Origin of the sequence: Microbacterium suaedae (assembly GCF_003254645.1) — a bacterium.
Lineage (GTDB): Bacteria > Actinomycetota > Actinomycetes > Actinomycetales > Microbacteriaceae > Microbacterium > Microbacterium suaedae.
The window spans coordinates 169,681-226,560 of the sequence record NZ_PNFD01000002.1; the positions used below are offsets into that span (position 1 = coordinate 169,681).

The following is a 56,880-nucleotide window of genomic DNA, read 5'->3' on the forward strand; positions in this document are numbered from 1 at the left end:
CTCGGCGCCGCCGAGGGGATCGGGCTGCGCCTCGTGCAGGCCGGCCGTGAGGAGACGTTCCGGTCCCTCCGGCACGCGCGCGTCGACGTCGTCCGCTGGCAGGGCAACGGCGCACAGGATGTCGAACTGATCGCGAGGAGGCCCGCATGAGCGCCGCGCACCGCCTCCGCACCCCGCCGTGGCTCCCCGGCATCGCGCCGCGTGTCGGGCTTGCGCTCGCCGCATCCGCGGGAGGCCTGCTCAATGACGTGGCGCTCTGGCAGGTCACCTCTGTGCTCTGCGGCCTGCTCGCCGCGGTCGTCCCATCCGCGCGCACCGGGTATCTCGTGATCGGACTCGTCGTGATGGGTCTCCTTCAGCAGGATCCGTCCGTCGGGCGGACGTGTGCGGCCGTCCTCGTCGTGCATATGATCCACGTGCTCACCTCGGTGAGCCTCGTGGTGCCTTTCCGCGCTCGGATCACGCTGCGCGCGGCCAGGCCCGGGGCGATCCGCTTCCTGGGGGTGCAGCTGATCGCGCAGGCGGCTGCGATTCTCGCTGTCGCGATTCCCACGGGACCAGGTCTCGCATGGTTCGCACCCGTCGGGGCGGTGGCGCTCGGTGTCGTCGCTGTGGTCTTCCTCTCTCGGCTGCGCGAGGGGGCTGGCTGAGGGTTCTTCGAGTTCTCTGTGCGAATCTCTCGAACAAATGTCCAGTTGTCGGTGATCCGCCCTAGACTTGTCGCGTGCCGATCATCCCCGTGAAAACCGACCAGAAGATCACCGTGCGTGGAGCGCGCGTGCACAACCTCAAGAACGTCGATCTCGAGGTCCCGCGCGACTCGATGATCGTGTTCACGGGTCTCAGCGGATCGGGCAAGTCGAGCCTCGCCTTCGACACGATCTTCGCCGAGGGGCAGCGTCGCTACGTCGAGTCGCTCAGCGCCTACGCCCGCCAGTTCCTCGGGCAGGTCGACCGCCCCGATGTCGACGCCATCGAGGGGCTCAGCCCGGCTGTGTCGATCGACCAGAAGTCGACCAACCGCAACCCGCGCTCGACGGTCGGGACGATCACCGAGATCTACGACTACATGCGCCTCCTCTGGGCGCGCATCGGCATCGCCCACTGCCCGAGCTGCGGGGAGCGCATCGAGCGGCAGACCGTGCAGCAGATCGCCGATCAGCTCGTCGAGCTGCCCGAGGGTACGCGTTTCCAGATCGTCGCGCCTGTCGTCAGCCAGAAGAAGGGTGAGTTCGTCGACCTCTTCCAGGAGCTCGGTTCGAAGGGCTTCTCGCGCGCAATCGTCGATGGTGAGCTCATCCAGTTGTCTGAGCCGCCGAAGCTCAAGAAGTCGTACAAGCACGACATCTCCGTCGTCGTCGACCGCCTCGTCGCGCGCGGCGAGGGCATCGTCGACCGCATCACCGACTCGGTCGAGACGGCGCGCGACCTCGCGGGCGGTGTCATCCAGGTCAACCTCGTGGACGAAGAAGGCGACGACGCCTGGCAGTCGTTCAGCGAGAACCTCGCCTGCCCGAACGGGCATGCGCTGCAGCTGACCGAGATCGAGCCGCGCACGTTCTCCTTCAATGCTCCGTTCGGCGCGTGCCCCGCCTGCTCGGGCCTCGGCACGAAGATGTCTGTCGATACCGACCTCATGCTCGCCGACGACGAGCTCTCGATCGCCGAGGGCGTGATCATCCCGTGGACGACGCAGGGCAAGGGGCTGTTCCAGTACTACGAGCGGCTGCTCGAGGGCCTCGCCGCCGACCTCAGCTTCTCGTTGCACACGCCGTGGGCCGCGTTGCCTGAGGTCGTGCGCGAGGCGGTTCTCTACGGCCAGGACTACAAGGTGAATGTCCGCTACAAGAACCGCTGGGGTCGCGAGGTCCGGTACGCGAGCGGATTCGAGGGTGTCGTTCCCTACATCGAGCGCCAGTATGCGCAGGCCGAGTCCGACACCCAGCGCGCCCGCTGGGCCGACTATCTGCGTGAGATCCCCTGTTCTGTCTGCAACGGGGCCCGGCTCAAGCCCGAGGTTCTCGCTGTCACGGTTGCAGGTCGGTCGATCGCCGAGGCCGCCGACCTGAGCCTCGACGAGTCGATGGAGCTCGTGAACTCGATCGAGCTCACCGACCGTGAGGCGATGATCGCCGCTCAGGTGCTGCGCGAGATCCGGGTGCGGCTCGAGTTCCTGCTGCGCGTCGGGCTCGACTATCTGACTCTCAGTCGGTCCGCCGGGTCGCTCTCGGGTGGCGAGGCGCAGCGTATCCGCCTTGCGACGCAGATCGGAACTGGCCTGACGGGCGTGCTCTATGTGCTCGATGAGCCCTCGATCGGCTTGCATCAGCGGGACAATCGCCGCCTCATCGAGACGCTCGAGGCGCTGCGCGACCTCGGCAACACTCTCGTCGTCGTCGAGCACGACGAAGAGACGATCGAGTCGAGCGACTGGGTCGTCGATATCGGTCCACGCGCAGGTGAGGGCGGGGGAGAGGTCATCCACTCCGGCCCATACGCCGAGCTGGCGAACGAGGAGCGCTCGATCACGGGCGACTACCTGTCGGGCCGACGGGAGATCCCCACGCCCGCGAAGCGTCGCAAGATCGATCGGAAGCGCATGCTGCGCGTGGTCGGCGCGCGCGAGAACAACCTCCGCGAGGTCGACGCCGACATCCCGCTCGGCGTCTTCACGGCCGTCACGGGGGTGAGCGGATCCGGCAAGTCGACGCTCATCAACGACATCCTGTTCGAGGTGCTCGCGCAGAAGCTCAACGGCGCGCGCACCGTCCCGGGCAAGCACAAGCGCGTGACGGGCCTCGAGCATCTCGACAAGGTCGTCCACGTCGACCAGGCGCCCATCGGCCGCACGCCGCGCTCGAACCCGGCGACGTACACGGGCGTGTTTGACCGAATCCGCACGCTGTTCGCCGAGACCCCCGAGGCGAAGGTCCGCGGCTATCAAGCCGGTCGGTTCAGCTTCAACGTCAAGGGCGGGCGCTGCGAGGCCTGCTCGGGCGACGGCACCCTGAAGATCGAGATGAACTTCCTGCCGGATGTGTACGTCGACTGCGAGGTCTGCGAGGGCAAGCGCTACAACCGCGACACATTGCAGGTTCACTACAAGGGCAAGAACATCGCCGAGGTGCTCGAGATGTCGATCGCCGAGGCGGCCGAGTTCTTCGAACCGATCCAGGCGATCCACCGCTACATGAAGACGCTGGTCGACGTTGGTCTCGGATACGTGCGGCTTGGGCAGGCTGCGACCACGCTGTCGGGCGGTGAGGCTCAGCGCGTCAAGCTCGCCACCGAACTGCAGAAGCGCAGCAAGGGGCGCAGCGTCTACGTGCTCGACGAGCCGACGACGGGTCTGCACTTCGAAGACGTGCGCAAGCTGCTGGAGGTGCTGAACGGACTCGTCGAGAAGGGCAACACGGTCGTGGTGATCGAGCACAACCTCGACGTCATCAAGTCGGCCGACTGGATCATCGATCTCGGCCCCGAGGGCGGATCCGGTGGCGGCATGATCGTCGCGACGGGAACGCCTGAGCAGGTCGCGAAGCACGAGACCAGTCACACGGGCGCCTTCCTCGCGGAGACGCTCGGATACGTCGACCGGCGTCGCGCCGGGGCGTCGGCGACGGGCGACCGGGCGGCCGCGGCACGGGCGAGGTAGTCGGTGGCCGAGCACCTTCCGTACAAGCCGAAGCCGGGGGAGATCCCGACGAACCCCGGCGTCTACCGCTTCCTCGACGCCGACGGGCGCGTGCTCTACGTCGGCAAGGCGAAGAATCTGCGTCAGCGGCTGTCGAACTACTTCGCGCCGCTGCGAACTCTGCATGAGCGCACGCGACGCATGGTCACGACCGCCGTGAAGGTCGAGTGGACGGTCGTCCCGACCGACGTCGATTCCCTGCAGCTCGAGTATCAGTGGATCAAGGAGTTCGACCCACCGTTCAACGTCAAGTACCGCGACGACAAGTCGTATCCGTTTCTCGCCGTCACGCTCGCCGACGAGGCGCCGCGCGTCATGGTCACGCGCAATCGGCGGATCCGCGGGGCGAAGTACTTCGGGCCCTATCCGAAGGTGTGGGCCGTGCGCGACACGATCGACCTCATGCTCAAGGTGTTCCCGATCCGCACCTGCAGCGATTCGTCGTACAAGCGCGCCATGCAGACGGGCAAGCCGTGTTTCCCCGGGCAGATCGGCAAGTGCGGCGGGCCATGCTCGCAGAGAGTGACGATCGACGAGCATCGGGCGATCGTCGACGACTTCGTGGCCTTCATGCAGGGCGGCGACGAACGCTTCACCCGTGAGCTCACGGCGCAGATGAAAGAGGCCGCGGCCGCCCTCGATTTCGAGCTCGCCGCGCGATATCGCGACCAGCTCGAGTCGATCGATGCCGTGCTCACGAAGAGCGCGCTCGTGCTGCCCGAGAAGGCCGATGCGGATCTCTTCGGCATCGCCGAAGACGAGCTCGACGCCGCCGTGCACGTGTTCATCGTGCGCGGTGGCCGGGTGCGCGGCGTCTCGTCACACACGATCGACAAGGAACTCGACATCTCGGGCGGCGAACTCGTCGACCAGGTGCTGCAGCGCGCCTACGGCGAGGCCTCCGGTGCCGATGTGCCGCGGCACGTGATCGTGCCGACTCTGCCGCCGGCGCACGACGAACTCGAGCAGTTCCTCCGTGAGCGGCGCGGGGCGAAGGTCGAGATCCAGGTCGCGCAGCGTGGGCAACGCGCCGAGCTTATGCGCAGCGCGAGCCTCAACGCACAGCAGGCTCTCGTGCGCCACAAGTCGAAGCGCACGAGCGACTTCGCGACCAGGTCGCAGGCTCTCGCCGATCTCCAGGACGCCCTGGGAATGAACGAGGCGCCCCTGCGTATCGAGTGCTACGACATCTCCCATCTGCAGGGCACGAACGTCGTCGGTTCCATGGTCGTCTTCGAAGACGGTCTGCCGCGCAAGGACCAGTACCGGTCGTTCTCGATCGCTTCGACGACCGACGACACCGACAGCATCCGTCAGGTGCTCACGCGCCGCCTCGCTCATCTCGACGAGCCGGAGGAGCCGACCGTCGACGCGGTGGAGCTCGCGACGCGCGACGAGGACGGCGTCGTCACCGAGACGAACACACGGCGCCGATTCTCGTATCCGCCGCAGCTACTGCTCGTGGATGGCGGCCAGCCACAGGTGAACGCGGCGGCCCGGGCGCTCCGCGAATCGGGGCGCTCCGACATCGCGCTCGCCGGCATCGCGAAGCGTCTGGAAGAGCTCTGGCTGCCCGACGACGATTTCCCCGTGATCCTGCCGCGCTCCTCTGAGGCCCTCTATCTCGTGCAGCGACTGCGCGACGAGGCGCACCGTTTCGCGATCCGCCACCAGCGATCGCGAAGAAAACGCGACATCCGCAGCGTGCTCGGCGACGTGCCTGGTCTCGGTGACGCCCGCATCAAGGCGCTTCTGCGGCACTTCGGATCCGTTGCGGCGCTGCGGCAGGCGACTGTTCCGCAGCTTCAGGAGCTGCCGGGCATCGGCCCGAGGCTTGCCGAGACGATCCACCAGACGCTGGCCCGTGGGTGAATCGGGCCACGTGCACCCGATAGTGTGGCGAATGTGACCGACGAAAGCGATACCAGGGGAGAGATCCTGATCGTGACCGGCATGTCCGGCGCAGGGAGATCCACGGTCGCGAACGCGCTCGAGGATCACGGGTGGTATGTCGTCGACAACCTCCCGCCGCAGATGCTGCAGCCCCTGTTCGAGCTCGCTGGACGCGTCGGAGAGCAGATGCCGCGCGTCGCGGCCGTCGTCGACGTTCGTGGCGGCGGAATGTTCGCCGAGCTTCCGGCGGCCGCGCAGCAGCTGCGCGACGCGAACAATCTGCGCATCGTCTTCCTCGACGCAAGCGACGAGGTGCTCGTCCGCCGGTTCGAGCAGGTTCGACGCCCGCACCCTCTGCAGGCAGACGGCACTCTTCTGGACGGGATCCGGGAGGAGCGCCGTCAGCTGCAGGCCGTGCGCGAGCGCAGCGACGTGACGATCGATACGTCGAATCTCAACGTCCACCAGCTTGCGCGCCGCACGGCCGACCTCTTCGAGGACGACGATGCCCCCCGCCATCGGGCGACGATCCTCAGCTTCGGGTTCAAATACGGACTCCCCGCCGACGCCGACCTTGTGGCCGATATGCGGTTCTTGCCGAACCCGTTCTGGGACGACGAACTGCGTCACCTGACGGGCGAAGACGAGAAGGTGCGAGACTTCGTGCTCGCGCAGCCGGGGGCTTCGGAGTTCCTTGAGGCGTATGCCGAGGCGATCAAGCCGGTGCTCGAGGGATACCAGCGCGAGAACAAGAATCACTCGACGATCGCGATCGGCTGCACGGGCGGCAAGCATCGTTCCGTCGCCATGTCGCTCGCCCTCGGCTCGCTTCTGGGTGGTCTGCCCGGGGTCCAGGTGCGCGTACGACATCGCGACCTCGGCCGCGAGTGACGCCGGGCCTGCACCTCTTTCATAACCCGATCCGCTGGGAGTTCGGCCACGGCTCGGCAGAGGGCGGCCGGTAGGCTGGGACACCCGCTCTGAGCCAGAGCGTGACGCCTTTTCGAGTGAGGAGATCCGTGGCACTGACCGCCGAAGTGAAGGCCGAGCTCATCGCCGTGCGCGACCCGCGCCCGAGCGTGAGAGTCGCCGAGACGACCGCGCTTCTGCGCTTCGCCGGAGGCCTGCACTCCATCGCGGGACGCGTCGCCGTCGAGGCCGAGGTCGATGATCGGCGCCTCGCGCTGCGGACGGCACGCGACATCGCCGAGATCTACGGCGTGCGCCCCGAGCTCGCGCACATCCAGGCTTCCGGTGCGCGCGAGGGCGAGCGATTCGCCGTGCGCATCGTCAAGGGCGGCGAGACGCTCGCCCGGCAGACCGGCCTGCTCGACATGCGCCGCCGCCCCGTGCGCGGCCTGCCGAACAAACTCACCACCGGCAATCAGGAAGATCTCGCCGCCGTCTGGCGCGGAGCCTTCCTTGCCTCGGGATCCGTCTCTGAACCGGGTCGCTCGGCTTCTCTCGAGGTCTCCTGCCCCTCCGGTGAGGCCGGCATGGCGCTCGTCGGTGCAGCCCACCGGATCGGGATCGCCGCCAAGCAGCGCGAGGTGCGAGGCGTTCCGCGCGTGGTCATTCGCGACGCAGAGGCGATTCGCGGCATGCTTCTCGCGATGGGCGCGTCCTCCGCAGCCGAGAGCTGGGATGAGATGCGTCAGCGCCGCGAGGTGCGCGCGGGCGTGAACCGTCTGGTGAACTTCGACGACGCGAATCTGCGTCGGTCCGCGCAGGCTGCTGTCGCGGCGTGCGCACGCGTCGAGCGCGCCCTCGAGATCCTCGGTGAGGACGTCCCCGACCATCTCAAGCAGGCCGGCGAGCTGCGCCTTGCGCACCGCGACGCGAGCCTCGACGAACTCGGCCACCACGCGGATCCTCCGCTCACGAAGGACGCCGTCGCCGGTCGGATCCGTCGCCTTCTCGCGATGGCCGACAAGCGCGCGACCGCCGAGAAGATCCCGGGAACGGAGTCGGCCGTTCCGCCGCAGGCTGAGGGCGCCTGAGCCACCTCGGACGGGCCTTCGCGGTCACGAGTTGTCACGCGCGTGTGCCCTCCGCCGCTCGCGTCACTAGGATGAGATCGTCCGCTCGGATCGCGGCATGCGATACCGAGGATCCGGCACGAAAGAGAAGGCGACTGATGGCCAAGTACACTCTTCCCGAACTCACCTACGACTACGGCGCTCTCGAGCCGCACATCAGCGGCCGCATCATGGAGCTGCACCACTCGAAGCACCACGCCACGTATGTCGGGGGCGCCAACACGGCTCTCGAGCAGATGGCCGAGGCTCGCGAGACGGGCAACTTCGGCGCCATCAACAAGCTCGAGAAGGACCTTGCGTTCAACCTCGGCGGACACACGAACCACTCGATCTTCTGGACGAACCTCACGCCGGAGGGGCAGGAGCGTCCCGAGGGTGAGATCGCCGCGGCGATCGATGAGCACTTCGGATCGTTCGAGGGCTTCCAGGGTCAGTTCACCGCCGCCGCGCTCGGGATCCAGGGCTCCGGCTGGGCCGGCGTCTTCTGGGACTCGATTGGTCAGAACCTCATCATCCAGCAGTTCTTCGACCAGCAGTCGCAGTTCGCTGCCGGCACGGTTCCGGTCCTGCTGCTCGACATGTGGGAGCACGCCTTCTACCTCGACTACCAGAACGTCAAGGCCGACTACGTCAAGGCGTTCTGGAACATCGTCAACTGGGACAACGTGACCGAGCGCTTCAACACGGCTCGCGAGAAGACCTCGGGCCTTCTGGTCGCGAACTGACGCATGGGCCGGGTCGTCGGAGTGCGGATCCGATGGCCCGGCTCGTCCCACTTTCACCCAGCACCACCCATCAATCGCCTCGGCACGAGGCAGACACAATAGGAGACTTCAGTGTCCGCACGGATCGGTATTAACGGCTTCGGCCGCATCGGACGCAACTTCATTCGCGCTGCGATCGCGCAGAACGCCGACTTCGAGGTCGTCGCAGTGAACGACCTCACCGATAACAAGACGCTCGCGCACCTCCTCAAGTACGACTCGATCCTGGGTCGTCTCGACAAGGAGGTCTCGTACGACGACGAGGCCATCTACATCGACGGCAAGAAGATCATCGCGCTCGAGGAGCGCGACCCGGCGCAGCTGCCCTGGGGTGAGCTCGGCGTCGACATCGTCATCGAGTCGACGGGGCGCTTCACGCACTCGGACAAGGCGCAGGGCCACATTGACGCCGGCGCGAAGAAGGTCATCATCTCGGCGCCCGCCAAGGGCGACGTCGCGACGTACGCGATCGGCATCAACGCCGACCAGTACGACCCGGCCACGGAGCACATCCTCTCGAACGCCTCGTGCACGACGAACTGCCTCGCACCGCTCGCGAAGGTCTTCAACGACGAGTTCGGTATCGAGCGCGGCCTCATGACGACGGTCCACGCGTACACGGCCGACCAGAACCTGCAGGACGGCCCCCACGGCGACCTCCGCCGTGCCCGCGGTGCCGCCCAGTCGATCATCCCGACGTCCACGGGCGCGGCCGCTGCGATCGGCCTCGTGCTGCCGGAGCTGAAGGGCAAGCTCGACGGCTTCGCGCTGCGCGTTCCGGTTCCCACCGGTTCGATCACGGACCTCACCCTCGAGTCGTCGTCCGACGTGACGGTCGACGAGATCAAGGCCGCCTACAAGAAGGCCGCCGAGGGTGACCTCAAGGGCGTTCTGAAGTACACCGAGGACGAGATCGTCTCGGCTGACATCGTGACCGACCCGCACTCGTCGATCTTCGACGCGGGCCTCATCCGCGTGATCGGCCGCACGGTCAAGATCTCGTCGTGGTACGACAACGAGTGGGGCTACTCGAACCGCCTCGTCGACCTCACGGCGCTCGTCGGCTCGAAGCTCTGATCCGGCTCCGCGAGCCGCATCACCACATCCGATGATCGAACGCCCGTCCGCACCGCGATCCGCTTCGCGGGCGGGCGGGCGTTCGCTGCAGATTGGCGAGAAATGACTCTCCGAACACTCGATTCCCTGGGCGACCTCGCGGGCACGCGCGTCTTCGTCCGCTGCGACTTCAACGTGCCGCTGGACGGCGACACGATCACGGACGACGGCCGGATCCGCGCGGCCCTCCCGACGCTGCGTGCGCTCCTCGACGCGGGCGCGAAGGTCGTCGCCTCGTCCCACCTCGGCCGCCCGAAGGGCGCGCCGGACCCCCAGTACTCGCTTGCGCCGGTCGCCGAGCGCCTCGGCGAGCTGCTCGAGGCGCCCGTCGCCTTCGCGACCGACACGGTGGGCGACTCGGCCGCGCAGACGGTCGCGGGCCTCGAGAACGGCCAGATCGCCGTGCTCGAGAACCTCCGCTTCAACGCGGGCGAGACGAGCAAGGACGACTCCGAGCGCCGCGCCTTCGCGGAGCAGATCGCGGCGTTCGCCGACGTGATGGTGTCCGACGGCTTCGGCGTCGTGCACCGGAAGCAGGCGAGCGTCTACGACCTCGCGCAGATCCTGCCGAGCGCCGCGGGCACGCTCGTCGCGCACGAGGTGCGCGTTCTCGACCGCCTCCTCGAGGCGCCCGAGCGGCCCTACACGGTCGTCCTCGGAGGGTCCAAGGTGAGCGACAAGCTCGGTGTCATCGACAGCCTCCTGCCGCGCGTCGAGAAGCTGCTCATCGGCGGCGGGATGGCGTACACCTTCCTCGCCGCGCAGGGCCACGCGATCGGCAAGAGCCTCGTCGAGACCGACCAGATCGAGACCGCGAAGGGTTACATGCGCGCCGCCGAGGAGCAGGGCGTCGAGCTTCTGCTGCCCGTCGACAGCCTCATGGCGTCCGGATTCGCGGCCGATGCCGCGTACGAGAACGCGCCCAGCGATGCCCTCGAGAGCACCTCGATCGGCGCCGACGCGCTCGGCCTCGACATCGGGCCCGAGACGGCCGCGCAGTTCGCCGCGGCGATCTCCTCGTCGAAGACGGTGTTCTGGAACGGCCCCATGGGCGTGTTCGAGTTCGACGCATTCGCGAGCGGCACGAAGGCCGTCGCGGAGGCGCTCACCCAGACCGATGGCCTCACGGTCGTCGGAGGCGGAGACTCCGCCGCTGCCGCGCGCAAGCTCGGTTTCGCCGACGACCAGTTCGGCCACGTGTCGACGGGCGGCGGCGCCAGCCTCGAGTTCCTCGAGGGCAAGAAGCTCCCCGGACTGGAGGTCCTCGGATGGGCATGACCCGTACCCCGCTGATCGCGGGCAATTGGAAGATGAACCTCGACCACCTGCAGGCGGTCGCCCTCGTGCAGAAGCTCCACTGGAGCCTCAAGGACGCATCGCACGATTTCGACGACGTCGACGTGACGCTGTTCCCGCCGTTCACCGATCTGCGCAGCGTGCAGACGCTGCTCGACGCCGACAAGATCCCGTTCGGCCTCGGCGCACAGGACCTGTCGACGCAGGACTCGGGCGCCTACACGGGTGAGGTCTCGGGCGCGTTCCTCGCCAAGCTGAACTGTGGATCCGTCATCATCGGCCACTCGGAGCGCCGCGAGCACCACGCCGAGACCGACGAGGTCGTGAACGCGAAGGTCACGGCCGCCCTCCGGCACGGTCTCGTGCCCGTGATCTGCATCGGCGAGACGAGCGAGGATCTCGAGAAGCACGGCGCGAGCGCCGTCCCGGTGGCGCAGCTCGAGAAGGCGCTCGACGGCGTCGCGAGCGACGCCGAGATCGTCGTCGCGTACGAGCCGGTCTGGGCGATCGGGTCGGGACAGGCGGCGACGCCCGAGCAGGCTCAGGAGGTCTGCCAGAAGCTGCGCGAGGTCATCCGCGCGAAGCTGGGCGATGCCGCGGCCGACGCGACCCGCGTGCTGTACGGCGGATCCGTCAAGTCGAACAACATCGCCTCTTTCATGCGCGAGCCCGACATCGACGGCGCGCTTGTCGGCGGCGGAAGCCTCAAGGTCGACGAGTTCAGCTCGATCATCCGCTTCCAGAAGCACGTCGGCGTGTGAATCGACGGGCGGATCCGGCTTCGCCGTCCGCCTGATCGAGCCGTCTTTTCCCTCGTGTGCCGTCGCAAGTTTTCCTGCGGCGGCACACGGCACGTATACTGAGGGTTTGTGCGGCCGCCCAAGCGGCGCACGACGGAAAGGCCACACCGCGTGCAGATTCTCGAGTTCATCCTGCAGGTCCTGCTCGGCATCACGAGCCTCCTGCTCACGCTGTTCATCCTCATGCACAAGGGTCGCGGCGGCGGCCTGTCCGATATGTTCGGTGGCGGGATGTCGCAGGCCGTGAGCTCATCGGGCTCGGCCGAGCGTATGCTCAACTACCTCACGATCATCCTCGCGCTCGTGTGGTTCCTGTCGATCGTCGGCCTCGGCCTCATCACGAAGTTCCAGGTGCTCTGATGGCAGGCGGCGCGAGCGCGATCCGCGGGACGCGGGTCGGATCCGGCCCCATGGGCGAGCAGGACCACGGTCACCAGGCCGACCGTACTGCTGTGTCTTACTGGGACGCCGAGGGCAATGAGGTCGTCAAGTACTACGCGGCCGACATCTCCGAGGACGAGATCCCCGAAGTCGTCGATCACCCGAAGTCGGGTCTCCCGGCCGGGCGCGACAAGAACGACCCGCCGGCGCCCGAGAAGTTGCAGGCGTACAAGTCGCATCTCGAGTACGTCAAGGAGCGTCGTTCGGACGATGAAGCCGACGAGCTTCTCGAAGATGCGCTGAAGAAGGTCCGCGAGAAGCGCGGAGAGTGATCCTCTCGTGACGAAGTGCCCCGCCGTTCGGCGGGGCACTTCGTCGTTTCGTGGGCCAGTCTCACAATCATTACTCTTGACTTATATAAGCATTGAGTGAAGGATATGAGGCATGCACGCGTTCGATGTACTCGGCGACCCGATCCGGCGACGCATTCTTGAGATCGTCGCCGAGGGCGAGGTTCCCGCGGGAGAGGTCGCACGTGTGGTCCGTGAGGAGTTCGGAATCAGCCAACCGGCCGTGTCACAGCACCTGCGGGTGCTGCGTGAGAACGGATTCGCGTCGGCCCGTGCCGAAGGCGCGCGGCGACTGTACTCGGTAGACGCACGAGGCGTGCGTGACGCGTACGAATGGCTCTCAGGATTCGAACGATTCTGGATTCCCCGCATGGCAGCGCTCGACACCGAGCTCGCTCGCGGACTTCGGGGGCGTCGGCACGTGATGCACGAGGCAGGATCCGGTGAGGACAGCCGTCCTCTCGGCAGCGAGGCGGCCGCGGCCGTCGATACAGAAGGTGAGACAGATGGTTGACGTTGACGCACAGATCGCCGCCGTATCACGCGCGTATCGCACCGAGTCGGACGACGGCGAGGAGATGCACGTGCAGTCGGTCGCGCAGGAATACGCGAGCGGCATCGACGACGTGTGGGACGCTGTCACGTCGTCGGAACGGATTCCGCGCTGGTTCCTGCCCATCACCGGCCAGCTTCGGGTCGGCGGCCGCTATCAACTCGAAGGCAACGCCGGCGGTGAGGTGCTCGAGTGCGATCCGCCCGTCGATGGACGTGGGCGGTACCGGGCTACGTGGGAGTACGGCGGTGGCGTGTCGTGGATCGTCGTCGAGCTCGAGGACATCGGCGAAGGAGCCACCCGCGTCGAGTTGACGCACTTCGCCCGCACCGCAGACATCCCCGACACGATGTGGGACCAGTTCGGGCCGGGGGCAACAGGTGTCGGCTGGGACGGAGGACTGCTCGGACTCGCTGTGCACCTGCGCGGCGACGGCACCTTGTCTCCCGTGAACGTCAAGGACTGGGCCGCCACAGATGACGGCAAGCGCTTCTACCGCGGCGCCGCTGACGGCTGGGCTCAGGCGCACGCGGCGTCGGGCGTCGAGCACGGGAAAGCACGCCGCGCCGCCGATGCGACGTATGCGTTCTATACGGGAGCGGATGCTGCCAGCTGACGGTCGAGACACGAAGATCCCCTCTCCATCAGGAGAGGGGATCTTCGCGGGCGAAGTCAGCCCGCCGCGGTTTCGTCGGCGAAGACGATCGTCTCGAGCAGTCCGTGCGCCGTCGACGCGGGCGCCGTGTCGGGATCCGGACCGCGGCGGATCTTCTCGACAGCCTCGGCCTTGTCGGAGCCGGCGACGACGAGCCACACTCGTGCCGATGCGTTGATGACCGGCAGCGTGAATGTCACGCGCTCGGGCGGCGGCTTCGGCGAGTTCCGCACGGGCAGCACGACGGCGTCTGTGGCATGGATCTCGTCGCGGCCGGGGAAGAGCGATGCGATGTGCGCGTCGGGGCCGACGCCGAGAAGGCACACATCGAACGCGGGGAAGGCCCCGCGTTCGTCTCCGAACGCGGCGAGTTCGTCCGCGTACGCGCGCGCTGCGTCGTCGAGGGATCCGTCCTCTGACGCCCACGGCTCGTGCACATTCACATCGGGGATGTCGAGCGCGTCGAGGAGCGCTTCCCGCGCCTGACGCGAATTCCGTTCGCCATCGGCGCGGGGCACGAAGCGCTCGTCGCTCCACCAGAAGTGCACGCGCGTCCACGCGACCTCGTCGCGCGCGTCATGCTCCGCCACGGCGGCGAGCGTCGCGATGCCCATCGAGCCGCCCGTGAGCGACACGTGCGCCTCACCGCCCTCGGTGGTCAGCGGCTCGAGCTCACGGATCAGGCGATCCGCGACGTGCGCAGCGAGGTCCGCTTTGTCCGGGCGGACGACGAACTGCGGCGCCGTCATGCCTGCTCCTCGGTGGTGGTGGGGTCCTCATCCGCCGCGGCCGCGGCGCCCGGCTCGACGGGCCGCGACAGGGCCGTCCAGCCGTCGGTAATGACCCGCCCGTAGAGGCGATCCGGGTCGAGTCGCCGCAGTTCCTCCGCGAGGCACTCGCGCAGCGAGCGACGGGGGAGAAGCAGATCATGGTCGGGCTGGCCGGGCTGCGTGAGCACGGCGTGCGTCGACGACCGACGCTCGAGGACGATGTCGCCCGAGGCGCGCTCGAGGCGCACTGAGCGGATCCCGTGATCCCAGTCGCTCGGGCGTTCGTACTGCCACTCGACCGGGACGTCGAGCGCGAGACCGAGCCAGGCCGCGAGCAGGGCGGTCGACGGCGACGAGCTCGCGCCGCAGACGCGCACGGCCGTGACTGGCTCGTACGGCGGCTGGTCGAGCACGGCCGCGAGATGCTCCCGCCAACGGGTGAGGCGCGTCCACGCGAGATCGGTGTCGCCGGGGCGATACGTCTCGTCGAGCCGCTGCAGCCGCTCGGCGGCCTGCGTTGACGTCGACGAGTCGGTGATGCGTCGCTGAGCGATGCGGCCGAGCGGGTCGAGCCCGGGCGCCTCGGGTGCCGTCTCGGGCCACCAGACGACGACGGGAGCGTCGGGGAGCAGCAGACCCGTGACGAGCGACTCGGCGTTGTTCGCCGCCTCGCCATGGGCACGGAGAATGACGACCTCGCTCGCGCCGGCGTCTCCGCCCACCCGGATCTGCGCGTCGAGACGCGAGGCGTCGTCGGGATGTGTCACGAGCACGATGACGCGCATCGGATGCTCGCGCGAGGCGTCGTTCGCAGCCTCGATCGCCTCCTCGACGGGGCGGTGGTCGCTCTTGATGATGAGCGTCAGCACACGCCCGAGGGCGACGGCGCCGCCCTCCTCGCGCACGGAGACAAGTCGCTTCGCGACCGTGCTGACGGTGGTCTCGTTCAGGTCGATGATCACGGGCGCCTCCAGACGCGTCCATCCTCGGCGAGCAGCGCGTCGGCAGACGGCGGGCCCCACGAACCGGGATCGTATTGCTCGAGCGGCTCGTCGAGAGACGCCCAGTATTTCTCGATCGGGTCGAGGATGCGCCAGGACAGCTCGACCTCCTCGTGTCGGGGGAAGAGGGGCGGATCCCCGAGCAGGACGTCGAGAATCAGTCGCTCGTAGGCCTCGGGGCTCGCTTCGGTGAAGGCGTGACCGTATCCGAAGTCCATCGTCACGTCGCGCACGTGCGTGCCGTTGCCGGGCACCTTTGAGCCGAACCGCAGGGTCACGCCCTCGTCGGGCTGTACGCGGATGACGAGGGCGTTCTGTCCGAGCTCGGACGACTGTCCGCGCGAGAACAGGTGCTCGGGCGCCTTCTTGAACACGACCGCGATCTCCGTCACGCGGCGGCCGAGGCGCTTGCCCGTGCGCACGTAGAACGGCACGCCTGCCCAGCGGCGCGTGTCGATCCCGAGCTTGATAGCCGCGTACGTCTCGGTCGCGGACTGCGGGTTCATGCCCTCCTCGTCGAGGAAGCCCGTCACCTCCTCGCCGCCCTGCCAGCCGCCCGCGTACTGTCCTCGCGCGGTGGCCTTCGAGAGGTCATCGGGCAGCCGAACGGCGGCCAGGACCTTCTCCTTCTCGGCGCGCAGGTGCTCGGCCGAGAGGCTGATGGGCTCCTCCATCGCCGTGAGGGCCAACAGCTGCAGCAGGTGGTTCTGGATGACATCGCGGGCCGCGCCCACGCCGTCGTAGTATCCGGCGCGGCCGCCGACACCGATGTCCTCGGCCATCGTGATCTGCACGTGGTCGATGTGATTGCGGTTCCAGATCGGCTCGTACAGCTCGTTCGCGAAGCGCATCGCGAGGATGTTCTGCACGGTCTCCTTGCCGAGGTAGTGGTCGATCCGGAAGATCGCGTCGCTCGGGAAGGCCGCCTCGAGAGAGTCGTTGAGCTCGCGCGCCGACTCGAGATCGTGGCCGAACGGCTTCTCGATCACGACGCGTCGCCACGCGTCGCCGTCGGCGTTCTCATCGACCAGGCCCGAGCTGAGCAGCTGCTGCGCGACGACATCGAACGCCTTGGGCGGGATCGAGAGGTAGAACGCGTGGTTGCCCATCGTGCCGCGGTCGCGGTCGAGGTCGTCGACGGTCTGCCGCAGGCGGGCGAAGGCCTCGGGGTCGTCGAACGCGCCCTGGACGAAGCGGATGCCCTGGGCGAGCTGCTGCCACGTCTCCTCGCGGAACTCAGTGCGCGCGTGCTTCTTGACGGCGTCATGGACGACCTGGGCGAAGTCCTGGTCCTCCCAGTCGCGGCGGGCGAAGCCGACGAGCGCGAATCCGGGCGGGAGAAGACCGCGATTGGCGAGGTCATAGACGGCCGGCATGAGCTTCTTACGGGAGAGGTCTCCCGTCACGCCGAAGATGACGAGCGCGCTCGGCCCGGCGATGCGGTTGAGACGGCGGTCGTCGCTGTCGCGCAGCGGATTGACGCCGCGCTGGATGGAAGCAGGCATATTTCCCTAGGGTCGCGGAATGGCGATGCAGACTCGTGAGAGAGGATCGGCGGCGCGTGGGCGGTCGCCGGACGGCACCGGGCCTTCCGCAGCTTTCGCGGAAGGCCCGGCTGAGGGGATCAGCGCGCCGACTCGAGCGCGTCGGCGACCGTCTTCTGGAGGTCGTGCCACGAGGCGACGAACTTCTCGACGCCCTCGTCCTCGAGCACCTGTGTGACGTCGGCGAAGTCGACGCCCACAGCGGCGAGCTTCTCGAACACGCCGTGCGCGTCGGCGTAGTTCGGCGTCACGGCGTCGCCGGCGATCTCGGCGTGGTCGTGCGTGGCCTCGAGCGTCTTCTCGGGCATCGTGTTGACGGTGCCCTTCGCGACGAGCTCGGTCACGTACAGCGTGTCGGGGAGCGACGGATCCTTCACACCCGTCGACGCCCACAGCGGACGCTGCACGTTCGCGCCGGCGGCGACGAGGTCGGCGGCACGCTGCTCGGCGAACTTCTTCTCGAACAGTTCGTACGCGAGGCGGGCGTTCGCGACGCCGGCCTTCGACTTCAGCGACAGAGCCTCGTCGGATCCGATCGCGGAGAGGCGCTTGTCGACCTCCGTGTCGACGCGCGACACGAAGAACGAAGCGACGGAGTGGAGCGTCGACAGATCGAGTCCCGCCTCCCGAGCCTTCTCCAGTCCCGCGAGGTAGGCGTCGATGACCTCGGCGTAGCGCTCGAGGCTGAAGATCAGCGTCACGTTGACGCTGATGCCCGCGCCGATCACCTCGGTGATCGCGGGCAGGCCCGCCTTGGTCGCCGGGATCTTGATGAGGGCGTTCTCGCGGTCGACGCGGGCCCACAGATCCTTGGCCTGCGCGACCGTGCCGACGGTGTCGTGTGCGAGATCAGGGGAGACCTCGATCGACACGCGGCCGTCGAGCGTCCCGGTCGAGTCGTACACGGGGCGGAAGATGTCGCACGCGTCGCGCACATCGTCCGTCGTGATGGCGAAGATCGCGTCGTCGGTCGTCGCGTTCTCGTTCGCGAGGGCCGACACGGCGTCGGCGTACGACGCGCCGTTCGACAGCGCGCCCGCGAAGATCGTCGGATTGGTCGTCACACCCGTCACGCTGCGCGAGGTGATGAGCTCCGACAGATTGCCGGACGTGATGCGGTCACGCGAGAGGTCGTCGAGCCAGATGCTGACGCCTTCGGCGGCGAGCTGTGCGGTGGGGGAGGTCATGCGTTCTCCTTCAGGGTCTCGCGTGCGGCCTGGGCGACCGCGTCGGACGTGATACCGAACTTCTCGAACAGGGTCTTGTAGTCGGCGGAGGCGCCGAAGTGCTCGATCGACACCGAGCGGCCGCGGTCGCCCACGATGCCGCGCCACGGGGAAGCGATGCCGGCCTCGACCGACACGCGTGCCGTCACCGACGAGGGCAGGACGCTCTCGCGGTACTCGGCGCTCTGCTCGGCGAACCACTCGAGCGACGGTGCCGACACGACGCGGGCGTTCACGCCTTCGGACTTCAGCTGCTCGCGCGCCTCAACGGCGAGCTGCACCTCGGATCCCGTGCCGATGAGGATGACGTCGGGCGTGCCGCCCGGCGCTTCCTGCAGCACGTAGGCACCCTTGGCGGCGAGAGACGCGGAGGCGAACTCGTCGCCCGATGCCTCGCCCGCAGAGCGCGCGACCGTCGGCACACCCTGGCGGGTGAGCGCGAGGCCCGCGGGGCCGCCGCGGCGCTTCAGCAGCTCGAGCCACACGACACCGGTCTCGTTCGCATCGGCGGGGCGCACGACGGCGAGGTTCGGGATCGCGCGGAGCGCCGCAAGGTGCTCGATCGGCTGATGAGTCGGGCCATCCTCGCCGAGCGCGACAGAGTCGTGCGTCCACACGAAGATGCTCGGGATGTTCATGAGCGCTGCGAGGCGGACGGAGGGACGCATGTAGTCGGCGAACTGCAGGAACGTGCCGCCGTACGGGCGGGTGCGACCGTGCAGCACGATGCCGTTGAGGATCGCCGCCATCGCGTGCTCGCGGATGCCGAAGTGCAGCACACGGCCGTAGGGGTTCCCGGAGAACTTCGCCGTGGAGTGCTCGGCGGGGATGAAGGACGCCGCGCCCTCGATGGTCGTGTTGTTGCTGCCCGCAAGGTCGGCGGAGCCGCCCCACAGCTCGGGGAGCTCGGGGGCGAGTGCGTTGAGGACCTTGCCCGACGCCGCGCGCGTTGCGAGCGCCTTGCCTGCCTCGAACTCGGGGAGGGCCGCGTCGATGTTCTCGGGCAGCTCGCCCGACTCGAGGCGGTCGAAAAGCGCCTTGCGCTCGGGGTTCGCTGCGGCCCACGCGTCGAACTTCTTCTGCCACTCGGCGTGGACTGCCGCGCCGCGCTCGCGGAGGGAACGCGTGTGGGAGATGACGTCTTCCGCGACATCGAAGCTCGCCTCGGGGTCGAAGCCGAGCACCTTTTTGGTGGCGGCGAGCTCGTCGCCACCGAGCGCGGATCCGTGGATCCCGCCGGTGTTCTGCTTGCCCGGCGCCGGCCAGCCGATGATCGTCTTGAGGACGATGAGCGACGGCTTGTCGGAGGTGGCCTTGGCCTGCTCGATCGCCGAGAAGAGCTCGGCGGCGTCCTCGACGTAGTCGCCGGTCTTCTTCCAGTCGACCTCGAGAACCTGCCACCCGTAGGCCTCGTACCGCTTCGCCACGTCCTCAGTGAACGCGACGTCGGTGTCGTCCTCGATCGAGATCTGGTTCGCGTCGTAGAGGACGACCAGATTTCCGAGCTGCTGGTGGCCGGCGAGCGAGCTCGCCTCGCTGGTGACGCCCTCCTGCAGGTCGCCATCGCTGGCGATGACGTACACGAAGTGGTCGAAGGGGCTCTCACCAGCCGGCGCCTCGGGATCGAACAGGCCGCGCTCGTAGCGAGCCGCGTACGCGAAGCCGACGGACGATGCGAGGCCCTGGCCGAGCGGTCCTGTCGTGATCTCGACGCCGTCGGTCTCGCCGAACTCGGGGTGCCCCGGGGTCTTCGAACCCCACGTGCGCAGAGCCTTCAGGTCGTCGAGCTCGAGCCCGAAGCCGCCGAGGTAGAGCTGCACGTACTGCGTCAGCGAGGAGTGGCCCGCCGAGAGGATGAAGCGGTCGCGCCCCACCCAGTGCGTGTCGGCCGGGTCGTGATTCATCACGCGCTGATACAGCAAGTACGCCGCGGGGGCGAGGCTCATGGCCGTTCCCGGGTGGCCGTTGCCCACCTTCTCGACAGCGTCCGCTGCGAGTACTCGCGCCGTGTCGACGGCGCGCCGGTCGATCTCGTCCCAATGCAGTTCCGCCACGGGACCGCCTTTCGTGATGAGGTGAAGCGTCAGGGAGCGGTCGGGGGCCTCTTCGGGAAGGGGATGATTCCGAGCCGCGGCGACGCGAGTTTCGCGCCCCAGCATAGTGAGTTCCGGGGCTCGCCGCGTCATAGCGTGTCAGCGGATGACGCCCGTCTCGTTCCCACTCCGCAACAGCCGTGTGACGATCCGCGCACGACGTCGCTCCGTGCGTCGTGAGCATGAGAGGGACCTGATCAACGTGCGGATATGACCTGCCCTAGAATGGGGTGGTTGCACACGGAGCACAGAACCAGGAGGCACCTGCGGTGTCGATGACTTCTCGCCCCGAGCCCGCGTCCGCGGAAGGACAGCGCGACTCGGCCGGCACGGCGCCTCGCCGAAGCGTCTCCCGCACCCTGAAGGCGTATGTGGCTCTCACGAAGCCGCGCGTGCTCGAGCTGCTCCTCGTCTCGACGGTGCCGGTCATGTTCCTCGCCGCGGAAGGTGTGCCGAATCTGTGGCTCGTCGTCGCGACCGTCATCGGCGGCTCCATGAGCGCCGGATCCGCGGCATCGTTCAACATGTACCTCGACCGCGACATCGACGCGCACATGAAGCGGACGAAGAACCGGCCGATCGTCACGGGCGAGATCTCACCCCGAGCGGCGCTGGTCTTCTCCTGGTCGCTCGCTGTGCTGCAGGCGGTGTGGTTCCTCGCGTTCACGAATCTCCTGACGACGTTCCTGTCGTCGTTCGCGATCTTCTTCTACGTCGTCATCTACACGATCCTGCTCAAGCGCCACACCGAGCAGAACATCGTCTGGGGCGGCATCGCCGGCTGCTTCCCCGTTCTCATCGGCTGGACGGCCGTGACGAACTCGCTGACCTGGGCGCCGTTCGTGCTCTTCGCTCTCGTCTTCCTCTGGACTCCTCCGCACTACTGGCCGCTGTCGGTCAAGTACGCCGCCGACTACGACGAGACCGACGTGCCGATGCTCGGCGCGACGCGCTCGGGAACGCAGGTCGGACTGCAGGTCGTGCTGTACGCGTGGGCGACCGTCGCCTGCTCGCTGCTGCTGGTCCCCGTCGCCGACATGGGGCTCGTGTACACGGCTTCGGCGCTCGTGTTCGGCGGCTGGTTCATCTACGAGTCGCACCGGATGTACAACATGTCGGTCCGTGCGAAGGCCGGCGTCGAGCAGGGGTCCGAAGCGCGACCGATGCGCGTATTCCACGCGTCGATCACGTACCTCACGCTCGTGTTCGTGGCCGTCGCGGTCGACCCGCTGCTGCCGTTCTGACCTCGCTCGTTCGCGATCGGCGGCAGCGCGCGCGATAGCCTGAGTCGGTGACGACAGCCGACGGTTCCCCTCCCTCTACGCGAACGATCACGCTGGATCACGGGGGTCGCTGGCGCGCTTTCTGGGCGAGTCTCTCCGTGGCGGCGCTCACGATCCTCGACATCTCGAAGGTGAACGTTGGGCTCGCATCGATCGAGCAGGCTCTCGGCGGTGGTTCCACGGAGCTGCAGCTCGTCGTGTCGGGGTACATTCTCGCGTTCGGCCTCACGCTCGTGCCGTTCGGCCGTATCGGCGACCAGCGTTCTCGCCGCACTCTGATGATCGCGGGGCTCATCGGGTTCACGCTCGCGAGCGTGCTGTGCGCCCTCTCGCCGAACATCTGGGTTCTCGTCATCGCCCGCTTCCTGCAGGGTGTCGCGGCCGGAGTGCAGATGCCGCAGGTGATGGGAACCATCCAGCAGGTGTTCACGGGTCGCGAGCGCGCAACCGCGTTCGGCCTGTTCGGTGCGATCATCGGCCTGTCGACAGCGTTCGGTCCGACCATCGGCGGCCTTCTCATCGCGATCGGCGGGCCGACCGACGGCTGGCGCTGGATCTTCTGGATGAACGTCCCTCTCGGGGCCATCGTCATCGCGATTCTCGCCACGTCGCTGCCCGAAGTGCGGCGTCCGAGCGGCGAGAAGCTCTCGCTCGACCCCGTCGGGCTCCTGCTCTTCGGCATCACGGTGCTCACGCTCATGGTCCCCTTCCTGTTCACGACGGGATCGCCTGATGATTCGCCGCTGCGATGGTGGCTGCTCGTGCCGTGCGTCCTGTTCGCCGCAGCGTTCCTTGGGTGGGAACGCCGCTATGCGCGCCGGGGCGGTTCGCCTCTCGTGCCGCTCGCCCTTTTCCGGATCACATCGTGGCGCAACGGGACGATCCTGCAATCGCTGTATTTCGCGGCGATGCCGTCGATCTTTCTCCTCACCGCGCTCTATCTGCAGACCGGTCTCGGAGTCGAAGCGGTGTTCGCGGGCATGGTGACGATCGGCTTCGCCCTGTTCAGCGCGCTCACGTCGTGGCAGAGCGGCAAGCTCGTGCAGCGCTTCGGCCGGGCCCTCGTCATCTTCGGTCTTGCGCTCGTGCTCATCGCGACCGTCGGGCTCGTCGTGATCGCGCGCGTGGCGAGCGATGCGGCGACGCCCTGGCTCATGGCGGCCGTCCTGATCGTCGGCGGCATCGGCGGGGGATACGTCATCTCGCCCAATCAGACGCTCACGCTCGCCGAGATTCCGCCGTCGGAGGGCGGCCTCGCGGGATCCGTCGGCCAGCTGGGACAACGCGTCGGCAACGCGATCGGCGCCGCCATCGCGCTGTCCCTGTTCTACTCGACGATCTATCGCGAGGAGGCCACCGCGACGCACTCGGTCGTGTTCCACGACGCCTACGGCAACGGTCTGTTGGCGGCCGCGCTGTTCGTCGCAGCGGCCCTCGTCGTCGCCCTCATCGATCTCGGGGCGCGCCGCCGGTCGGAGCGCTCGGGGTCTGCGGAGGCATGACTCCCGCGCCCAGTGGCGAGCGCACGACGCGTCGCCGGCGCCGTGGACGAGCTCTCCTCGTCGGTGCCGCGGCGCTCGCGGCCCTCCTGGCGATCGCTCTCGTAGTACTGCCGCCGCTGCTCGCCCATCAGGAGGCCGAAGCGCGTTACGCAGATGCCGTGTCGGCGCGGAACGCGGCCGGCGACGAGTACGCGCACGCCCATGCGACTTTTCAGGAGGTGGCGGCGCCGGCGGGGGAGTTGCTCGACGTCGCGGACGGGATCGCGATCGACACGGTGCGGCCGTATGTCGGGGCGGATGCGTTCGACACCGTCGCGGATCGGGCCGACGCCGTGCGCGATCTCCGGGAGGAGCTGCCGGATGTCGTGGATCCACCGACCGCCCAGGCCGCCGAGGAGTTCGACACGGCGGACGAATACCTCGCGAAAGCTGAGGAGCTCGAGGACCAGGCCGAGGGCTTGTCTGTAGACGCCGGCGCGCTCACGAAGACCGCGGACGCCTACGTCGAGCGCGTACCCGCGCTGGAGCGCGCCCTGGCGGATCTGCGCGCGAACATCCCCGATGAGGCGGCGCGCATCGAGGAGGAGAACGTGTCTGCCCTGGCCCTGACGCGGATCCAGATGCGGCGGGCCGCCGAGCTTGCCGCGACGAGCCGCGACGGCGTCGCCTCCGCCGTGCGGGAGTACGCCGCGGCCGCCCGTGCCGTGGAGGAATCGCAGGAGGCGGAGCTCTCCGAGAAGCGCATCGGCGACGGGCTGTTCGAGACGCGTCTCGAGGTCGAGGACTTCGTCCGTTCGATCGTCGGCGACACGCGCGTCGACTTCGACTGGGCGCCGATCGTGAACGGGCTCGGCCAAGGGGAGTCGGCCGGCGGATACACGACCTGGTGGTATTCGGATGGTGGCTACGCGACGATGGAGTTTTCGCACAGCATCGCTGCCTACTGGCCCGATGAGCGATTCCAGGGCCTCGTCGTGCACGAGGCCGGTCACGCGATCACCTCGCAGTGCCAAGACATGCTCGTCGAGACATTCGACGGCGACGTGGAGCTGATGGCGACGGCGTGGGCGATCGGCAGGGGATACGACAATCCGTGGGGCAACGGCGTCGACTACTACTACGGCGGCGTGCCGCCCGCGCCCGACCTTGTCGAGGCGTCGAAGGAGTGCAGGTAGGTCAGCACCGACCTGACGCGGCGGTTTTCGTCGGCGGGGCTGAAGCCGAGTTTTGCGAACACACTGGACACGTGTTTGCCGACCGTCGCGTCGCTGACGACGAGCGTCTGCGCGATCTCAGCATTCGATCGGCCGTCGGCCATGAGCGCGAGGACCTCGCGCTCGCGGGCGGTAAGGGAGGCGAGCGGCCCGTCGTCGCGCGGGCGAATCAGATGCTGCACCACCTCGGGATCGAGGACTGTGTCGCCCGTGGCCACACGTTCGATCGCGACGGCGAAGTCCCGTGCCCGGCTCACGCGATCCTTCAGGAGGTAGCCGATCGCACCTTCTGGTAGGGAAAGCAGTTCGCGCGCGTAGGCGTCGGCGACGTACTGAGAGAGCACCACGATCGGTTGCGTCGGATTCAGGACGCGGATCCGCAGTGCCGCCGCGAGGCCGTCGTCGCCGTCGCCGGGCGGCATACGCACGTCCGTCAGGACGAGGTCCGCCGCATGGGGATCCGCCTCGTATTGCGAGACGAGGTCGTCCGCCCTCGAGACCGAGGCGACGATCTCGTGTCCGATGCGCTCCAGCAACGCCGTGAGCGCCTCGCGCAGCAGCGCGGAGTCTTCAGCGAGCAAGATGCGCACGGGGAACCCTCCCTTCCGGGGGCCGGGCGGATTCGAGGGGTGCGGTCATCCGGAGGGTCGTTGGCCCACCCACCGGGCTCGTGACCGTGAGTACGCCGCCCAACGCTTCGACGCGCTCGCGGAGGCCGCGGATTCCCGTACCCGCCGCTTCATCGACGCCTCCGTGGCCTTCGTCTGTGATGCTCACATCGAGCATCGCCTCGTGTGTTTGCGCGGTGACCGTCACACGTCGTGAGGTCGTGTGCTTCGTCGCGTTCGCGATGGCTTCCGAGACGAGGTAGTACGCAGCCGTCTCGACGTCGCGCGGTGGACGCTCGAACGGCGCCAGATCGAGGAGGATCGCGAGCGGTGCGCGCTCTGCGAGCTCGTCCAGGGCGGCGCGCAGACCGCGATCCGTGAGCACGGCCGGGTGGATCCCGCGCACCGTGCGCCGGAGGGAGTCCAACGCGTGCTCTGCCTGGGTGCGGGCCTCCACGAGCGCGGCTGCCGCCGCCGACACATTGGATCCGCGGCGTTCAAGATCGTCGAGTTCCAGCGCGACGAGGCCGAGGCGCGCGGATGCGGCGACGAGCTCCTGCTGCACCCCGTCGTGCAGATCGCGCTCGATGCGCCGTCGCTCGTCTTCGAGCGTGCGGACGAGCACGGCGCGCGACTGCGTGAGACGCTCGATGTGGACGGCGAGCTCCTCGTCGCGGGGGCCGCACAAGAACCGAAGCAGGGAGGCGTGCGCTCCTGCGATCAGAGCATTGGAATACGCGAAAACGGCGAGAGTAACGGCGATCACGGGAATCACGAGCGCCCACGTGCTCGGGCCCACCGCGGCGGAGACGTCGAAGAACAGATGAAGTTCGGTGGTCCGGTCCCGCCCGATGACTCCCATCGCGACCGCGACGATGAGGATGGCTGCCTCGAACGACAGCAGTGCGAGCGATAGCCACCCGAGCACGAGGTCGACGGCGAAGGCGCCGACTTCACGCCACGTCGCTTGTTCGGTTAGTCGTACACCGAGCCACGTGTGGCGCTGGTCGCTCCCGATCTTCACATGTGCGGAGGCTTGGCGTGGGAAGCCCAGGATCCGTGTGCGAACGCGTTCGAGGGCGCCGATCGCAAGAGCCCAGAGTGGGACGAGAAGGAGAGTGAGGATCGCGATGGGGGTCAGGACGATCCCGATGATCGCGCTGACCGCGAGGTAGGTGAGCGACCGCCACGGCCAGGCACTGATGAGGAACCGCCACGGCGCGCGCGGTATCGCCTGCCAGATGTCGTTCCTCGTCATGAGGCCAGCCTACGAAGGTCGGCTCTGGGCCTGGCAAGCGGGGAACGGAAGAGTAGTGCCAGGACTACCACGAGCCTCGTGCGAGTGCGGTGTCCACGGCACCCGAACCGCGGTGCGATGGGTGCATGACGACACTTCTCGCTGCATCCGATCTCCGCAAGACCTTTCCTGGCGCGACCCGCCGGGATCCGTCGCTTCCCGTTCTTCGAGGGATCCGACTGTCCGTCGAGTTCGGGGAGATGCTCGCCGTCGTCGGGCCGAGCGGATCCGGAAAATCCACTCTGCTGCACTGCCTCGCCGGTCTCGAACCACCGAGCGGTGGATCCGTTCGGGTCGGAGGCGCAGAGATCGTCGGCATGGGGCGTCGTCGCCTTGCGGCCTTGCGTCGCGAGCAGATGGGGTTTGTGTTTCAGCAGTACAACCTCATCCCATCGCTGAGCGCCCGCGAAAACGTTGCCCTGCCTCTGCGCCTCGCGCGAGGACGTTTTGATCCAGCTGTCGTAGATCGAGCGCTGGATTCCGTCGGACTCACCGAGCACGCCAGGCGACTCCCCGGGAGACTCTCCGGAGGACAGCAGCAACGGGTCGCGATCGCACGCGTCCTCGCCACTCGGCCCGCCATCGTCTTCGCGGACGAGCCGACGGGGGCGCTCGACACGGCGACCGGAGCTGAGGTGATGCAGCTGCTCAGATCCGCTGCTTCCGGAGACCGAGGCGTCGTCGTCGTGACGCACGATCTGGAGGCTGCCGCGCTCGCGGATCGCGTGATCGTGCTTCGCGATGGTGAGGTCTACCGCGAGCTCGTCGGGGCGACGTCATCCGATGTGCTCGACGTGATCTCGCACGCCGGATCAGGCGCATGATCTGGCTGGTGTTCGCTGAACTCCGGCACTCGCCTCGTGCCTGGACAGGCGTCTTCGCGCTCGCCATCGTGACGGGGCTCGTGGCGTTTGTCGCGGGGGCCTTGCTCGTCTCGAGCGGCCACTACGCCGGCAGCACGCGGCAGCTCGTGGCCAACTCGGGACAGATGCTCGCGGTCTTCACCTCGATCAGCGCGCTCGTGGGGGTCACCGGGGCGTCGAACTTGACGGTCGCGCTGCAGCGGCGCACGCTCGCGCTCTGGCGGCTCGCGGGCGTTCGGTCCGGTGCCGTCGGGCTTATGACGCTCGTGCAGCTGGCGATGGTCGGGTCCCTCGGGGCGGGGGTCGGGTGCCTCGCTGCCGGACCGATGCTGGGTCCGTTCTTCGATTGGGTACAGGGCATATGGATAGGCACGGAGCGGATCGAGCCGCATGTAGGAGCCTCGACGATATTCGGGACGATCGTGGCCGTCGCGGGGCTCGTCGTGCTCGGTGGCCTGCGTGGAGCCATGAGCGCGAGCCGGACCGAACCGATCGAGGCGCTGCGCGAGCCGGAGCCGCCCACGCGCACGATGGGACGGATCCGATGGGGCGTCGCCGCGGGTGTACTCGCCGTGACGCTCGCCCTCGTCTGGCGCCTCGAGGACGCGCCGTTCGGCGAACAGGTCAACCGGGGGATGTTCCTCATACCCGCGCTCGCCGGACTCGTCGCTTCGCTCGGGCCTCTCGTCTTCCCTACCTTCCTGCGGGTCTGGACGTCTATTCTTCCTCCGCGACTCGCGCCCTCGTGGTTTCTCGCTCGGCACGACGCGCGCTATCGGCTCAGCCAATCGACGGCCGTCATCGGCCCACTCATGGTCGGCATCGCGCTCGCCGCGGCGGTCCCCACGGGAGCTGCGACGTTCGGTGCTACGGCGGACGGAGGTGACTGGACGATCGACCCTGAACCCCTGGTGCTCATGCTGGGCGGACCGTTGCTCGTCGCCGCGGCGACGGCCGCCGTCACGGTGTTCATGGTGAGCGGCGGGCGGGAACGGGGGGCCGCGCTCGTGCAGGTCGCGGGTGGCGGGCGGCGCACTGTGATTCTGGCGGCTGCGTGGGAGGCGCTGATCCACGCGGCGACCGCGACGATGTTGGGCGTGGCAGTCACGGCCGCGGGCGCCTTCGCTCTCGCAGACGCGGTCGGCATCGCGGAGCCGCAGATCGCGTGGCTTCCGGTTGTGCTCGTTGCCATCGGGGGAGCGGCGCTCATTCTCCTGGCCACCGTGATTCCCGCACTCACTGCGCTGAGGGTGCCTTTGTCGCGGATGCTCGCGGCGGTCTGATCAGAGGTCTGTGACGAAGGATCACCGACGCGTGGCTGCGAGAGCTCTATCGCACCGCCGAGAGCGAGAGCGCCGTGACCGGCCGCTTCATCCGCAGCACGACGACGACGTAGGCGGCCGCCGAGAGCGCCGCGAGCACCATGTGGATCCCGACGAGGAGCGGGGGGAGCGCGGCGTTCGCCTGCCAGATGCCCACCACGATCTGCACGACGAGCACGCCCAGGAAGGCGTTCGACCAGGCGCGTGTGGGGAGGCGGCGGATCCCGGCGATCACGGTGATCGCGAGCGCGAGGGCAAAGAGGAGGTATCCCGGCCAGGAGTGCACGTGCGCGAGCAGCGTCGCGTCGAAGCCATCGCGCTGAACGTACTTGTCGCCCGAGTGCGGGCCGTTCGACGTGGTGAGCACGCCGAACGCGATCGTGAGCGCGAGCACGAGGGAGGTGACGTGCACGAGGATGGCGTAGCCCTTCGGCACGGCGAGTTCGCGGGCGCCCGGCTCGGCGTTCATCCGCACGAGGAATGCCGCCGTGACGCAGACAAGCGCGAGCGACGAGGCGTAGTGGAAACCAACGATGAACGGATTGAGTCCCGTCAGCACGGCGCTGCCGCCGACGACGGCCTGCGCCATGACGCCGACCAGGACGATCCAGGCAAGTGACACGAGGTCGCGGCGGACGGGCGTGATGATCAGCGAGTGCACGGCGCCCGTGATCGCGGCGACCAGCAGCACGACCGACATGGGAACCGCGCCCGACGCCCCTGCCGCGGTGAACGCGACGTAGGCGCCGACCGCGAGGACGATGCCGCCCACGGCGAACAGAACCGCGGGAAGGAGTGAGCGCCGGCGCCCGGCGGCGTGCAGGACGAGCAGCAGCACGACGAGGGCGAGGATCCCGACCAGGCCCGTCATCGTGCGGTTGCCGAACTCGATGACGCCGTGGATGCCCATCTTCTCTGTCGGCACGAGGGAATCGGGTGTGCAGAGCGGCCACTCGGAGCAGCCGAGCCCGGATCCCGTGAGCCGCACGGCGCCGCCCGTGGCGATGATGATGACCTCGGCGACGAATGACAGCCAGGCGAAGACCTTGAGCGCGGGGGAGATCGTCATGGGGAGGGCTCCTGAACCAGCCCTGAACGTTACGACGAAACCGACGAGGCGCAGGGCGAAACCTGTAGAATTGAGTGATGAAGGATTCCCACGCGCCGCGTGCGGCATCCGCGAACAGTCTAGGCGCGAGATCTGCGTCATCGATGAGGGTCCAAACACACCGCGTCCACTCCGGCGCGGTGGAGCAGATGACACTGTTCGAGACCCGTGAGGAGAGTGTGAGCCGACATGTCTGAAGTGCTGATCGACCGCCCAGAGCTCGAAGGGCTGGGGGTGTACGAGTTCGGCTGGCACGATTCCGATGCCGCCGGCGCGAGCGCCCAGCGTGGGCTGAGTGACCTCGTCGTGCGCGATATCTCCGGCCAGAAGGACGAGCCGGAATGGATGCTGAAGAACCGGCTTAAGGCGCTGAAGCTGTTCGACAAGAAGCCGATGCCGACCTGGGGTGCCGACCTCAGCGAGATCGACTTCGACAACATCAAGTACTTCGTCCGTACGACGGAGAAGCAGGCTCAGAGCTGGGAAGACCTGCCCGACGACATCAAGAACACCTACGAGCGCCTCGGCATCCCGCAGGCCGAGCGAGAGCGTCTCGTCGCCGGCGTCGCCGCGCAGTACGAGTCTGAGGTCGTCTATCACCAGATCCGCGAGGACCTCGAGGAGCAGGGTGTCATCTTCATGGACACCGACACGGCGCTGCGCGAGCACCCCGAGTTCTTCGAGGAGTACTTCGGCACCGTCATCCCCGCCGGCGACAACAAGTTCGCGGCGCTGAACACGGCCGTCTGGTCGGGAGGATCGTTCGTGTACGTCCCCAAGGGCGTGCACGTCGAGATCCCGCTCCAGGCCTACTTCCGTATCAACACGGAGAACATGGGCCAGTTCGAGCGCACGCTGATCATCGCCGATGAGGGCAGCTACGTGCACTACATCGAGGGCTGCACGGCGCCGATCTACAAGAGCGATTCGCTGCACTCGGCCGTCGTCGAGATCATCGTGAAGAAGAACGCCCGCGTGCGCTACACGACGATTCAGAACTGGTCGAACAACGTCTACAACCTCGTCACGAAGCGCGCTGTCGCGGAAGAAGGCGCGACGATGGAGTGGGTCGACGGCAACATCGGGTCCAAGGTCACGATGAAGTACCCGTCGATCTTCCTCATGGGCGAGCACGCCAAGGGCGAGACTCTTTCGGTCGCGTTCGCCGGCCCCGGCCAGCACCAGGACGCGGGCGCGAAGATGATTCACATGGCGCCGTACACGCAGTCGTCGATCGTGTCGAAGTCGATCGCCCGCGGCGGCGGTCGCGCCGGCTATCGCGGCGAGGTCCGCGTCGACGAGAAGGCCCACCACTCGGCCAACTCGGTCGTCTGCGACGCCCTGCTTGTCGACACGCAGTCGCGATCCGACACCTATCCGGCGATCGACATCCGTGTCGACGACGTCGTGCTCGGACACGAGGCGACTGTGTCGAAGGTCAGCGAAGAGCAGCTGTTCTACCTCATGAGCCGCGGTCTTGAGGAGACCGAGGCCATGTCGATGATCGTGCGCGGCTTCATCGAGCCGATCGCGCGCGAGCTGCCGATGGAATACGCGCTGGAACTCAACAAGCTCATCGAGATGGGCATGGAAGGATCGGTCGGCTGAGAATGACGACTGGCACCACGGCGCCCGAGGCGGCGCAGGAACAGCACGGCCACATGGACCCGGCCCGCGCGCTCGTCGAGCCGCAGGACGGCGTCACGATCCCCGTTCAGACACGTTCGGAGCGTCCGCGCTCGTTCGATCCCGCTGACTTCGGCACCCCGACGGGACGCGAGGTCAACTGGAAGCACACGCCGATCGCGCGCATCTCCCCGCTGTTCGAGCAGGCGACGTCGAACGATGGTGTGAGCTATTCGTTCGCATCGGGCGGAGAGTTCCAGGCGCCCGGGCTGAAGATCGGAGACACGCCGCGCGGAGAGTTCTTCGAGCCCGAGGACATCACGGGCGCCGTCGCATGGCACGGCGCGACCGAGGCGCTGCACATCCGGCTTCCGCGCGAAACCGAGCTCGACGAGCCGATCGTGCTCGACATCACGGGGCAGGGCGCCGAGCTCCGAGCCGACGGCCACCTCGTGATCGAAGCCGAGCCGATGTCGAAGGGCACGGTCGTTCTGCAGCACTCGGGTACCGCCCAGTACGCGCAGAACGTCGAGATCATCGCCCGCGATGGCTCGAACCTCACGGTCATCTCCGTGCAGAAGTGGGGCGACGACGCGATCCACGCGGCATCGCATCAGGCGCGCGTCGACCGCGACGCATCGCTGACCCACTTCGTGATCACGTTCGGCGGCGGCGTCGTCCGGGTCAACCCGAACCTGGAGCTTGCGGGCCAGGGTTCGGAGGGCGAGATGTTCGGGCTTTCCTACAGCGACGCCGGACAGCACTTCGAGAACCAGGTCTACCTCTTCCACAAGGGTGAGTCGACGACGGGTGACGTGCTGTACAAGAGCGCCCTGCAGGGGGAGACCGCGCGCAGCGTGTGGATCGGCGATGTCCTCATCGGGCCGGACGCGACGGGAACCGACTCCTACGAGGCGAACCGCAACCTCGTGCTCACGAACGGCGCGCGCGCCGATTCGATCCCGAACCTCGAGATCAAGACGGGCGACATCAAGGGAGCCGGCCACGCGTCGGCGACCGGTCGCTTCGACGACGAGCAGCTCTTCTACCTGCAGGCGCGCGGCATCACGGAGGAGGAAGCGCGGCGACTCATCGTCCTCGGCTTCCTCGCCGAGATCCCGCAGCGGATCCAGATCGCCGATCTGCAGGCGACGCTCATCGCCGACATCGAGCGCGAGATCGCTGAGGGAGTCGCGGCGTGAGCGCCACGCGCGTGTGCGCTCTCAGCGAGCTCGCACAGGACGAGCCTCTCCGCGTCGAGGTCGACGGCAAGCCCATCGCCCTCGTACGCGACAGCAACGACGAGGTCCACGCGATCGGTGACACCTGCACGCATGGCGACATCTCGCTGTCCGAAGGATTCGTCGAGGGTGACACGCTCGAGTGCTGGGCACACGGATCGGCGTTCTCGCTGCGCACCGGCAAGCCCCTGAACCTCCCCGCTTACGAGCCCGTCCCGGTCTACGCCGTCCAGATCGACGGCGACGACGTGCTCATCGACATCAATGTGAAGAAGGAAGACTGACATGGCTGTTCTCGAGATCCGCGACCTGCACGTCACGGTCGAGACGGATGAGGGAACCACCCCCATCCTCAACGGCGTGAACCTCACGATCCGCAGCGGTGAAACGCACGCGATCATGGGGCCGAACGGATCCGGCAAGTCGACTCTCGCGTCGACGATCGCCGGGCACCCGAAGTACACCGTCACGAGCGGCACGATCACGCTCGACGGCGAGGACGTCCTCGAAATGGCCGTTGACGAGCGCGCTCGCGCCGGCCTGTTCCTCGCGATGCAGTACCCGGTCGAGATCCCCGGTGTGACGGTGACGAACTTCCTCCGCACCGCGAAGACGGCGCTCGACGGCGAGGCTCCCTCGATCCGTCACTGGACCAAGGACGTCACGGCGGGCATGAAGAACCTCCGGATGGATCCGAAGTTCGCCCAGCGCAACGTCAACGAGGGCTTCTCGGGTGGTGAGAAGAAGCGTCACGAGATCCTGCAGCTCGAGCTGCTCAAGCCGCAGATCGCGATCCTCGACGAGACCGACTCGGGCCTCGATGTCGACGCGCTCAAGGTCGTGTCGGAGGGCGTGAACCGCGCGAAGGAGAACACGGGCCTCGGCGCCCTGCTCATCACGCACTACACGCGCATCCTGCGCTACATCAAGCCCGACTTCGTGCACGTCATGGTCGCGGGCCAGATCGTCGAAGAGGGCGGCTCCGAGCTTGCCGACCGCCTCGAGAACGAGGGCTACGCGGGCTACCTGCCCGAAGACACCCCGATCGAGGCGTAGAATCGTCGATATGACAGCCACGCTCACCTCCGAGAAGTTCGACGAGGTCACCGAGGCGCTCAAGGACGTCATGGATCCCGAGCTCGGGGTCAACGTCGTCGATCTGGGTCTCATCTATGACCTCGCGTGGGATGACGAGAACGACGCTCTCGTCATTCACATGACGCTGACCAGCGCCGGCTGCCCCCTCACCGACGTCCTCGAAGAGCAGACGGCTCAGTCGCTCGATGGCGTCGTGGAGCGCTTCCGCATCAACTGGGTGTGGATGCCGCCGTGGGGCCCCGAGAAGATCACCGACGACGGGCGCGACCAGATGCGCGCCCTCGGCTTCGCGATCTGAGCCACAGGAACCATCCCGCCGAAACGGCCCGCAGAGTCATCTGCGGGCCGTTTCGCGGTGTTGCGTGACGATGTCTCGGGCGCGCGTCGCCAGATAGGCTCGGATCCGTGACGACTCCTCTCGACGCTCTGCCCCTCGACACTCTCCGTCAGCGTTCGAGCACGAAGTGGGCCACGCACCCGCACGATGTGCTGCCGCTGTTCGTTGCGGAGACCGACTTCGCTCTCGCCGAACCGATCGAGCGCGCCCTCGCGGAGGCGCTGCGCATCGGTGACACGGGATACGTGCCGCCGAAGACGCGCTATCCCGAGGCCTTCGCCGGATTCGCCGCGAGGCGCTGGGGGTGGCAGGTGGATCCGGCCCGCGTGCGCACGACGTGCGACGTCATGATGGGCGTGGCGGAGCTGATCCGTGCGACGGCCCAGCCGGGAGAGAAGGTCGTCATCACCTCGCCCGTCTATCCGCCGTTCTTCGATGTGCACGACGAGTCGCGCACGCAGGCGGTCGACGTCCCCCTGCTGCGAGATGACGCGGGCTGGAGCCTCGATCTCGACGGCATCGACCGGGCGTTCGCCGACGGCGCCGTCGCGATCCTGCTGTGCAATCCGCACAACCCGACGGGGACGACCCACTCGCGCGAGTCTCTCGCGGAGCTCGCACGCATCGCAGAGCGGCACGGCGCCGTCGTGATCAGCGACGAGATCCACGCTCCTCTCGCGATGCCGGGCGCGACGTTCACGCCGTTCCTCACGGCGTCGCCCGAGGCCGAGCAGGTGGGTGTGTCGGTGCAGAGCGCGAGCAAGGCCTTCAACCTCGCCGGGCTCAAGTGCGCGCACATGGTCACGGCCTCCGACCGGATGACGAAGATCGTGCAGGACATCCCGATGGAGGTCGAGTGGCGCACGGGGCTGTTCGGCATCAAGGCGGGCATCGCGGCGTTCGAAGAGGGCGACGCGTGGCTGGAGGCGCTCGTTGCGCGCCTCGCCTCGAACCAGACCCTGCTGGTCGATCTGCTTGCCGAGCATGTTCCGGGCGCGGTGTACCAGCCCGGTGATGCGGGCTTCCTCGCGTGGGTGGACCTGAATCCGCTGGGCTGGGGTGATGCGCCCGCGGAGCGGATCCTCGACGAAGCGCGCGTCGCGCTCGTTCCCGGGCTCGCATTTGGCCAGGCCGGGGTGGGTTTCGCCCGCATCAACTACGGCACGGGACCCGAGATCCTCACGGAGGCGATCGAACGGATCGGGCGGCTTACGAGCTGATGGATCTCAGGCGCGCCCAGATGTGAGGGCGGCGACGCCGGCGTCGAAGTCGGCGCGGGTGGACGCCGCGATCTGCCCCGGATCGGCGTCGACAGCCCCGATGACGGCGGCCTGCATGCGCTGCTGCACGAGCGACGCATGGCCCAGGATGAACTGCATCAGGACGCGCGCGTCGCGCGTCGGATCGGCGGAATCCTCGGCCGCGTACGCATCGCGGAGGCGGTGGTGCATCGCGTGGGTGCCGAGCGACAGGGCGGCGGTGGACACCACGACCTCCGCGCCGTCGCGATGCCGGAGCAGCGCGTCGCGGAGCGCCCAGGCCTCGGCCCGCACCGAATCGGCGGGGGTCGCCTCCGTGACGATCCGGTCGGCGAGCGCTGCGAGCAGGGACTGTTTGTTGTCCACGTGCCAGTAGAGCGCGCTCGGCTGCACGCCGAGAGCTGTCGCGAGGCGCCGCATCGTGAGGTCGGGCAGTCCGTATTCGTCAAGCAGCGCGAGCGCGGTGTCGACGATGCTCGTGAGGTCGTGTCCGTGGCCGCGCATATCCATGATTATACTGAACGTCGTTCAATGAACGTCGTTCAGGAAGGATCCACATGGCCGAGACCTCGCGCTGGGAGGCCCGCGACATCGCTCGCGTCGCCGTCTTCGCCGGAATCATCGTCGTCCTCGGGCTCATGGGGCCCATTCCCGTGCCGGGGCTCGTGCCCATCACGGCACAGACGCTCGGCGTCATGCTCGCGGGCACCGTTCTGGGCTGGCAGCGGGGCGCGGCGGCTGTGCTCGTCGTTCTCCTGCTCGTGGCTGTTGGTCTCCCCGTTCTCTCCGGAGGGCGCGGCGGCCTCGGCGTGTTCCTCGGGCCCACCGGCGGATACGTCGTGGGGTGGGTCTTCGGCGCCACGGCCGCCGGTTTCCTCGCTCATGCGGGCGCCCGCCGGCTCGCCTGGTGGCGGGTGGTTCTCGGCGCGATCGTCGGAGGCATCGTCGTGGTCTACGCGTTCGGGATCCCCGTGCAGGCGGCCGTCGTCGGCACCTCCTTCGCGGAGACGGTCCTCACCTCCCTCGTGTTCCTGCCCGGTGATGCGATCAAGGCGGCCATCGCGACCGCGCTGACGATGTTGCTGTATCGCGCGTACCCGCCGGCATTCCCGGCATCGGTGCGCCGTGGCCGCGCCGCGCGGCCGGCGTCGTGATCCGGACGACGGGCCTCGGCGTCGAGATCGACGGCGCGCGCATTCTCTCCGACGTCACGGTCGCCCTGGACCAGCCGCGCATCGCGGTCATCGGTGCGAACGGATCCGGGAAGTCGACCTTCGCGCGCACGCTCAACGGCCTCGTGCCTCCGAGCGAGGGGACCGTCGAGGTGCAGGGCATCGACGTCGCGCGTGAGGCGCGGCGCGCGCGGGACGCCGTCGGCTTCCTGTTCACGAATCCCGATGCGCAGATCCTCATGCCGACGCCGGCCGAGGATCTCGCGCTGTCGTTCCGCGCGGCGCGGGTGCCCCGGGCGCAGATTCCCGATCGCGTCTCCGCCGCGTTCGAGCGTTTCGGGCTCGCCGGTCACGCGGATCAGCCCGCCTACAGCCTCTCGGGCGGTCAGAAGCAGCTGCTCGCCCTCGCGGCGGTTCTCGTGCGCGCGCCGCGCGTTCTCGTCGCCGACGAGCCGACGACGCTGCTCGACCTCGGCAACGCCCGCCGCATGGCCGATCTGCTCATCAACGGCGACGACGCGGGGGAGCAGCCCGAGCAGGTCGTCGTCGTCACGCATGACCTCGAGCTTGCGGCGCGATGCGACGTCGCCCTGCGCTTCGCCGACGGCCGTCTCGACGAGATCGGCGAGCCGCGAGACGTGATCGCCCGATACCGCGCGGAGTTCGCGTGATCCCTCTCTACCGCCCTGGCCGCAGCCCGCTGCACCGCTTGCCGGCCGGTGCGAAGCTTCTGGGGCTCGCCCTGCTCGCGGTGGCGGTGTCGCTCTTCCCGCACACGCCGCTGTCGGCCGCGGTGACGCTCGCGGCGACGCTGGGGCTCTTCCTCCTCGCCGGGCTGGGCGTGGGCGGATGGCTGCGCCAGCTGTGGGCGACGAAGTGGATCATCGTCCTCCTCGCCGTGACCCAGGCGGTGTTCCTCGGCCCCGAAACCGCCTTGACCGGGACCGCGCGCGTCGTCGCGGTCCTCCTGCTCGCCGCCGTCGTGACGATGACGACCCCCACGGGCGACATGATCGAGGTCCTTCAGCGGGCACTGAAGCCGCTCCGTCCGCTCGGCGTGGATCCGTGGCGCGCCGCCTTCACGCTGTCCCTCACGATCGCCGTCATCCCCGTCGTCGCCTCCCTGGCATCCCAGGTGCGCGAAGCGCAGCGGGCGCGCGGCGTGCGGCTCGGTCCTCGCGCGATCGTCACGCTGCTTGTGCTGGCGCTTCGACACGCCGACGACATGGGTGATGCCCTCACGGCTCGCGGCGTCATCTAGATCCGCGCGGGAACAGCATGCGCAGCGAGAACCAGGTCTCGTCGGCCGCGATCGAGACTGATCCGCCGTACGATTCCACCGTGCGCTCGATGCTGCGCAGACCGTAGCCGTGGCGGCTCGTGTCGCCCTTGCGCGTCGCGAGTGCGCCGTTGCGCCGCCGGAGCACGCCGTCGAAGGTGTTCTCGACGCGGATCATGACGAAGTCGTCGTGCGCGAACAGTGCGAGCCGGACCGAACGGCGATCCGGATCCTCGACGCGCTGCGCGCTCTCGATCGCGTTGTCGAGCGCGTTCCCCGTGACGGTGCACACGTCGAGCACGCTCATGAAGTCGAGCAGGGCGCCGTCGGCGACGCAGGTGAGCGAGACGTCGTGGTCCTGCGCCGTCATCGCCTTCGCCTGGAGCATCGTGTCGAGCACGGCATTGCCCGTGCGGAATCGTGTTCCGTAGTCGGCGATCGAGCGCTCGAGTTCGTCGGCGAGCTGCGTGCGCAGCTCGGGATCCCTCTCGGATCGGATCGCGAGCAGGGCGTGCTTCATGTCGTGGTGGCGCCGGGCGACCTCGTCGATTGCGCGCTTCGTCGTGAGGTACTGCTCGTGCTGACCGCGCAGCAGCGACTCCATCGCGTTCGTCTCGGCGCGGGCTCGCACCTCGCGACGCCACTCCTGCTGCGCGTACAGGGCGATCGCGCCGCACAGATCGACGAGAGTGCGGATATAGAAGATCTCGGGGCCGAGCCGGCCGCTGAAGGGCGTGTTCGCGCTGAGGAAGCTGAGATTCGACATCGCGAACGTGACGGCCGCGATGGCGACGGCGCCGACCACCTCGCGTCCGCCGACCTCGAGGTCTTCTCCGCGCGGCATGTGGCGGGATTCGGCGAGGCCCGCGAGTCCGAAGATCGCGCCGTAGATGCCGACCGCGAGGAGGATCGGCGCCGGGGAGAGCGGATCTCCGAGGGAGAAGTAGGTGTGCAGCTGCCAGTGCAGAGATGCCGTCAGTTCGGCCAGGACGAACGCGCGCGCGGCGATGTAGACCGTCGCCGTCCATGGCGCCGACAGACAGGCACGGATGAGGAACACCATGACGCCCACGGCGGCGAGCATTCCGATCGTCCAGAGCGAGAGAGGCAGCAGATCGGCGAGCAGCTGCGTGGCGATGAGGGCGGCGAGGCCTGCCGCGAGCAGAACCCAGAGCCCGGCCGAAGCCAGCCGCTTTCGCAGCACGAGAATGTACACGGCGCACGCCGCCCACTCGGCGACGCCCGTGAACAGGCGAGGGATGTCCGGGAGGACGTCGTCGATCACGCGGGCGCCCCGACGGTTCCGATATGCGCGGCGAGCTCGGCGAGGAACGCCTTGCGCTTCGGGCGGCTGATCGGCAGGGCTGCGCCGCCGCGGATCCGGCACTCGCTCTGCTGGACGCCCGTCACATGGCGCAGATTCACCAGGAAGCCGCTGTTGCAGCGCGCGAAGCCCGCACCATCGAGCTCCCCCTCGATCGCTTTGAGTGATGAGACCACGGAATGGGTCCGGTCCGGCGTGTGGATGACGACGCGGTGGCCCGCGCTCTCGACATAGAGGATCTCGGCCACATCGATGCGGTGGTGGTCGCCGCCCTCCTGGAAGAGGAGAGAGCGTCGTTCGCGGGCGCGGTGCTGGGCGAGGACGCGGTCGATCTCCTGCGCGAACGCGCCGTATGAGACAGGCTTCAGCAGGTAGCTCAGCGCGCGGACCTCGTAGCCGCTGATGGCGTATTGCGGGGAGTTCGTGATGAACACGATCGCGACGTCCTGGTCGACCTCCCGGATCCGCGATGCCGCCGTCATGCCCGAGACGCGCTCCATCTCGATGTCGAGCAGCAGCACGTCGAAGTCGGAGCGGTAGACCGCGAGAAGTTCAGCGCCGTCGGTGAACGTCGAGATGTCGAATCGGGGGCCGTGATCGACCTGGTAGCGGAGGAGATGGCTGACGATGATGTCGCGGCTCATCGCGTCGTCCTCGACGACGGCGATCCGCATCATGCGCGCCATCCCCACATCACCATCCCGTTCAGCGTAATCGCGGGAGCGGAACGTCAGCTGAAGCCGACGACCCGCCGCGCGACCCGGTAGGCGAGCAGCGACATCTGGCGCCCCGTCGGGCCGGGGAGATTGCTGCTCGTCCCGATGACGCCGCGCCGAAGGCGCGTGTACACCCACGGGCTCTCGCGCTTGATGTCCTGCCAGAACTCCGCGCGCGTCGCGAGGTGTTCCGGGGTGCCCGCACGGACGAGCATGACCGAGGTGATGCCGCACAGCACCTCGACGTGGTGAAGGAGATACGCGTGCAGTCCTGCCGGAACCGTGCCGGGAGCCGGGAGGGCCTCGAGCACGAGCCGATTCACGCGCACCTGCTGATCCACGCGCCGCACCATGACGGCGTCGTTGACCGACTGATCGTCGCGCCCGATGAAGTACCGGTACAGGTCGACGTCGAGGTAGAACAGTCGACGGGAGCGGGCGAGAGGCGTCACGACGAACAGATTGTCGACGTAGAAGGTGCGCTCGGGCAGCGTCAGTCCGGAGGCGCGCACGAGGCTCGTCCGATACACGAGCGCGTGCATCATCAGGTACTGGCGCGCGCCGAAGCGGCCGACGTCGTCCCAGTCGAAGACGCGGCCGGCCGGCATGACCGAGGAGTATCGGGTCGTCCGCGTGCGGCGGCCAACGCGCTCGTGGACGTAGTTCGTCACGACCGCGTCGACGCCACCATCTCGTTCAAGGCGCGAAAGCGTCGCCAGAAGCGTCACGAGCGCGTCCGTGTCCAGCCAGTCGTCGCTGTCGAGAACCTTCACATACGTTCCGGTCGCGGCAGCGAGGCCGGCGTTGATCGCGCCGCCGTGTCCGCGGTTCTCCTGATGGATGACGCGGAACAGATCGGGTCGCCGCGCCGCGTAGGCGTCGGCGATCGATCCGGTGTCGTCGGCGGATCCGTCGTCGACGATGATGACGTCGATGCCCTCCGCGAACTGCTCGAGGGGCCCGCAGGCGCGATCAAGGTAGTCGGCCGCGTTATAGGCAGGGACGACGATCGAGAGGAGGGGGGTCACGATTCGATTCTGCCCCGTGTCATGCCGTAATCACCTCCGATTTCTCGGGGACCTGTCGGAAGATCAGCTTGAAGATCGGGTAGAACACCCAGAACGAGATCGCCGCGTTGATGATCATCGTCACGATGTCGGCGATCGTCTCGCCCGTCGCGCCCCAGCCCCATCCGGAGATGAGCAGCTCGTAGATGGGGGCCTTGTAGAAGCCCTGTGCGGCGGCCGCGATGAAGGTGATCACGATGTAGGCGATTGTGTACCACAGCGCGGCCCACCAGATCGACGTGTTCGACTTGAACGTGATGCTGCGCTGGGCGAAGAAGTTGATGACCTGCGCGATCAGGAGAGTGATCTGCACCGAGAGGAAGTAGGCGAGCCCACCGCCGCCCTCGGGGAGAGCGCCCTCTCCGTAGTCGAACATGTGGTACTGGCTGCCGTCGACGTCGGATCCGACAGGGAACACCTGGAAATCGACATTGACCAGATCCGTGAAGGTCTCGAAGCCCCACCGGAACCCCGGCATGAGGATGAACTGCAGCACCGTCACGCCGTTCGACAGCAGGAAGAACATGGCGAACTTCGACAGTTCGGGGTGCTTCGTCTGGAAGGCGGTCCACCAGGAGCGGATGCGCGTGATCATGATTCTCCTCCGCTCTGGGCACGGAACTTCCGGCGACCTGCACGCTCCGAGCGGCGACCGCGCGCGAACGCGACGGCCATCTGCCCGAGGCCGCGCAAGGCGCGGCCGTTGACGATCGTGAGGACTCCGTCGACGAGCGTGGGAGACGCGAAGCCGCCCGACATCTTCGAGATGGCCCGGAATGGCATGTTCAGCAGGAACAGGGTGTTGAGATCGGGCGTTCCCCGACGCTCGAGCGCGCGGCGTCGGCCGTCGAGCACGCGGAAGACCAGGCGGCCCAGGGCGCTCGGCGCGTGCTCGAGCCGCAGCAGCGGATCATTGACGCGGATCTCGGCGGTCTCGGCATGCGCGGGGATGTCGCGCCCGAGGAGCGCGCGGAATTCCTCGTCGGACACGTCGAGGACGTCGGCCGACGCGTATGCAGCAAGCGCGGGATCCGGCGTGCCCGCCGCGACCGTGCCTGCCACGTCGACGCGGTCGGTGAGCCGGATGTCGCGCACGCTCGCGCCGACGCGCACCTCATACGCGCCGCTCTCCACCTGCCACGACGAGGTTTCGACGTCGAAGTGCCGGAAGGCGCGTTCGCCGAGGGGAACGGACACGCTGCGGGCCTCGCCCGGCTCCAGAGCAACCTTCCGGAAGCCGCGCAGCTCGAGCGCGGGCCGGACGACACTGCTCGCGTCGACGCGCGACACGTACACCTGCGCGATCTCCGCGCCGGCGACGGATCCCGTGTTCTCGATCGTGAACGTCGCTTCGTCGGGGCCGACGACGAGGTCGCGGTAGGCGAACGTCGTGTAGCTCAGGCCGAAGCCGAACGGGAAGGCGACGTCGGCCTCGGCCGTCTCGGAGTGGCGATAGCCGATGAACGGCCCCTCGCGGTACTCGGCGACCGGACCGGCGCTCGGGAAGCGCCCAGACGCGGGGGTGTCGGCCAGGCGGCGAGGGAACGTCTCGGCGAGCTTGGCCGAGGGCGCCACGGCGCCCGTGAGGACGTCGAGGAGGCCCTCGGCGCCAGCTTGGCCGCCGAGCGCCGCGAACACGAGCGCATCGGGTTCCTCGGCCCACGGCATCTCGACCGCTCCTCCCGCGCTCACGAGCACGACGACCTTCTTCGCCGCCGCGCGGACCGAGCGCAGCAGCTCCTCCTGATTGCGGGGGAGCGCGAGCGTGTCTCGGTCGAGCCCTTCCGATTCGGAGGTCTCGGGCAGGCCGAGGTGCACGATGGCGACGTCCGCGCGGCGCGCCGCGGTCGCGGCCTCCGCCTGGAGCTGGGGATCCGGCGTGCCGTCGCGGTGGAAGCCGCGGGCGAACTCCACGAGATCGAGGTCGCTCGTCTCGACGGCGCCCAGGAGCGTCGACAGGCGGGTCGGGTTCACGAGCGAGGATCCCGCGCCCTGATAGCGCGGCGTCTCGGCGAAGTCGCCGATCACCGCCACGCGCGTCCCGGGCGCGAGGGGGAGCGTCGCACCTTCATTGCGCAGCAGCACGGCGCTCGCGGCCGCCGCGCGGCGGGCGAGGGCGTGGTGCTCCGCGACGTCCACCTGCGCCCGTACCCGGGCCGTGGTGCGATCGACGAGCGTGAGCACCTCCGCGACGCGCGCGTCGAGGTCGGCCTCGTCGAGATCGCCGGCGCGCACGGCCTCGACGATCTCGCGGGCCGACATGAAGCCGGGGGACGGCATCTCGAGCGTGCCACCCGCGGCCACCGCCGCCACGGCATCGTTTCCGCCGCCCCAGTCGCTGACGACGGCACCGTCGAAGCCCCACTCCTCGCGGAGCACCTCGGTGAGGAGGTGGTGGTTCTCGTGCGCGTACACGCCGTCGACGCGGTTGTACGACGACATGATCGCCCACGGTCGCGCTTCGCGCACGACCGTTTCGAAGGCCGCCAGATAGATCTCTCGCAGCGTGCGCTCGTCGAGCACGGAGTCGCTCGCCATCCGACGCAGCTCCTGGCTGTTCGCGGCGAAGTGCTTGGGCGTCGCGGCGACGCCCTGCGACTGGATGCCGCGCACATACGCCGCCGCCATGCGGCCGGCCACCTCGGGATCCTCCGAGAAGTACTCGAAGCTGCGCCCGCCCAGCGGGCTGCGCTTGATGTTGAGGCCGGGGCCGAGGAGGACGTCGACGCCCTGCGCCGACGCCTCCCGGCCGAGAGCCGTGCCGATCTCCTCGGCGAGCGGCTCATCCCACGTGTTGGCGATGCCGGCGGCCGTCGGGAAGCAGGTCGCCTCCTGCGAGCCGTTCAGGCCCAGGTGATCCGCGGATCCCGTCTGCTTCCGCACACCGTGCGGACCGTCGGACAGCCACAGCTGCTCGATGCCGAGGCGGGGGATCCCTCGTGTGCGCCACGTGTCGTCCCCGCTGAGCAACGCTGCCTTCTCGAGCAGGCTCAGGCGAGCGATTCTGTCGTCGTCGGTCGTCATTCAGGCTTCTCCACTTCTGCGATCGGGCGCGTGGCGTGGCGGCGGAAGCGGACGACGACCCAGGCGATGCCGGCGAGGACGAGCGCCGCGAGCACGATCGTGCCGATCAGCACGCCGATCTCCCAGCCCGCCATCTGGTAAGTGAGGGTCGCTCCGGGCGCCATGCCGTTCATCGCGTTCGAGTTCGCGACCGTATACAGGATGTTGTGCAGGGCCGTGCGCATCGTGCTGACGGCGTAGGCGCTCTCCGTGTCAGCCATCTTCTTCGATCCCTCGAAGGTCAGCTGCAGATCGGATCCCGCCGCGATGCCCTGCCCGGGGTACATGAAGCCGTAGAGGTTGAAGTCGGTGATGACGAAGCCCTCGAAGCCCCACTCCTCGCGCAGCACGCCCGTCATGAGCGGCTCCGAACCACCGGCCCAGGTGGCGCCGATGCGGTTGAACGAGCTCATCATTCCGAGCGCGCCGACCTCGGCGGTCTGCTTCTCGCCGTCTTCGTTGAGGTAGGGCACCTCGCCCGAGACGTCCTTGACGATCATCTCGAACGGCTTCAGGTAGATCTCGCGGATCGCCTGCTCGGTGGCCCAGGTCGCGAGACCCTCGCCGTTGACGCGGTTCGTCTCCATGTCGTTCATGGCGAAGTGCTTCGTCATCGTGTAGACGCCGCGCTCGAGCGCGCCGTTCGCGACCTCGGTCGCGAGCGCGCCGGAGATGACCGGGTCTTCCGAGTAGTACTCGAAGTTGCGGCCGGCGAAGGGGGACCGGTGAAGGTTCACGGCGGGCGCGTACCAGCCGTTGACGCCCATCGTGAGCGCCTCGTTGCCCGCGGCGACGCCCATCTCGTGCGCGAGCTCGGTGTTCCAGGTCTGCCCGATGAGGTAGTTCGACGGGAAAGCCGTGCCCTGCCACAGTTCGGGGTTGATGAACGAGCTGAAGCCGGCGGGTCCGTCGATGTCGTCGGTGCGGATCTTGCCGATGTCGGGCAGCGCGGCCGTGTTGTACGCGCCGCTGAGGAGCACGCTCGTCATGTCGTCGACCGTCAGTTCGTCGAGCAGTTCGCCCCAGGCGGGGTCGTCATACGCGAGGCCGCGCATGTCGACGAGCTGCGCATCCCCGTCGACGCCCGTCGCGGGCATCTCGGCGTCGGATGCCTCGGCGGCCGCCTCGGCGTCGTACGGCTGGAAGCCGGCGACGGTCGCCTCGCTCGCCGTGAAGTCGTCGCCCTCGGGCGCCGTGGGGAAGGTGCCCGCGAAGTCGGCGCGCGAGAACTCCGTTCGCTGGCCGTCCGAGAACGCGTCCGAGACATCGTCGAAGCGGTTGACGGCGGGTGCGACATCGCTTGCGCGGCCGTCGACATAGGCGACGGTCTCGTCGACGGTGTAGCGGATCGGATCCACGCCGTCGGCGAGCGTGTGCGAATCGGTCTGAAGCTTCAGCTCGTACGCGCCCTCTTCGAGAACGTACGCGGCCTCGCCGCGGAAGTCGTACGACGCCATGTCTTCGACCGCCAGCGAGACCGTCACAGTCTCGGTCGCGCCCGGGGCGATCTCCGGAGTCTTGGCGAAGTCGCCGAGCACGACGTGCGCCTTCTCGATCCCACCCGTGGTGTACGGGGCCGTGTAATACAGCTGCACGACGTCCTTACCGGCGACGTCGCCCGTGTTGGTCACGTCGACGTCGATCTCGATCTCGCCCTCGACGTCGCCGAGGCGCTCGTCGGCCACCGACCACGAGAAGTCCGTGTAGCTCAGGCCATAGCCGAACGGGTACACGACGGCGTCGTCGTAGTCGAGGAAGCCCTCGACGGCGGCCGTCTCGTAGTAGCGGTAGCCCGTGTAGATGCCCTCCTCGTAGTCGACGAAGAAGGCGTCATCGATGTTCTCGTAGGCGTAGTCGCCGAAGTTCGCGAACGTCGGGTCTGCGGTGAAGTCGCGCGAGAAGATGTCGACCGTGTGGCCGGACGGGTTGACCGCTCCGCTCAGGATGCGCCCGAGAGCGTTGAAGCCCGCGTTGCCGGGCGATCCCGCCATGATGATGCCATCGACGTCAGCGTCGTCTTCGAGGGGTCCGAGCTCCATCGAGGTCGACGCGTTGATCACGACGACGACGTTCTCGAAGCGCTCCTTCGCGAGGGCGAGGAGGTCCTTCTCGTCCTGGTCGAGCTCGAGCTGGTGCTGTCCGTCGGAAGCACGCTCGTCCCACGACGTCATATCGGTCGCCAGGTCGCCGCCTTCGCCACCACCGCGGCCGATGACGACGATGGCTGCGTCGCCGAAGTCGGCGAAGCTGTCGACCGCCGCATCGGTGTAGTCACCCACGGGCATCTCGCCGATGTTGTAATTCGACGCCTCGGGGTCGTCCATGACGATGTTCGTGCGGCCGCCGTCTGCGGCGGGGTTCGCCTCGGCATACTCGGCGAGCAGATCGTAGACCGTGTGGTTCACCGAGAAGCCCGCGTTCTCGATGCCCGTGCGGATGTCGACGGCAGTCGTCGTATCGGCGGAACCCGATCCGGATCCGCCGTACACGGGATCCGCCGCGCCGCGGCCCAGCAGCGTGACGGCGCCGGTCTCGAGGGGCAGGGTGCCGTCGTTCTTGAGGAGCGTCATGCCCTCATCGGCCATGCGCTCGACGACGTCAGACGAAGCGGACTTCGCGTCTTCCTTCGTCGCGTGGTCACCCGTGTAGTACGCGGTGTCCCATCCCTCGGTTTCGGAGACGTTCTCGATCTCCCAGGTGCCGGCGCCCATATAGGACTCGACGGCGCCGCGGAACATGCCGATCGCGACATTCGCGCCGATGGCGATGATCGCCACGAACGCGAGGATCGGAATCCAGATGCCGAGGAACTTCCGATTGCTCATCGGCTTCTTCGCCGCTGTGGTGCTCACGCTGCTCTCCTTGCAGTTCGACTATCGGCCGACGTCGATGCCGGCCCAGTGCAGGGTGGATATCGAGTCATCACAGCACCCGTGCGGAGTCGGAGGTGCGGCACGTGCATGATCTGTCGATCCTCATGCATAACCTGCATCGGCGCCTGTTTCCGAGACTCCTCGCGTGCCCCGCGTCGGGCCGCCGGTCAGGTGCCGCGCATAGGATGGACAGCTGGCGCATTCGCGCCTGTCACCCCGAGAAGAAACGGACCCTCCTTCGTGCTTGCCGTCAGCGACCTCGAGATCCGCATCGGAGCACGCCTGCTCATGAGCGGCGTGACCTTCCGTGTCGGCGACGGCGACAAGGTGGGCCTCGTTGGGCGCAACGGTGCCGGGAAGACGACCCTGACGAAGGTACTCGCGGGCGACGTCGTCGCCTCCGACGGCACCGTGACGCTCTCGGGAGAGCTCGGATATCTCCCGCAGGACCCCCGAACGGGCGATCCGGAAGAACTTGCGCGCACGCGGATCCTCAACGCGCGTGGCCTCGGCGACCTCCAGGCGGGCATCGCGCAGGCGACCGATGAGATGGGATCCGACGATCCGGCCGTCGCCGAGAAGGCGATGCGTCGGTTCGGTCGCCTCACGGAGAAGTTCGAGTCGATCGGCGGATACGCGGCCGAGGCCGAAGCGGCGACGATCGCGAGCAATCTCTCGCTGCCGGACCGGATCCTCGACCAGCCCCTCAAGACTCTCTCGGGCGGCCAGCGCCGCCGCATCGAGCTCGCGCGGATCCTGTTCAGCGACGCCGACACGATGATCCTGGACGAGCCGACGAACCACCTCGACGCCGACAGCGTCGTCTGGCTGCGCGAGTTCCTGAAGTCGTATCGCGGCGGACTCATCGTCATCAGCCACGACGTCGAACTCGTGGGCGAGACGGTCAATCGCGTGTTCTACCTCGACGCGAACCGTCAGGTGATCGACATCTACAACATGGGCTGGAAGCACTACCAGCGCCAGCGCGTCGCCGATGAGGAACGACGGAAGAAAGAGCGTGCGAACGCCGAGAAGAAGGCGGGCGCGCTGCAGCAGCAGGCGGCGAAGTTCGGTGCGAAGGCGTCGAAGGCAGCTGCCGCGCATCAGATGCAGGCGCGCGCCGAGAAGCTCCTCTCGGGTCTCGACGAGGTGCGTCAGGAAGATCGCGTAGCGAACATCCGCTTTCCGAAGCCCGCCGCGTGCGGACGCACGCCCCTCATGGCGTCCTCGCTCAGCAAGTCCTATGGCGCACTCGAGATCTTCGCGGGTGTCGATCTTGCGATCGACCGCGGATCGAGGGTCGTCGTGCTCGGACTCAACGGTGCAGGAAAGACCACTCTGCTGCGGATCCTGGCCGGCGTCGACGCGAGCGACACGGGCCAGATCGAGCCGGGGCACGGCCTGAAGATCGGCTACTACGCCCAGGAGCACGAGAATCTCGACGTCGATCGCAGCGTGCTGCAGAACATGATGTCATCGGCGCCGAATCTGAACGAGACCGAGGCGCGCAGAGTGCTCGGTTCCTTCCTGTTCACGGGCGACGACGTGCACAAGCCCGCTCGGGTGCTGTCGGGCGGGGAGAAGACGCGGCTGTCGCTCGCGACGCTCGTCGTCTCGAGCGCCAATGTGCTGCTTCTCGACGAGCCGACCAACAACCTCGACCCCGCCAGCCGCGAGGAGATCCTCGGCGCGCTCGCGCACTACGAGGGTGCGGTCGTGCTGGTCTCGCACGATGAGGGCGCCGTCGAGGCTCTGAGCCCCGAGCGCGTGCTGCTGTTGCCGGACGGCGTCGAGGACATCTGGAACAAGGACTACGCCGATCTGATCACCCTGGCGTGACGCGGGGTCCGCTCAGCGCCGTGCGTCGAGGATCGCGTCTTCCGCATCGGCGTCCGCGTCGCGGCGAACGCGCTTCGGGCGCGGTGCGGCCGGAGCGTCGAGATCGTCCTCGTCGTCCTCATCCTCTTCGCGCCCGGCGCGGATCTCCGTGCGGATCATGTAGCCGATGAAGGCGAAGCCCATGATCGCGAACAGGATCCACTGAATCGCGTACGACAGATGGGGGCCGGGATCCTCTTCGGGGGCCGCGAGAGCCTGCGGCGCTTCCGCGGGAGCGGGATCCTCCGACACGAGGATCGCGTAGGCGGTCGTGATCGCGTCGCCGCCCGTCTGCGCTGCGACCGACGGCGCGTGGATCGTGGGCAGCTGCCCCTCGGGAGCACCGCGGCCGGAGGAGGGGAGAGGCTCGCTCGGACGCAGGCGCGCGATCACGGTCGTCTCGCCCTGCGGCGGCGCGGGGACCTCCTCGGCGCCGCCGGAGTATGCGGGCGGCACCCATCCGCGGTCGACCGCGAGGATCCGGCCGTCGTCGAGCTGGAACGGCACGATCACTTCGTAGGCCGCCGTGCCTCCCTGGGCCCTGTTGCGCGCGAGCAGCTGCTCGTTCGCGAGGTAGCGGCCCGTGAGCGCGACGGGGCGCCACTCGTCGCCGGGATCAAAGTCGTCAGATCCCGTCATGAGCTCCGACAATGGCACGGGTGCCGCGTCGTAGTTCTCCGAGATCAGCCTGTTCGCCTCGGTGCGCTCTTCGTTGCGCGAGAACTGCCAGTGCGACAGCACGGCGCAGACGAGCGCGAAGGCGATCGCAACGGCGACGTACACGGTCCAACGGCCCGCTCGCGACCAGCCCTTCACGCGTCTGCCTCGGGAAGCGTCACGGCGGATCCGTCGACGACCCCGTCCGCGACGCGCACCGGGAAGGCGCGCGAGGCGAGGAAATCACGCAGATACCCGACATGCTCGGCGCAGGCGAGCCACACTTTGCGACGGTCGGGCGTGTGGATCTTCGGATTGCGCCAGACGACGCTGAAGGCGGCATCCGCGCGGCATTCGGCACGGGAGCACTGGGGGTGATCGGGAGAGAAACCGAGGATCATGAGGCGTTCCGTTCCGGTCGTGTCTCGTCGCTCGTCTCCGCGAGACGGATGACGTCGTGGGCCGCCGGTTCCTCCTCGGCGGGCCGCCGCGCCTCGATCGCGATCTCCGGGCGTACGGCGCCGGCTGAGGCGCGGGCATGCGCCTGATTCGCGAGCACCACCGCGATGTACGGAAGGAACACCGCGCCGACGCCGAACAGCGCCGTGTGCCACCCCCACGGCTGCACCGCGAACGCGAGGACGACGCACACCGTGCGGATGAGCATCATCAGGACATACTGCTTCATGCGCGCGGTCTCGTCGTCCTGCGGCGCCTGTTCGAGCGACGTCGCGGACTGCGGGGGAGTACGGCGGATCTTCACGATCCCTCCAGCTTATTCCTCGCTGCCGGTGCGAGCCCCGAGAATCAGAGGGCTGTCGCGAACCCGATCAGGCCGAACAGGCTGCCGAAGACCAGCACGGCGAGGATCGCGAACAGCAGGCCGAGGCCGAGGCACACGTATCCGATGATCAGGCCCGTCAGCGCCATGCCTCGACCGCTGGATCCGCTCTTGGCGATCTGCGCGAGGGCGATGTGGCCGAAGACGATCGCGAGGAGGATGGCGACGGGGGAAATTACCGCGATGATCATCCCGAGCACGGGGATCCCCGAGAACAGCCATGTGGCCGGCGCCACGAGTCCGCAGATCATCGCCGTCACGGCGAGCGGGTGCGCGGGAGGCGTCGGCGTCGCGTAGGCGGACGGCGCGGCGTACGGCTGGACGGGCGCCTGCGGCGGCGTGGTCTGCTGTGGCGGCTGGTATTGCGACATGATCGACGTCCCCCCTCGTGAGCTTCCTTCTCAGAATAGCGAGGGCGTGGATCCCGCGTCTTTCGGGGCAACCCGAGGAATCCGCGTAGGCTGATCGCCGGCCGAGTCCCCGACAGCAGCAGGAGCAACACCATGAACGCAGCAGCCACCTCCGACCGGGTCGCCCTCGTCACGGGAGGCAATCGAGGGATCGGACGGGCGATCGCCGAACGCCTCGTGCGCGACGGGTATCGCGTGGCGGTGACCGCGCGGAGCGGAGAGGGTCCCGAGGGGACGCTCACGGTGCGTGCCGACGTCACCGACGGCGCTTCGCTTGATGCGGCGGTCTCCGAGATCGAGGGGGAGCTGGGGCCCATCACGACCGTCGTCGCGAACGCGGGCATCACGAAGGACACGCTGCTCATGCGCATGGGCGACGACGACTTCGACGCAGTCGTCGACACGAATCTCGGCGGAACCTTCCGCACCGTCAAGCGGGCGATCAAGAGCATGATCAAGGCACGACGCGGCCGCATCATCCTCATCTCGAGCGTCTCGGGTCTGCTGGGTGTCGCCGGGCAGGCGAACTACTCGGCGTCGAAGGCGGGTCTCGTTGGTTTCGCACGCGCGGTCACCCGCGAGCTGGGTGGGCGCGGAATCACCGCGAACGTCGTCGCCCCGGGCTTCATCGAGAGCGACATGACGGCAGAGCTCGACGACGAGACGCAGAAGGCCTATCGGAAGCAGATCCCGGCCGGACGATACGGAACGGGCGACGAAGTCGCGGGCGTCGTCTCGTGGCTCGCGGGCGACGACGCGGCCTACGTCTCGGGTGCGGTCATCCCCGTCGACGGCGGCCTCGGCATGGGCCACTGACCCCCCCCGAGTCCACAAGTCTTCGCCGAGTCCGCAGCGAATCGCGCCGGACTCGCTGAAGACTTGTGGACTTGCGCGCTTCAGGGGAGGAGCGGGATCAGCTGTGAGAGGTCGACCCGCGATGTCACCAGCGGGGCCGCGGCGCGGACCGCGGGCTTCGCGTTGAATGCGATACCGAGACCCGCGGCCTCGATCATCCGGAGATCGTTCGCGCCATCGCCGATCGCAATCGTGCGGTGCGCGGCGACGCCGTGCTCTGCGGCCCACGCCGCGAGCTGATCCGCCTTCGCCTGGGCATCGACGATCGCGCCCTCGACCGCGCCCGTGAGGATCCCCTCGCGCGCCGCGAGGCGGTTCGCGCGCCACACATCGACCCCGAGCCGGGGTGCGAGCTCGTCGAGGATCTCGTGGAACCCGCCGGAGACGACGCCGACGATGCCGCCGCGTTCGTACACGGCCGCGATCAGATCGGCGACACCCGGTGTCGGCTCGATCCGCGCGAGAACCCGTTCGAACGAGGCCGTCGGAACGCCTGCGAGCGCTTCGACGCGCGAGCGCAGGCTCGTCGCGAAGTCGGTCTCGCCGCGCATCGCCGCCTCGGTCGCGGCCGCCACCTCCGCCCCGCGCCCCGCCTCGTCGGCGATGAGCTCGATGACCTCGTTGCGGATCAGGGTGGAGTCGGCGTCGAGAACGACGAGAAAGCGCACAGTCACACACACGAGCGTAGCGGCGCACCGGGATCATCGCGGATCCGAGGAGGCGCCTCGCGGCGCGGCGACGTGAGAGGAACCGGGGCGGCTCGGTAGGATCACGGCCATGACCTCCGTGCTCGAGATGAACGACGTCGTCGTGCGTCGGAATGGCCGCCACATCGTCGATCAGGTCTCCTGGACGGTGAACGACGACGAGCGCTGGGTCGTGCTCGGGCCGAACGGCGCGGGCAAGACCACGCTCCTGCAGCTCGCCGACACGATGATGTTCCCGACCAGCGGAACGGTCGACGTTCTCGGAGAGCGACTCGGGCGCACCGATGTGTTCAGCATCCGCCCGTTCATCGGATTCGCCTCGACGGCGCTGGCGCGCCGGATCCCCGCCGACGAGACCGTGCTCAATGTCGTCCTCACGGCCGCCTATTCGGTGATGGGGCGGTGGAACGAGCAGTACGAGAACATCGACGAACGCCGCGCCCTTCGGGTGCTCGCGGAGTGGCGGCTCGATGGTCTCGCCGACCGCCTTTTCGGCACGCTGAGCGACGGAGAGCGCAAGCGCGTGCAGGTGGCGCGCGCCGTCATGACGGATCCGGAGCTGCTGCTGCTCGACGAGCCGACCGCGAGCCTCGACCTCGGTGCGCGGGAAGAGCTTCTGCAGCTGCTCGGTGGATTCGCTCAGGCACCCGGAACGCCCGCCATGGTCATGGTCACGCACCACGTCGAAGAGATCCCTGTCGGCTTCACCCACGTGCTGCTCGTGCGCGACGGACGCGCGGTCGCTCAGGGGCCCCTTCGTGAGACACTCACCCGCGAGAACCTCCGCGAGACTTTCGGTCTTCCGATCGCGGTCGTCGAGCACGCCGGTCGGTGGGTCGCGCGCGCCGAGGCGCCCACCGCGCACTGAGGCTCCGCACGGTCGGTCTGATAAGATCGAACGTCGGCGCTCGAGGTGCGCCTGCGCGAGCACGCTCGCGCGCTTCCCTCCTCACTCGATCTTCCTCCAAGGACTGCCATGAAGACTGACATTCACCCCACGTACCAGCCCGTCGTGTTCCGTGACCTCGGTTCGGGCGAGACGTACCTCACGCGCTCGACCGCGACGAGCGACAAGACGGTCGAGCTCGACGGAGTCTCGTACCCCGTTATCGACGTCGAGATCTCGGCGGCCTCGCACCCGTTCTACACGGGCAAGCAGCGCATCATGGACTCGGCCGGTCGCGTCGAGAAGTTCAACCAGCGCTTCAAGGGTTTCGGCAAGTAAGCCGCAGACGCAGAACAATGGGCCCCGCTTCGTGCGGGGCCCATTTTTCTGCGTCTGGGGTCAGCGGATCGGCCAGGACCCGTCGATGGTCTCGCCCGGCGCAATCTTGCCGATCTTCACGAAGTACTGGGAGAGGCTCTCGGCCTGCTCGGCCGCCCAGGTGATCTGCGCGCGGTGCAGGTCGATGGCGGATCCGGGGAGATCGTTCGCGTAGCGGCTCGCCTGGGCGATCGCGACGCGGCCGGCGGCGATCGCGTCGGCGGACGCCTCGTGGGCGTCGTCGAGGGGCACGCCGTAGTGTGCCGCGACGATGTCGAGCGTGCGCTTGCCACGGCGGTACCGGTCGTGCTGCTTGTCGAGAACAAGCGGATCGACGACCGGTGAAGGATCCGGGATCGGAGCGATGCCGTGCCGGATGGCTTCGTTCTTCAGCATCGACAGGTCGAACGGCGCGTTGTAGGCGACGACGGGGATCCCCGCTGCGAACAGTGCGCCGAGGGCCTCGACGATCTCGCCGACGACCTGTCGGGCCTCACGCCCCTCTGCCTGTGCCCGCTCGGTCGTGATGCCGTGTACGGCGGCGGCGGCCGCGGGGATCTCGACGCTGGGGTCGGCGAGCCAGTTGCGCTCGTCGAGGACGCGGCCGGTCTCGTCGAGGACGCCGACATAGGCCGTGACGATGCGGTCTCGAGCGGTGTCGACCCCCGTCGTCTCGAGATCGAACACCGCGATGCGCGTGAACAGGCGCCCCGCAACGGGGGCGAATCCGGCGGTGAGGTCGTCGAAGGCCATACGGATCTCCTCGGAAGACAAGGGTGGGACATCGATCGCGAGCCGGCCGTCGGCGTCGATGAGCGGGGTCGGGGCCCCGTTCGGGTGCGGATCTTGGGAAGCGGGTCGCGGCGCCGCGCTGCGGCGCTTCGGCGGCCGGGGAATCCACGACGACTTCTCGCCGGGGTCTTCGAGCTCCGCCAGCGCGAAGAGCGGCGGGGGATCGGGCCACGACGTCTTCATACCCCTAGAACGTACGGGGCGGCTCTGTCATTCGTGGTGCGCCACGCCACATACACTCGGATGGTGCCCGTGCCGTCTCCCTACGCTGCCCAGCTCGATCGGATCCCCGTGGCGGAGCGGATCGTCGAAGCCGGCGGCGTGCGCACGGCGTACTGGGAGTACGGGGCGACCGACGCGACCCACACTCTTGTCGCGGTGCACGGCTTCCGCGGCGACCATCACGGCCTCGAGCCGATCGTCGCGCAGCTGCCCGAGGTTCGCTGGATCATGCCTGACCTGCCGGGCTTCGGTGCGACGCCGCCGATCCCTGGTATGACGCACGATCTCGAGGCGTACGTCGCGTGGCTCGATGCGTTCGTGCGTGCGGTCGCGCCGGGTGCGATCGTTCTCGGACACTCGTTCGGTTCGATCGTCGCGTCCGCGGCGGTCGCGCGTGGCACGCCGACGCCGCGTCTGGTCCTCGTGAATCCGATCGGTGCGCCCGCGCTTGCGGGCCCGCGCGGCGCGATGACGCGCCTCGCTGAGTTCTACTACTGGCTCGGCGCCCGGCTTCCGAAGCGGATCGGCACGTGGCTGCTGCGCACGCGCATCGTCGTGCGGATCATGAGCATCGCGATGACGAAGACCCGGGACGCGGCGCTGCGGCGCTGGATCCATGACCAACACGATCGCTTCTTCTCGGGATTCAGCGACCGTGAGACGCTCCGTCAGGCGTTCGTGACGAGCGTGTCGCACGACGTGCGAGAGTCGGCCGAACGTATTGCCCAGCCCACGCTGCTCGTTGCCGCCGTTCAGGACGACATCACGCCGATCCGAGCCGAACGGGAGCTCGTTCGCCTGTTCCCCTCGGCGAAGCTCGTCGAAATCGACGGCGTCGGGCACCTGATCCACTACGAGAAGCCCCGCGAGGCGGCGGATGCGATCCGAGGGTTCCTCGAGGAGGGTCCGGCTCGCTCTTGATCAGGATCTGAGGAGCACGGTCATCGGGTCGGCTCGCGTCTCGCGAGCTCCATGAGCCCCGATACGCGATACGGGATCGACTCGCTCATCACGAGCCGCGTCTCCGAGCGCTCGATGCCGGAGATCGCCAGGATCCGGGCGTCGACGTCGAAGAGGTGGCGCGCGTCGCGGCAGGCGACGAGAGCGAGGAAGTCGACCTGGCCGGAGACGCCGTGCACCTGCAGGATCTCGGGGACGTGCCGCAGCTCTTCGACGATGCTCGGAAGCTGGGTCTGGTCGACACCGATCGAGATGAAGGCCTGCAGGGGGAAGCCCAGCGCCGCCGGAGAGATCGATCGCTCGAACGACTGGAACACTCCGGCCTGATCGAGACGCGCCATGCGTGCCTGCACGGTGTTGCGAGACATGCGCAGCTTCTCGGCGAGCGCCACGACGGTGGCGCGCGGGTCGGCGGCGAGCGCGGAGATGAGCTCGAGGTCGACGTGATCCAGGGAAGCCATGATGCGAGACGCTACCACTCGATCGGCCCGAAAATCTCCAATATGCTCAACTGTTACCTGATCGATTGTGCGTCATGACGAAATGTGTCGCTCGCGCTGACCAGGACGGGAGTGTCAGGAGCCGTTGTAGCCGAGGACGCGCAGCTCGGATCCTGAGATCTCGAGAATCTGCTGGGATCCGTTCCCGATGCGCTCTCCGGAGCGGGGGAGTCGTCCGTCGGAGGCGTGCCGCAGCACACGTCCGATGACCCCGCCGTGCGCGACGGCGATGGCGGGATCATCGCCCGACTCATCGGCGATGCCGCGCAGCGTCGCAAGAGCGCGTGCGAGGACCTCCTCGTTGGTCTCGGCGTCCGGCACATCATCTCCGCCCGGGAAGCGCTCCCAGTACTCCGTCGCGAACATGCCCTCGGCCACGCCGTAGCGGCGCTCGCGGAGGCCGTCTCGCATCGTGGGCTCGCCGAGACCGATCGTTCGGCCGATGATCTCAGCGGTCTCCTTGGCGCGCAGCAGCGGGCTCGAGAAGAGCCGGGCGTATTCGCCGCCGCGCAATGCCTCGGCCGCGGCGTGGGCCTGGACCCGCCCCGTGTCGTTCAGCGGGATGTCGCTGTGGCCCTGCACCCGCCCCTCGCGGTTCCATTCCGTCTCACCATGGCGTACGAGAGCGATGATCGTCACGCCTCCGACCCTATCGGGGACGCAGGCGCGGTCGCGCGCTCAGATGCGGGCGGGGAGAGCATCGGCGAACCGTGCGAGGACCTCGCTCGTGCCGCCGTTGATCTTCACCGTCGCCCGCGCATCGGCCTTCGTCGCACCGCGATTGACGACGACGACAGGAAGGCGGCGACGACGGGCACGCTCGACGAGGCGGATCCCGCTGTTGACGACGAGAGACGAGCCGGCGACGAGCAGTGCGTCGCTTGCCCGGACGAGCTGCTCGGCTTCGCGGAACTTCTCGGCTGGGATGAACTCGCCGAAGAAGACGACATCGGGTTTGAGCATTCCGCCGCAGACAGTGCAGTTGGGAATCTCGAAGTCGAGGTCGGCGTCGGGCGCGACGTCGCCGTCGGGGCCGAGGGGGACGTTGTCGGGGACGGAGATCCACGGATTCTCGCGTTCGATGCGCTCGCCGATGTCGCGCCGATCGAAGACCTGGAAGCAGACGGTGCAGAACACGCGGCGCATCGTTCCGTGCAGTTCGACGACGCGCGAGGATCCTGCACGCAGGTGCAGTCCGTCGACGTTCTGCGTGGCGATGCCCGACACGACGCCGGCACGCTCAAGTGAGGCGAGCGCCTCGTGCCCGCGGTTCGGTGTCGCCGCCGTGAATGCGCGCCAGCCGAGGTGCGAGCCGATCCAGTAGCGGCGACGCGCCTCTTCGTCCGCGAGGAAGGTCTGCGCCGTCA

At 68.1% G+C, this 56,880-nt stretch carries 57 protein-coding genes (2 of these 57 cut by a window edge); 33 read left to right on the plus strand and 24 right to left on the minus strand.

Annotation, left to right across the window (positions count from 1 at the left end; all coding sequences use genetic code 11):
- The 14 genes from C0012_RS07340 to C0012_RS07405 form a co-directional block, all read left to right on the plus strand.
- Positions 1-150, plus strand: the end of a protein-coding gene (locus C0012_RS07340; protein WP_162621856.1) for a DUF58 domain-containing protein. 1,095 nt of this gene lie to the left of the window's left edge; 150 of the gene's 1,245 nt are visible here — the last part of the coding sequence; its start codon lies off the left edge, out of view; the stop codon is at positions 148-150.
- Positions 147-650 (plus strand): hypothetical protein, encoded by a 504-nt coding sequence (locus C0012_RS07345; protein WP_110589232.1) that lies wholly within the window; start codon positions 147-149, stop codon positions 648-650. Before C0012_RS07340 ends, C0012_RS07345 begins: the two co-directional genes overlap by 4 nt.
- A 74-nt stretch (positions 651-724) precedes the next feature.
- Positions 725-3,655, plus strand: coding sequence for an excinuclease ABC subunit UvrA (gene uvrA, locus C0012_RS07350; protein WP_110589231.1), 2,931 nt, complete (start codon positions 725-727; stop codon positions 3,653-3,655).
- 3 nt (positions 3,656-3,658) lie between these two features.
- Positions 3,659-5,566 carry an excinuclease ABC subunit UvrC gene (gene uvrC / locus C0012_RS07355; RefSeq protein WP_110589230.1) on the plus strand — a complete coding sequence of 636 codons (1,908 nt, stop codon included), beginning with the start codon at positions 3,659-3,661 and terminating at the stop codon, positions 5,564-5,566.
- A gap of 33 nt (positions 5,567-5,599) precedes the next feature.
- Complete coding sequence (rapZ, locus tag C0012_RS07360) at positions 5,600-6,478, plus strand: RNase adapter RapZ (protein ID WP_110589431.1); 879 nt, start codon at positions 5,600-5,602, stop codon at positions 6,476-6,478.
- 128 nt (positions 6,479-6,606) lie between these two features.
- A complete protein-coding gene (whiA, locus tag C0012_RS07365; protein WP_110589229.1) occupies positions 6,607-7,587 on the plus strand; it encodes a DNA-binding protein WhiA in 981 nt (326 codons plus the stop codon).
- Positions 7,588-7,724: 137 nt separating this feature from the next.
- Positions 7,725-8,351 carry a superoxide dismutase gene (locus tag C0012_RS07370; RefSeq protein ID WP_110589228.1) on the plus strand — a complete coding sequence of 209 codons (627 nt, stop codon included), beginning with the start codon at positions 7,725-7,727 and terminating at the stop codon, positions 8,349-8,351.
- 111 nt (positions 8,352-8,462) lie between these two features.
- Positions 8,463-9,467 (plus strand): type I glyceraldehyde-3-phosphate dehydrogenase, encoded by a 1,005-nt coding sequence (gap, locus tag C0012_RS07375; RefSeq protein ID WP_110589227.1) that lies wholly within the window; start codon positions 8,463-8,465, stop codon positions 9,465-9,467.
- Positions 9,468-9,569: 102 nt separating this feature from the next.
- Positions 9,570-10,784, plus strand: coding sequence for a phosphoglycerate kinase (locus tag C0012_RS07380; RefSeq protein WP_110589226.1), 1,215 nt, complete (start codon positions 9,570-9,572; stop codon positions 10,782-10,784).
- Positions 10,775-11,563 carry a triose-phosphate isomerase gene (gene tpiA, locus C0012_RS07385; RefSeq protein ID WP_110589225.1) on the plus strand — a complete coding sequence of 263 codons (789 nt, stop codon included), beginning with the start codon at positions 10,775-10,777 and terminating at the stop codon, positions 11,561-11,563. Before C0012_RS07380 ends, tpiA begins: the two co-directional genes overlap by 10 nt.
- 150 nt (positions 11,564-11,713) lie before the next feature.
- On the plus strand, positions 11,714-11,962 hold the full coding sequence (gene secG, locus C0012_RS07390; RefSeq protein ID WP_110589224.1) for a preprotein translocase subunit SecG: 249 nt from the start codon (positions 11,714-11,716) through the stop codon (positions 11,960-11,962).
- Positions 11,962-12,315, plus strand: coding sequence for an RNA polymerase-binding protein RbpA (locus C0012_RS07395; RefSeq protein WP_110589223.1), 354 nt, complete (start codon positions 11,962-11,964; stop codon positions 12,313-12,315). Before secG ends, C0012_RS07395 begins: the two co-directional genes overlap by 1 nt.
- A 112-nt stretch (positions 12,316-12,427) precedes the next feature.
- Positions 12,428-12,847, plus strand: a complete 420-nt coding sequence (locus C0012_RS07400) for an ArsR/SmtB family transcription factor (protein ID WP_110589222.1) — start codon at positions 12,428-12,430, stop codon at positions 12,845-12,847.
- Positions 12,840-13,502, plus strand: coding sequence for an SRPBCC family protein (locus C0012_RS07405; RefSeq protein WP_110589221.1), 663 nt, complete (start codon positions 12,840-12,842; stop codon positions 13,500-13,502). The genes C0012_RS07400 and C0012_RS07405 overlap by 8 nt, the downstream gene beginning before the upstream one ends.
- A gap of 56 nt (positions 13,503-13,558) precedes the next feature.
- Here C0012_RS07405 and pgl read toward each other — a convergent pair whose 3' ends face one another.
- The 5 genes from pgl to tkt form a co-directional block, all read right to left on the minus strand.
- Positions 13,559-14,290, minus strand: a complete 732-nt coding sequence (gene pgl / locus C0012_RS07410) for a 6-phosphogluconolactonase (RefSeq protein WP_110589220.1) — start codon at positions 14,288-14,290, stop codon at positions 13,559-13,561.
- Positions 14,287-15,273, minus strand: coding sequence for a glucose-6-phosphate dehydrogenase assembly protein OpcA (locus C0012_RS07415; protein ID WP_110589219.1), 987 nt, complete (start codon positions 15,271-15,273; stop codon positions 14,287-14,289). The genes pgl and C0012_RS07415 overlap by 4 nt, the downstream gene beginning before the upstream one ends.
- A complete protein-coding gene (gene zwf, locus C0012_RS07420; protein WP_110589218.1) occupies positions 15,270-16,817 on the minus strand; it encodes a glucose-6-phosphate dehydrogenase in 1,548 nt (515 codons plus the stop codon). The genes C0012_RS07415 and zwf overlap by 4 nt, the downstream gene beginning before the upstream one ends.
- A gap of 119 nt (positions 16,818-16,936) precedes the next feature.
- Positions 16,937-18,043 (minus strand): transaldolase, encoded by a 1,107-nt coding sequence (tal, locus tag C0012_RS07425; RefSeq protein WP_110589217.1) that lies wholly within the window; start codon positions 18,041-18,043, stop codon positions 16,937-16,939.
- Positions 18,040-20,136, minus strand: coding sequence for a transketolase (gene tkt / locus C0012_RS07430; RefSeq protein WP_110589430.1), 2,097 nt, complete (start codon positions 20,134-20,136; stop codon positions 18,040-18,042). Before tkt ends, tal begins: the two co-directional genes overlap by 4 nt.
- Before the next feature lie 314 nt (positions 20,137-20,450).
- Between tkt and C0012_RS07435 the strand changes: the two genes are divergently transcribed.
- The 3 genes from C0012_RS07435 to C0012_RS07445 are packed head-to-tail and all read left to right on the plus strand — an operon-like array spanning position 20,451 to position 24,135.
- Positions 20,451-21,419 (plus strand): heme o synthase, encoded by a 969-nt coding sequence (locus C0012_RS07435; protein ID WP_110589429.1) that lies wholly within the window; start codon positions 20,451-20,453, stop codon positions 21,417-21,419.
- Positions 21,420-21,466: 47 nt separating this feature from the next.
- Positions 21,467-22,960, plus strand: coding sequence for an MFS transporter (locus C0012_RS07440; protein ID WP_232527824.1), 1,494 nt, complete (start codon positions 21,467-21,469; stop codon positions 22,958-22,960).
- Positions 22,957-24,135, plus strand: coding sequence for a hypothetical protein (locus tag C0012_RS07445; protein ID WP_110589215.1), 1,179 nt, complete (start codon positions 22,957-22,959; stop codon positions 24,133-24,135). Before C0012_RS07440 ends, C0012_RS07445 begins: the two co-directional genes overlap by 4 nt.
- Here the strand turns inward: C0012_RS07445 and C0012_RS07450 are convergent.
- Positions 24,078-24,764 (minus strand): response regulator transcription factor, encoded by a 687-nt coding sequence (locus C0012_RS07450; protein WP_110589214.1) that lies wholly within the window; start codon positions 24,762-24,764, stop codon positions 24,078-24,080. The genes C0012_RS07445 and C0012_RS07450 overlap by 58 nt on opposite strands.
- The gene (locus tag C0012_RS07455) at positions 24,745-26,040 is read right to left on the minus strand and encodes a sensor histidine kinase (RefSeq protein WP_110589213.1); all 1,296 of its coding nucleotides are present in this window, start codon (positions 26,038-26,040) and stop codon (positions 24,745-24,747) included. Before C0012_RS07455 ends, C0012_RS07450 begins: the two co-directional genes overlap by 20 nt.
- Positions 26,041-26,165: 125 nt before the next feature.
- Here C0012_RS07455 and C0012_RS07460 point away from each other — a divergent pair, with 125 nt between their 5' ends.
- Together C0012_RS07460 and C0012_RS07465 are read left to right on the plus strand one after the other, a co-directional pair.
- A complete protein-coding gene (locus C0012_RS07460) occupies positions 26,166-26,903 on the plus strand; it encodes an ABC transporter ATP-binding protein (protein WP_110589212.1) in 738 nt (245 codons plus the stop codon).
- An 8-nt stretch (positions 26,904-26,911) separates the two neighbouring features.
- A complete protein-coding gene (locus tag C0012_RS07465) occupies positions 26,912-28,225 on the plus strand; it encodes an ABC transporter permease family protein (RefSeq protein WP_162621855.1) in 1,314 nt (437 codons plus the stop codon).
- A gap of 46 nt (positions 28,226-28,271) precedes the next feature.
- Here the strand turns inward: C0012_RS07465 and C0012_RS07470 are convergent, their stop codons facing one another.
- The gene (locus C0012_RS07470; protein WP_232527825.1) at positions 28,272-29,333 is read right to left on the minus strand and encodes a COX15/CtaA family protein; all 1,062 of its coding nucleotides are present in this window, start codon (positions 29,331-29,333) and stop codon (positions 28,272-28,274) included.
- A 228-nt stretch (positions 29,334-29,561) separates the two neighbouring features.
- Between C0012_RS07470 and sufB the strand changes: the two genes are divergently transcribed.
- From sufB to C0012_RS07500, 6 genes are all read left to right on the plus strand, one after another.
- The gene (gene sufB, locus C0012_RS07475) at positions 29,562-30,980 is read left to right on the plus strand and encodes a Fe-S cluster assembly protein SufB (RefSeq protein WP_110589209.1); all 1,419 of its coding nucleotides are present in this window, start codon (positions 29,562-29,564) and stop codon (positions 30,978-30,980) included.
- 2 nt (positions 30,981-30,982) lie between these two features.
- Positions 30,983-32,200, plus strand: coding sequence for a Fe-S cluster assembly protein SufD (gene sufD, locus C0012_RS07480; RefSeq protein WP_110589208.1), 1,218 nt, complete (start codon positions 30,983-30,985; stop codon positions 32,198-32,200).
- Positions 32,197-32,523, plus strand: coding sequence for a non-heme iron oxygenase ferredoxin subunit (locus C0012_RS07485; RefSeq protein ID WP_110589207.1), 327 nt, complete (start codon positions 32,197-32,199; stop codon positions 32,521-32,523). The genes sufD and C0012_RS07485 overlap by 4 nt, the downstream gene beginning before the upstream one ends.
- Position 32,524: 1 nt before the next feature.
- Positions 32,525-33,295: a Fe-S cluster assembly ATPase SufC gene (gene sufC / locus C0012_RS07490; protein WP_110589206.1), complete on the plus strand. Its 771-nt coding sequence runs from the start codon at positions 32,525-32,527 to the stop codon at positions 33,293-33,295.
- A 10-nt stretch (positions 33,296-33,305) separates the two neighbouring features.
- Positions 33,306-33,635, plus strand: coding sequence for a metal-sulfur cluster assembly factor (locus tag C0012_RS07495; protein ID WP_110589205.1), 330 nt, complete (start codon positions 33,306-33,308; stop codon positions 33,633-33,635).
- Positions 33,636-33,742: 107 nt separating this feature from the next.
- On the plus strand, positions 33,743-34,894 hold the full coding sequence (locus C0012_RS07500) for a MalY/PatB family protein (protein WP_232527826.1): 1,152 nt from the start codon (positions 33,743-33,745) through the stop codon (positions 34,892-34,894).
- Positions 34,895-34,900: 6 nt separating this feature from the next.
- Here C0012_RS07500 and C0012_RS07505 read toward each other — a convergent pair whose 3' ends face one another.
- Positions 34,901-35,437 (minus strand): TetR family transcriptional regulator, encoded by a 537-nt coding sequence (locus C0012_RS07505; RefSeq protein WP_110589427.1) that lies wholly within the window; start codon positions 35,435-35,437, stop codon positions 34,901-34,903.
- 53 nt (positions 35,438-35,490) lie between these two features.
- On the opposite strand from C0012_RS07505, the gene C0012_RS07510 reads away from it, so the two are divergent.
- From C0012_RS07510 to C0012_RS07520, 3 genes are read left to right on the plus strand one after another with little or no spacing between them, the layout of a single operon-like run.
- Complete coding sequence (locus C0012_RS07510) at positions 35,491-36,087, plus strand: biotin transporter BioY (protein ID WP_110589204.1); 597 nt, start codon at positions 35,491-35,493, stop codon at positions 36,085-36,087.
- Positions 36,084-36,776: an energy-coupling factor ABC transporter ATP-binding protein gene (locus C0012_RS07515; RefSeq protein ID WP_110589203.1), complete on the plus strand. Its 693-nt coding sequence runs from the start codon at positions 36,084-36,086 to the stop codon at positions 36,774-36,776. The genes C0012_RS07510 and C0012_RS07515 overlap by 4 nt, the downstream gene beginning before the upstream one ends.
- Positions 36,773-37,366, plus strand: coding sequence for an energy-coupling factor transporter transmembrane component T family protein (locus C0012_RS07520; protein WP_110589202.1), 594 nt, complete (start codon positions 36,773-36,775; stop codon positions 37,364-37,366). The genes C0012_RS07515 and C0012_RS07520 overlap by 4 nt, the downstream gene beginning before the upstream one ends.
- On the opposite strand, the gene C0012_RS07525 is transcribed toward C0012_RS07520, so the two are convergent.
- The 6 genes from C0012_RS07525 to C0012_RS07550 are packed head-to-tail and all read right to left on the minus strand — an operon-like array spanning position 37,359 to position 46,406.
- Positions 37,359-38,669, minus strand: coding sequence for an ATP-binding protein (locus C0012_RS07525; RefSeq protein WP_110589201.1), 1,311 nt, complete (start codon positions 38,667-38,669; stop codon positions 37,359-37,361). The two genes, C0012_RS07520 and C0012_RS07525, sit on opposite strands and share 8 nt — an antisense overlap.
- Positions 38,666-39,385 (minus strand): LytR/AlgR family response regulator transcription factor, encoded by a 720-nt coding sequence (locus tag C0012_RS07530; protein ID WP_110589426.1) that lies wholly within the window; start codon positions 39,383-39,385, stop codon positions 38,666-38,668. The genes C0012_RS07525 and C0012_RS07530 overlap by 4 nt, the downstream gene beginning before the upstream one ends.
- A gap of 53 nt (positions 39,386-39,438) precedes the next feature.
- Positions 39,439-40,452, minus strand: a complete 1,014-nt coding sequence (locus C0012_RS07535) for a glycosyltransferase family 2 protein (RefSeq protein WP_232527827.1) — start codon at positions 40,450-40,452, stop codon at positions 39,439-39,441.
- Between the two features lie 19 nt (positions 40,453-40,471).
- Complete coding sequence (locus C0012_RS07540) at positions 40,472-41,086, minus strand: hypothetical protein (protein ID WP_110589199.1); 615 nt, start codon at positions 41,084-41,086, stop codon at positions 40,472-40,474.
- Positions 41,083-43,515 (minus strand): glycoside hydrolase family 3 C-terminal domain-containing protein, encoded by a 2,433-nt coding sequence (locus C0012_RS07545; protein WP_110589198.1) that lies wholly within the window; start codon positions 43,513-43,515, stop codon positions 41,083-41,085. The genes C0012_RS07540 and C0012_RS07545 overlap by 4 nt, the downstream gene beginning before the upstream one ends.
- Positions 43,512-46,406 carry a glycoside hydrolase family 3 protein gene (locus tag C0012_RS07550; protein WP_232527828.1) on the minus strand — a complete coding sequence of 965 codons (2,895 nt, stop codon included), beginning with the start codon at positions 46,404-46,406 and terminating at the stop codon, positions 43,512-43,514. The genes C0012_RS07545 and C0012_RS07550 overlap by 4 nt, the downstream gene beginning before the upstream one ends.
- A gap of 261 nt (positions 46,407-46,667) precedes the next feature.
- On the opposite strand from C0012_RS07550, the gene C0012_RS07555 reads away from it, so the two are divergent.
- A complete protein-coding gene (locus C0012_RS07555) occupies positions 46,668-48,266 on the plus strand; it encodes an ABC-F family ATP-binding cassette domain-containing protein (protein WP_110589197.1) in 1,599 nt (532 codons plus the stop codon).
- Positions 48,267-48,278: 12 nt separating this feature from the next.
- On the opposite strand, the gene C0012_RS07560 is transcribed toward C0012_RS07555, so the two are convergent.
- The 4 genes from C0012_RS07560 to C0012_RS07575 are packed head-to-tail and all read right to left on the minus strand — an operon-like array spanning position 48,279 to position 50,174.
- Complete coding sequence (locus C0012_RS07560; RefSeq protein WP_110589196.1) at positions 48,279-49,121, minus strand: SURF1 family cytochrome oxidase biogenesis protein; 843 nt, start codon at positions 49,119-49,121, stop codon at positions 48,279-48,281.
- Complete coding sequence (locus C0012_RS07565) at positions 49,118-49,363, minus strand: hypothetical protein (protein WP_110589195.1); 246 nt, start codon at positions 49,361-49,363, stop codon at positions 49,118-49,120. Before C0012_RS07565 ends, C0012_RS07560 begins: the two co-directional genes overlap by 4 nt.
- Positions 49,360-49,725 carry a DUF3099 domain-containing protein gene (locus C0012_RS07570; RefSeq protein ID WP_232527829.1) on the minus strand — a complete coding sequence of 122 codons (366 nt, stop codon included), beginning with the start codon at positions 49,723-49,725 and terminating at the stop codon, positions 49,360-49,362. Before C0012_RS07570 ends, C0012_RS07565 begins: the two co-directional genes overlap by 4 nt.
- A gap of 44 nt (positions 49,726-49,769) precedes the next feature.
- Positions 49,770-50,174 (minus strand): DUF4190 domain-containing protein, encoded by a 405-nt coding sequence (locus C0012_RS07575; protein ID WP_110589194.1) that lies wholly within the window; start codon positions 50,172-50,174, stop codon positions 49,770-49,772.
- A gap of 132 nt (positions 50,175-50,306) precedes the next feature.
- Here C0012_RS07575 and fabG point away from each other — a divergent pair, with 132 nt between their 5' ends.
- Positions 50,307-51,029, plus strand: a complete 723-nt coding sequence (fabG, locus tag C0012_RS07580) for a 3-oxoacyl-ACP reductase FabG (RefSeq protein WP_110589193.1) — start codon at positions 50,307-50,309, stop codon at positions 51,027-51,029.
- Positions 51,030-51,109: 80 nt separating this feature from the next.
- On the opposite strand, the gene serB is transcribed toward fabG, so the two are convergent.
- A complete protein-coding gene (serB, locus tag C0012_RS07585; protein ID WP_110589192.1) occupies positions 51,110-51,742 on the minus strand; it encodes a phosphoserine phosphatase SerB in 633 nt (210 codons plus the stop codon).
- 103 nt (positions 51,743-51,845) lie between these two features.
- Between serB and C0012_RS07590 the strand changes: the two genes are divergently transcribed.
- Together C0012_RS07590 and C0012_RS07595 are read left to right on the plus strand one after the other, a co-directional pair.
- A complete protein-coding gene (locus tag C0012_RS07590) occupies positions 51,846-52,643 on the plus strand; it encodes an ABC transporter ATP-binding protein (RefSeq protein WP_110589191.1) in 798 nt (265 codons plus the stop codon).
- Positions 52,644-52,751: 108 nt separating this feature from the next.
- A complete protein-coding gene (locus C0012_RS07595; protein WP_110589190.1) occupies positions 52,752-53,000 on the plus strand; it encodes a type B 50S ribosomal protein L31 in 249 nt (82 codons plus the stop codon).
- Between the two features lie 60 nt (positions 53,001-53,060).
- Here C0012_RS07595 and C0012_RS07600 read toward each other — a convergent pair whose 3' ends face one another.
- Positions 53,061-54,014, minus strand: a complete 954-nt coding sequence (locus C0012_RS07600; protein ID WP_332835674.1) for a 3'-5' exonuclease — start codon at positions 54,012-54,014, stop codon at positions 53,061-53,063.
- 63 nt (positions 54,015-54,077) lie between these two features.
- Here C0012_RS07600 and C0012_RS07605 point away from each other — a divergent pair, with 63 nt between their 5' ends.
- Positions 54,078-54,974 carry an alpha/beta fold hydrolase gene (locus C0012_RS07605; RefSeq protein ID WP_110589422.1) on the plus strand — a complete coding sequence of 299 codons (897 nt, stop codon included), beginning with the start codon at positions 54,078-54,080 and terminating at the stop codon, positions 54,972-54,974.
- 20 nt (positions 54,975-54,994) lie between these two features.
- Here C0012_RS07605 and C0012_RS07610 read toward each other — a convergent pair whose 3' ends face one another.
- The 3 genes from C0012_RS07610 to C0012_RS07620 form a co-directional block, all read right to left on the minus strand.
- Positions 54,995-55,474, minus strand: a complete 480-nt coding sequence (locus C0012_RS07610) for an Lrp/AsnC family transcriptional regulator (RefSeq protein ID WP_110589189.1) — start codon at positions 55,472-55,474, stop codon at positions 54,995-54,997.
- Between the two features lie 114 nt (positions 55,475-55,588).
- Positions 55,589-56,152 (minus strand): histidine phosphatase family protein, encoded by a 564-nt coding sequence (locus C0012_RS07615; RefSeq protein ID WP_110589188.1) that lies wholly within the window; start codon positions 56,150-56,152, stop codon positions 55,589-55,591.
- A 39-nt stretch (positions 56,153-56,191) separates the two neighbouring features.
- A protein-coding gene (locus tag C0012_RS07620) for a Sir2 family NAD-dependent protein deacetylase (protein WP_110589421.1) crosses the window boundary here: on the minus strand, positions 56,192-56,880 show its 3' portion. The gene runs 160 nt beyond the window's last position; 689 of the gene's 849 nt are visible here — the last part of the coding sequence; its start codon lies off the right edge, out of view; it ends in the stop codon at positions 56,192-56,194.

Coding starts and splice junctions, on each gene's coding strand:
- C0012_RS07595 (WP_110589190.1), top strand. CDS start 52,752: ATGAAGACTGACATTCACCCCACGTACCAGCCCGTCGTGTTCCGTGAC.
- C0012_RS07345 (WP_110589232.1), top strand. CDS start 147: ATGAGCGCCGCGCACCGCCTCCGCACCCCGCCGTGGCTCCCCGGCATC.
- C0012_RS07495 (WP_110589205.1), top strand. CDS start 33,306: ATGACAGCCACGCTCACCTCCGAGAAGTTCGACGAGGTCACCGAGGCG.
- C0012_RS07405 (WP_110589221.1), top strand. CDS start 12,840: ATGGTTGACGTTGACGCACAGATCGCCGCCGTATCACGCGCGTATCGC.
- zwf (WP_110589218.1), bottom strand. CDS start 16,817: ATGCCTGCTTCCATCCAGCGCGGCGTCAATCCGCTGCGCGACAGCGAC.
- C0012_RS07370 (WP_110589228.1), top strand. CDS start 7,725: ATGGCCAAGTACACTCTTCCCGAACTCACCTACGACTACGGCGCTCTC.
- C0012_RS07600 (WP_332835674.1), bottom strand. CDS start 54,014: ATGAAGACGTCGTGGCCCGATCCCCCGCCGCTCTTCGCGCTGGCGGAG.
- tpiA (WP_110589225.1), top strand. CDS start 10,775: ATGGGCATGACCCGTACCCCGCTGATCGCGGGCAATTGGAAGATGAAC.
- C0012_RS07470 (WP_232527825.1), bottom strand. CDS start 29,333: ATGACGATCTCCCCCGCGCTCAAGGTCTTCGCCTGGCTGTCATTCGTC.
- C0012_RS07575 (WP_110589194.1), bottom strand. CDS start 50,174: ATGTCGCAATACCAGCCGCCACAGCAGACCACGCCGCCGCAGGCGCCC.
- sufD (WP_110589208.1), top strand. CDS start 30,983: ATGACGACTGGCACCACGGCGCCCGAGGCGGCGCAGGAACAGCACGGC.
- fabG (WP_110589193.1), top strand. CDS start 50,307: ATGAACGCAGCAGCCACCTCCGACCGGGTCGCCCTCGTCACGGGAGGC.
- C0012_RS07400 (WP_110589222.1), top strand. CDS start 12,428: ATGCACGCGTTCGATGTACTCGGCGACCCGATCCGGCGACGCATTCTT.
- C0012_RS07435 (WP_110589429.1), top strand. CDS start 20,451: ATGACTTCTCGCCCCGAGCCCGCGTCCGCGGAAGGACAGCGCGACTCG.
- C0012_RS07540 (WP_110589199.1), bottom strand. CDS start 41,086: ATGATCACGCGCATCCGCTCCTGGTGGACCGCCTTCCAGACGAAGCAC.
- C0012_RS07455 (WP_110589213.1), bottom strand. CDS start 26,040: ATGACGAGGAACGACATCTGGCAGGCGATACCGCGCGCGCCGTGGCGG.
- sufB (WP_110589209.1), top strand. CDS start 29,562: ATGTCTGAAGTGCTGATCGACCGCCCAGAGCTCGAAGGGCTGGGGGTG.
- C0012_RS07380 (WP_110589226.1), top strand. CDS start 9,570: ATGACTCTCCGAACACTCGATTCCCTGGGCGACCTCGCGGGCACGCGC.
- C0012_RS07505 (WP_110589427.1), bottom strand. CDS start 35,437: ATGCGCGGCCACGGACACGACCTCACGAGCATCGTCGACACCGCGCTC.
- C0012_RS07565 (WP_110589195.1), bottom strand. CDS start 49,363: ATGATCCTCGGTTTCTCTCCCGATCACCCCCAGTGCTCCCGTGCCGAA.
- pgl (WP_110589220.1), bottom strand. CDS start 14,290: ATGACGGCGCCGCAGTTCGTCGTCCGCCCGGACAAAGCGGACCTCGCT.
- C0012_RS07510 (WP_110589204.1), top strand. CDS start 35,491: ATGGCCGAGACCTCGCGCTGGGAGGCCCGCGACATCGCTCGCGTCGCC.
- C0012_RS07445 (WP_110589215.1), top strand. CDS start 22,957: ATGACTCCCGCGCCCAGTGGCGAGCGCACGACGCGTCGCCGGCGCCGT.
- C0012_RS07610 (WP_110589189.1), bottom strand. CDS start 55,474: ATGGCTTCCCTGGATCACGTCGACCTCGAGCTCATCTCCGCGCTCGCC.
- tal (WP_110589217.1), bottom strand. CDS start 18,043: ATGACCTCCCCCACCGCACAGCTCGCCGCCGAAGGCGTCAGCATCTGG.
- C0012_RS07460 (WP_110589212.1), top strand. CDS start 26,166: ATGACGACACTTCTCGCTGCATCCGATCTCCGCAAGACCTTTCCTGGC.
- C0012_RS07395 (WP_110589223.1), top strand. CDS start 11,962: ATGGCAGGCGGCGCGAGCGCGATCCGCGGGACGCGGGTCGGATCCGGC.
- sufC (WP_110589206.1), top strand. CDS start 32,525: ATGGCTGTTCTCGAGATCCGCGACCTGCACGTCACGGTCGAGACGGAT.
- C0012_RS07590 (WP_110589191.1), top strand. CDS start 51,846: ATGACCTCCGTGCTCGAGATGAACGACGTCGTCGTGCGTCGGAATGGC.
- C0012_RS07530 (WP_110589426.1), bottom strand. CDS start 39,385: ATGATGCGGATCGCCGTCGTCGAGGACGACGCGATGAGCCGCGACATC.
- C0012_RS07545 (WP_110589198.1), bottom strand. CDS start 43,515: ATGACGACCGACGACGACAGAATCGCTCGCCTGAGCCTGCTCGAGAAG.